Below are 57,671 nucleotides of genomic sequence, written 5' to 3' on the forward strand. Positions count from 1 at the left end.
GTCGATCAGGAAAGGCGCATTTCACCATCAAGTCGCGGCGACGGTGACCCGCGGTGCTATTGCCAGGCCAGAAGGCTATCCGTACTACATCGAGACAACGGACGGACGCGTACATTCCGGCGTGCTCGATGCGAGCGGCGAGCTACCACGCATCCATACCGGCGATGACTCAGGAGAGTTCACCGTCTATTGGGGGGACGAGGCCATTGCCAAGCAACACGGCGGGGTAAGGCATGCCTAATCCCGCCACGAAGGTCCGCACGATCGACACACCGAAATCAAAGAAGCCGGTACAACTCAAAGCGCTATCCTTTCAGGAGCTTTGGAACGCGTACCCGACGAAAGACCCCTACGACGACCCTACCGGCGAGTACGAGAACCAATGCGCCATTCGCATGAGCGTTACGTTTCACAACGTTGGTAGCGATATGAAGTCGTTTTCGCAGAATGTGTTAAAACCGATGCCTGGCAAGAAGACGCTGGGCCGTTTGATTCTGAACGGAAAAGCGACCGCGACCCGCGCTTACGAACTGGCCGAATGGTTGAAGCTTCGTCCATTTCTAGGTGTGGGAAAACCGGAAAACATCACCGGGCCGGAATGGCAAAACAAGGTAAAAGGACGAACCGGTATTATCTATTTTTTCGGGTATTGGCGACAGGAAGGTGACTCCGCCGGCGCATTGAGCGGCGGTCACATCGACTTGTGGAACAAAGATACGCTTACTCCGTCTTTCGCTTCATTCTGGCGATTTCGTGTTGGAGCTAGTACGATGCCGAATTTTCGTTCATGGCTATCAGGAGGAACTGAAAATTGGATTTCAGACCTATCCGAATCAAAAGAGATAATTTTTTGGGAGATTAAATGAAGCGTATGGCTTTCGCTGCTCTAGGCATTGTGTGGGGCTTGCTCGTTGCATGGGCGTGCCTCTATGCTTTTAGCATTCTCCCCAGGCCAGAAGTTCCGCTCTCTCACGTGACCGGATGCGGCGACATGGAACACTGCGCACCTCACTGGAAATTTGTAACGGGTCTACTCGTTACGACTTTGTGGCCATCGGTCATCTTTGCGACACTTAATATTTTTGCTTATCGGCGTTGGTCGCCACGCGAATGGCGCATCAAGTTCGCGGCTACGACGCTGTTCATCGTCTTGGTCCATCTATTTTTTTACGTTTCCCCCTACCTATGGCTTCTCGACCGATGGCTTGTCAAATAGACGAACAGCACCATGCCACTTAAATTATGAAAATGAAGCGTATAGTTTCTATGTGATACTCATATCAGGTCTCGTCGACTAACCGCCTACCCTCGTTACGGATATCAAGTGAAATAGGCTGCGGTAGTGCAATGCGGTTTTCGGTTCGGGTTGCGCGTGACGTAGGCACTCATCTACAAGTTCAGTCGTGTTCACTGGGAATAACACCCAACCATATCGAGAGCGCTTCCCGAGTCATGTGCCGAGATCTATTAACCGACCTCAGCACACGAAATTCGTGTCCCCAAACCGCGCATGCAGCCACCTTGCGGCCGCGGGACTATTCGCCCTTGCGCTCGCTTTCCATCAGCATCGCTTCACCGATCGCGAGATTCCCTTCCGCGACCAGCGCATCTCCGGCACCGCGAATATCCTCGACCGCCTTGTTCTGCCCGAGCTTGCGCTTGCCGACGAACCGCGTGATCTCGATCTGCAGCCCGACGATCGACTGCAGCATCGTGTCGAGGTAGTCCTGCGACGCGTCGCCCATCTTCCACGGCACCGGCTGCGACGCCTCGTGCGTGCGCGTCAGCCGCGCGACCACGCCGCGCACGAATTTCTCGTCGTCGCGCACCGTGATGCGGCCGTGCGCATGCACGACCACGTAATTCCACGTCGGCACCTGCCGGTGCGCCACGTGCTTGCTCGGATACCAGTTCGGCGAGACGTACGCGTCGCCGGCGCGGAAGATCACGAGCACCTCGTCGCCGTTCGCGACGTCCCGCCAGACCGGATTCGCGCGCGCGACGTGCGCATGCAGCTCGCCGAGCCCGCCGCCGTTAACGTCGGGCAGCAGCTCGAACGGAATGTGGTTCGCGTCGAGCCCGTTCTTCCCGTGCGTGATCAGGCTGCCGAACGGGTGCTGCACGATCAGCTCGCGCAGCGCGTCGGGGTTGGGCTCGTTGAAATCGGCGGGGACGTACATGTCGGCTCCACGGTCGTGCGGGGTTGGAAATGGAACAGGCGCGGGCCCGTCATCCGCCGATTGTGATCCCAAACTGGTTTATGCTGTAGAGCCGGTTTGGAACAATTTCAGCAGACCAGAATCATGGCAAGAACGGCCCGGATCGTCGAAATCCCGTCGCTCGGCGCGCTTGATCGTGCGGCCGGCGACCTGAGCCGCCAGCTCGCACAGGCGCTGCGCGAAGCCGTGCGCCGCGGCGACGTCCGTCCCGGCGACACGCTGCCGTCCACGCGGCTGCTGGCGGCGGCGCTGCAGGTCGCGCGCGGCACCGTCGTCGATGCATATGCGCAGCTCATCGCCGAAGGCTTCCTCGAATCGCGCGGCGGCGCGGGCACGCGGATCGCGAACGCGCTCGCCGAACCGCCGCCCGTCAACGCCCCTGAAACGCCTGCCCCGCGCGGCAGCCCGGTGCCCGCCGGGCTGCCCGAACCGGCCGCCACCTTCGCGCGGATCGCCCGCGAATTCCTTCCGTTGCCGGCCATGCCGTTCGCGATCTCGGTGCCGGTCGGCCTCACCGCGCCCGACGACATCTGGCGCCGGCTCGGCAACCGCCTGCGCGCGCGCGGCGCCGGCGCACCGTCCGGCTATGCCGATCCGCAAGGCGCGCTGCCGCTGCGCGAGGCGATCGCCGACTACGTGCGCCGGTCGCGCTCGGTGCGCTGCCATGCCGGCCAGGTCGTGATCACGAGCGGCACGCAGCAGGGGCTGCATCTCGCGAGCCAGGTGCTGCTCGGCGCGAACGATCAGGCGTGGGTCGAGAATCCGGCCTATCGCGGCATCACCGCGCTGCTCGAAAGCACCGGGCGGCGAGACGCGATGGTGCGTGTGCCGGTCGATGCCGACGGCATCGACGTCGACGCCGGCATCCGCCTCGCGCCGCATGCGCGTGCCGCGTTCGTCACGCCGTCGCACCAGTACCCGCTCGGCATGCCGCTCAGCATGGCGCGACGCAACGCGCTGCTCACGTGGGCGCGCACGCATCGCGCGTGGGTGGTCGAGGACGATTACGACAGCGAGCTGCGCTACGAGGGCTATCCGTTCCCGTCGCTGCAAGGTCTCGACCCCGACCGCGTGATCTATCTCGGCACCTTCAGCAAGATCCTGTTTCCGTCGCTGCGGCTCGGCTACATGATCGTGCCCGACGATCTCGTGCCCGCGTTCTGCGGCGCCCGCGTGCTGATGGATCGCCATGCGCCGACCGCCGACCAGCATGTGCTGGCCGCGTTCATCGCGGAAGGTCATCTCGACCGCCACATTCGCCGCGTGCGCGGCGTGTATGCGGAGCAGCGCGCATTGCTGATCGACACGCTCGGCGCGCGGCTGCCGCGCGAACGCGCGTGGGTGCAGCCGGGCGACCAGGGGATGCACGTCGTGCTGTGGCTTGCCGAAGGGATCGACGATCTCGACGTGGTCGCGCGCGCGGCGCAGGCCGGCGTCGCGGTGCGCGCGGTGTCGCCGATGTTCGCGCCGGGCACGGCGCGCCCGGGGCTCGTGCTCGGCTTCGGCGGGTTCGGGCGCGCGCAGATGGAGGCGGCCGCGCAGCGGCTCGCGGACGTGGTTTCGTCGGAAGAATCGCGGCCGCATACGCGGTAAAAGGTTGTCCGCGGGCAACAAACGTAATCGTCTGTAAATCCTGCAAGCAAACAGCCGTTTCGGCCACCGGCACACGTGCGCCGTTTGCTAGGATCGCGCCTCTTCCGTCCACGCTCCTGCCGCCGTGAATCGCTTCGTGCCGTATCTTCGAAACGCGTGGGCCCGCTGCCGCGCCCGCGTCGCGCCGCTCGCCGCCGCCTGCCGCACGCGCGCCCGCGCACTGTGTGCCGGCGCGCTGCGTCGCCTGCGTCATCCGACGCGGCGCGGCGTGGCGCTGACGCTCGCCGCGATTCCCGTACTGGGCCTGCTGGTCCTGCTCGCGTTCGTGCCGTTCACGCCGAGCATCGGCGACATCCGCAAGGCGCGCATCGACCGCCCCGCACGCGTGCTGTCGGCCGACGGCCAGCTGATCGCCGAGTTCCGGCCAGTCAACCGCGAATGGGTGCCGCTCAAGCAGATCTCGCCGCACATGGTCGACGCGCTGATCGCGACCGAGGATCACCGCTTCTACGCGCACCACGGCATCGACTGGCGCCGCACGATCGCGGCCGGGCTGCATACGTTCTCGGGCGACCGCCAGGGCGGCTCGACGATCACGCAGCAGCTCGCGCGCAACCTGTACCCGGACGAAGTCGGCCGTTCGCTGACGCTCACGCGCAAGGTGAAGGAGCTGATCACCGCGTTCAAGATCGAATCGGTGTACAGCAAGGACGAGATCCTCGAAACCTACCTGAATACCGTGCCGTTCCTGTACAACGCGTACGGCGTCGAGATGGCCGCGCGCACCTACTTCGGCAAATCGGCGGACCAGCTCGACACCGTCGAAAGCGCGACGCTCGTCGGGATGCTGAAGGGCAACAGCTACTACAACCCGGTGCTGAATCCGGAACGCGCGGTACAGCGACGCAACATCGTGCTCGGCCGGATGGCGCAGATGGGCATGCTGTCGCCGCAACAGCTCGCGCAATTGCAGCGCCGGCCGCTGCGCGTCGACTTCGAGCCGCAGACGGCGCAACCCGGCCTTGCCCCGCACTTCGCAGTGCAACTGCGCAAGTGGCTGATCGCGTGGGCCGACCGCAACAACTACGATCTGTACTCGGACGGCCTCGTCGTGCGCACGACGCTCGACGCGCGGCTGCAGGACATCGCGACGCAGGCGCTGACGCAGCAGACCGACCGGCTGCAGGCGATTGCCGACAGCACGTGGCTCGGCCCGTCCGGTTGCGGGCTGCGCAACGACCTGTTCCGCGGCTTCATCCGCCAGACGCCCGACTATCGCCAGGCCCGCGACGCGGGGCTCGCCGATGTGGCGGCGCTGAAGCAGCTCGGCGCGGATCGTGCGTTCATGCGCGCGCTGTGCGAGCGCAAGACGCAGGTGCAGGCCGGCTTCGTCGCGATCGATCCGCGCAACGGCGCGATCAGGGCGTGGGTCGGCAGTCCTGATTTCGGCAGCGAGCCGTTCGATCACGTCGCGCAGGCGCGGCGCCAGCCGGGCTCGACGTTCAAGCCGTTCGTCTATGGCGCCGCGTTCGCGGACGGCATGCGGCCCGCCGATACGTTCATCGACCGCCCCGTCGCGATTCCCATCGACGGCCGCGCCGTCTGGCGCCCCACCGATGCGGAGCCGCCGACGGGCGAACCGATGACGCTGCGCGACGCGCTCGCGCTGTCGCGCAACCGCATCACCGCGCAGGTGATGCAGCACGAGGGCGCCGCGAAGGTCGCGCAGCTCGCGCGCGCGATGGGCGTGCGCGACAGCCCGCTCGACGCGGTGCCATCGCTCGCGCTCGGCACGAGCCCCGTCACGCTGAAGGAGATGGTATCCGCGTACGGCACGATCGCGAACCGCGGCGTGTACGTCGCACCGCAGATGATCACGCGCATCGAGGATCGCGACGGCAAGGTGCTCGCCGCGTTCGCCAGCGCGCCGCCCGAACGCGCGCTGCCGGCGCCTGCCGCGCAGACGCTCGTCGACGTGATGCGCGATGTCGTCGATTACGGCACCGGCGCCGACATCCGCTCGCGCTACGGGATCCGCGTCGACGTCGCCGGCAAGACGGGCACGACGCAGGACAACGCGGACGGCTGGTTCATCCTGATGCATCCGCAACTGGTGGCCGGCGCATGGGTCGGCTTCGACGACGGCAGCGTGACGCTGCGCAGCGACTACTGGGGTGCGGGCGCGCACAGCGCGCTGCCGATCGTCGGCGGTTTCTACGATGCGGCGCTGCGTTCGCGCGCGATCGATCCGCGCGCGCAGTTCTCGCCCGACTTCCGGCCGCGCAGCGCGCCGGCGCCAGCGCCGCGGCGCCACCCGCATCCCGGCCTGTTCGACTGGTTGAGGTTCTTCCGCTAAGCGTGCCGCCCGCGTGCGCGGCGGCCGCGCGTGTTACCGAAGCGTCGTCGCCACTGCTCAACGCGGCGCGACGACGACCCGCCCCGTCACATCGACGAGACCGACCTTCCCGTCGCGTTGCGCCAGAAACGCGTCGCGCTCCGGCGACCAGTCGAGCGACGTCCATTCCGGCCACGCGCGCCACTGCCCATCGCGACCGAGCAGACCCCAGTGCTCGCCCTCGCATACGGCCACGGCCTCGCCCCGCACGAACTCCTGCGCGTCGTCGAAGCGCGGCGCGATGATCCACGCGCCGTTCGTGTCGACGAAGCCCCAGCGGCCGCCCACGCTCGCGGACGCCAGCCCGTCGACGAATTCGCCGAAATCGTCGAGCGACGGTTCGAGCACCCACGTGCCGTCCGCGCGCACGAGCCCGAAGCGCTCGCCGACGCGCACGCAGGCAATGTCGTCCGTGAAATCCCACACCGCGTCGAACGCCGGTTCGCGCACGATCCGCGCGCCGGCATCGTCGGCGAGCAGCAAGCCGACCCGCCCGTCGCGCGCAACCCAGAACAACCGGTCATCGCGTGCGCCGCTGGCCCACAGGTTCGCCCACTCGGGCGGCACGATTACGTCCCACGCGTCGTCGTGTTCACGCCGAACGCCCCACAGGCCGTTGCGCCCGCGAAAGCTGAACGTGTCGAAGCCGAGCCAGTTGCCGTGCCTCTCGCCGGCATCGAACATCGCGGCAAACGTCACGCCGCGCGGCGGGTCCTGGCGAGCGAAGTAGTGATGCGACATGCTGCCGAAACCGAAACCCCACGCCCAGTCGCGCCAGTCGGCCGGCGTGTCGATTTCGAGCGCATCCCGCACGCCGCGCACGTCGCGGAAGTCCATGCAGTTCGCGACACGCCACCACAGGCGCGTGCAGGTCTCGCGCTCCTGGTCGATGTAGGCGTCAGGATCGCTGTCGTCAAGCCACGACAGCTCGTCGAGATTCGCGGAAAACCGCGGCGCGCCGTGCGCATCGCCGAGCGCGTCGATCGACTCGCCGAGATGGCGCACGAGCGCATCGAACTGGCGCGCGAGCGCCGGATCGTCGCCGGGCAATGGATGCGCGATGACGAACGACGCGAGCCGGCCGATGCGCGCCTGCGCCACGTGCGCGTCGCTGGCGAGATTCGGCGTGCCCGCGTCGCCGAACACACGCTGATCGGCAATCGCGTCGCCCGCGCCGCCGTCGGCGAGCAGCACGCGCCACAGGAGCGGGAAGTGATTCTTGGTCTCCGCGAACTCGATCGTCCGCGCGTCGTCTCCGTCGCCGGCCTGGAGATAGAGCCATGCTCGATTGCCCATCGGAAGGATCGCCCTTGTCGTTGTCGTGCCGTGCTGTATCGCGTCAGCGCGCGGCTGACGCCTGCAGCAGCCGCAGGATCTCCGGATCCCCGCCGGCATTCGCCAGCACCTTCGCGGACGGCTTCACGCCGGCGCCGAGCAGACGTCGCACGCCCTCGACATGATGTTCGGTCACTTCGACGTCGAGCAGCGCGTCGTCATGCAGCACATCCGGGTTCGCGTCCTTCGCGAGCAGCGCGAATACCGATGCCGACACGGGCGGATTCAACGCGTCCCGCAACGCAACGTCGGCAACCCGGTACGGGTTGTTGTCATTGATTTGCCAGCGCAGCACCCCACGCGCCTGCAGCTTGCCGAGCACCGCGAGCGCATCCGGTTCCGGCAGTTTCACGACTTCGGCCACGAGGTCGCTCGCCTGCTCTTCACGGCCATCGCGCAGCGTGTCGGGCGGCGGCAGGTTCGGCACCAGTGCATCCAGCACGAGCGCCTGCCGGCGTGCACGATCGGGCGACACCTCCTTGCCCGCGTCCGGCCGGTTTTGCCGCAGCAACTGGCCGGCCACACGCCAGCGATCGTCGCCACCGTGCGCGTCGCGCGGCACCTGGTGCGCGCGCAGCAACACGGCAAGCCAGCGCCACATCGCATCGACTTCCTTGTCGTCGTTCGACGTCAGGCCGTCGCTCACGATCTCGTCGAGCGCCTGGCCGCACACGAACGCGCGCTGCCGCAGCGGATCGAGATCGGCGAAGTACTTATGCACGGGTTCCGGCAACGCGTCGAAGTCGGTCTGACTCATGTCGGGCGGAAGGTGGCCGGGGCACGGGCCCGCGTCGGCGATCTCCCGGCCGGGCACCGCCTTCACGGGCGCGGGCGGCGAATCGCCGCTGCGCGCAACCGGATACAGTTCGATGCCGTCGACCTGGAAACCTTGCATCGCCAGCATCACGACACCGGTCGTCGAATGCTTCGTCGCGAAGTTGCTGCCCGTGATCGACGTGACCTGATACGGTGCGCCGATCGGCAGCTTGATCAGTTCTCCGCCCGGCACCTCGAGCACGCAAGCGCCCGCCGGCGGCTTGTCCGGGCCGTCGGTATCGAGTTCGGCCTCGCGCGTCGGTTCCGTTTCGACGCTCCACTGGCCGGCCTCGCGCACCCGCAGCACGGTGTCGTTGCCCACTTTCTCGACCCGCAGCGTCGCGGGCTTGCCGGCCGCCGGCGCGTAATCGCCAAGCAGTGCATCGCATGCAGTGCCGGCCCGCGCGGACAACGACGCGAACAACAGCAGACAGAACAAAGGTGTACGCACGGCGGAGCCTCTCGATTCGAATTGTTTTCTGGATGTCCGGCGCGATAGCGCACGGCGGCGGCGACACGACCGATCGCCACCGGACGCCAATATAGCGAACGTGGGCGGCGCGTGCCAGCGGGCACGGCGCATAGGGCGTACAGGGAAACGGAAAGATAGTGAAATCGCGGCGTGCAGAACTAGTCCACCCGGACGAAGCCGGCCCGCCACGCGCCGCGCACCATCGTCGTCATCGCCCAACGATGACGGAACCCGCATGACCCACAGCGCAGTCGACATCGCGAACCTGCTGTACCGCTACGCGGAGCGGCTCGACGCCGGCGACCTGCCGGGCGTCGCCGCGCTGTTCCGGCACGCGCGCATCAGGACGCAGGAAGGCGCGCCGACGATCGGCGCGGATGAACTGCTCGCGCTGTTCGACGCGAGCGTGAAGCGCTACCCGTGCGGCACGCCGCGCACGAAGCATGTGGTCACCAATCCGATCATCGAGATCGATGAAGCTGCGCATCGCGCGACGGCACGTTCGTACTACACGGTGCTGCAAGCCGTCGACGGGCTCGCGCTGCAGCCGATCGCCGCGGGCCGCTATCACGACGCGTTCGACCGCGTCGACGGCGTGTGGCGCTTTACGTTCCGCGACTACACGCTGTTCGATTTCGCGGGCGACCTGCGCTATCACCTGAACGTTCCGGCGCTCGTCTGACGACGAAACCGCGTTCAGCCCGCGGCGAGCGTGCCGGCCAGCACATCGAACTCCGGCGCCCACGCGGCGCGCCACGCGGCCTTCGTCGCGTCGTCCACCCACGCGCCGTCGATCCCGTTCAGCATGAACTGCTTCAGCTCGGCGACCGTGAAGCCGAAGTGGCTGAACATCAACTCCCACGCCTCGCTCGGATTGACCTTGTGCAGCGTCGGATCGTCGGTGTTCGGATGAATCTTCAGTCCGAGGCCCGGCATCTTGCGCATCGGGTGCAGCTCGGCCCATTGCTCCGGCGGCAGCGTGCGCAGATAGTACGAATTCGTCGGCACGACGGTGAAGACGATCCCGCGTTCCGCATAGCGTGCACACAGCTCGGGGTTGTCGACGATCGTATAACCGTGATCGACGCGATCGACCTGCAGCAGGTCGACGGCCGTCTCGACGTTGCGCCACGGCATCCCGAACTCGCCCGCATGCGCGGTCGTGCGGAAGCCGGCCGCGCGCGCATCGCGGTAAGCCTTCCAGAACAGCTCCGGCGGCCGGTCGTTCTCGCGATAGTCGATCCCGAGCCCCGCGACTTCGTCCGCGCGATGCGCCTTCATCCATTCAACGATCGCGACTGCCTCGTCGGGATCCTGTTCGCGGTCGATGCTCGGGATCAGGCGCGCGCCGATCCCGAAGTCGCGCGCGGCGTCGCGGATCGCCGTCACGATCGCGGCCTGCGCATCCGCATACGCGATGCCCGATACGCGCACCGTGCCGGTCGGATTCCAGAAGAACTCCGCATGCCGGACGTTGTGCGCGGCCGCGTCCTCCAGATACTCGTATGCGATCCTCCGCAGGTCGTCGGGCTGCGTGAGCAGATACTTGTCGAGCGCGCGCAGCACGTGCAGCACGCCGACCGGCTTCTCGCCGCGTGCATAGAACGCGTCGATTTCCGCGCGCTCGATCGGCGCGCCGCTGCGCTCCGCGAGCGCGACGAACGTGTCGTGCCGCACCGCGCCGAGCAGGTGGCAATGCAGCTCGACCTTCGGCAGCGCGTGGAAGAAGGCCCGGTGGGCCGGCGTGATGTCGATGCCCGTGCGCGCGGCCGGGACGTTGCCTGGTGTTCCCTTCATGTCTGTCTCTTTGGGTAGTGCAGTTGCGTCGCGAAAGCCGTCTCTCAGTGCGGCTTCACGACGGTCCAGAAGTAATAGCCGAGCGGAATCGCGAGCACGACGAGCCCCCACGACACGTCGCGCCAGCGGCCGGCCAGCAGCTTGACGAGCACGTAGCACAGCAACCCGCCGGCAATGCCGGTGCCGAAGCTGTTCGACATCAGCGTGAGCAGCACCATCGACATCACGGGCAGCGCATCGGTGAAATCGTCGAAATGCGTATGGCGGATCGTCGCGAACATCGACAGCCCGATCAGGATCAGTGCCGGCGCGGTGGCCTCCTTCGGGATCGCGAGCGCGACCGGCACGAACAGCAGCATCGCGGCGAACAGCACGGCCGCGGCCAGCGACGACAGCCCGCTGCGGCCGCCGGCCTCGACGCCCGCCGCCGATTCGATCAGCGCGGTCAGCGCGGGAATGCCGAGCACGGGCCCGAGCGTCGCGGCCAGCGAATCGACGAGGAACGGCCGGTTGATGTTCGGCAGGTTCCCCTGCTCGTCGAGCAGGTTCGCCTTCGCGCCGACCGCCAGTGCCGTGCCGAGCGTCGAGAAGAATTCCGCCGCGAAGAACGCGAACAGGTACGGCGCGGCCGCCAGGCTCAACGCGCTGCGCAGGTCGAGCTTGAACGCGATCGGCGCGATGCTGTGCGGCAGCGACACGAACGACGCGGGCAGGTGCGTGACGCCGAGCGGCACGCCGGCCGCGGCCGCGACGAGAATCGCGATCAGGATCGCGCCGGGCACCTTGCGCGCCTGCAGCACGATCGCGACCGCCAGGCCGATCAGCGCGACGAGCGCGCCCGGCCGCGAGAAGTCGCCGAGCGCGAACGCGTTGGTCTTCGCGTTCGCGACGACCATCCCCGCATTCCGCAGCCCGAGCATCGTGACGAACAGCCCGATCGACGCACCAAGCCCGAGCTTGATCTGCACCGGAATCAGCCGCACCACGACGCCGCGCGCACCGAGAATCGTCAGCAGGAAGAACAGCACGCCCGACACGCACGCGATGCCGAGGCCCGTCTGCCAGCCGACGTGTTCCGTCGTCGCGAGCGTCACGCCGATGATCACCGAACCGCCGATGCCGGGGCCGACGAGGAACGGCAGGTTCGCATAGAGCCCCATCAGCGTCGTGAACAGCACGAACACGATGATCGTCGCGGTCGTCGCCGCGCCGCGCTCCATGCCGCCCGTCGCGAGCAGCGACGGGATCACGACGAGCAGGTACGCGGCCGCGAGAAACGACGTGACGCCCGCGATCGTCTCGGTGCGCACGCTCGTGCCGCGCGCGGCGAGCGCGAAGCGGCGTTCGAGCCAGTTGGCCGGCGGTTGCGCCGGCATCGTGTCAGTCGCTGACATGGTGGTTCTCCTGTGATTCCGAATATTGTCCTGTGTCGGTTCGCGCAGCGCGGTCTTATACTGCCGCGTACCGCTTCCCGACCGTTATTGCCCGATGTCGTCAGACCGCTCGTCGCTGCTGCCCGCGCTCACGCTGCGGCAGGTCCAGCACTTCGTCGTGCTCGCGCATGCACGCAGCTTCACGCAGGCCGCGCAGGCGCTGTCGCTCACGCAGCCCGCGCTCACCGCGTCGATCCGCCAGATCGAGTTCCTGCTCGGCGGGCGCCTGTTCGCGCGTTCCGCGCACCGGCTCACGCTGACGACCGCCGGCGAAGCCGTGCTGCCGCTCGCCGAACGGCTGCTCAACCAGGCGCGCGGCACCTTCGACGACATGACGCGGCTCATCGGCGAACGCATCCAGACCGTGCGGATCGCGTTCATCCCATCGGTCGCGGGCCGCCTCTTGCCCGCGCTCAACGCGCTGCGCGGCGCACACCCGACACTGCGCTTCACGCTTACCGACCTGCCGAACAGCGCGCTCGTCGAAGCCGTGCGCGACAGCGTCGCGGACCTCGGCATCGGCGTGCGCGAACCGGACAGCGACGACGGCACGCTGCGCTATCGGCAGCTCTTCGAGGACGAGATCGTGATCGTCGTGCGGCACGACGATCCGCTCGCCCGCGCGAAGAGCGTCACGTGGGCGAAGCTCGTCGATCGCGAACTGGCCGTGTTCGTGCGCGGCAGCGTCAGCGATTCGCTGCATCGCACCGGCGGCGCCGAGAAGCTGCGCCTGAACGTCACGTACCGGATGGAATACACCGAGCCGCTCTACGCGCTCGCACGCAACGGCCTCGCGACCGCCGTGTTGCCGAGCCTCTACACGATGCATCTGCACGATCCCGAACTCGTCGCGCTGCGCGTCGACAAACCGCGCGTCACGCGCGCAATCTCGCTGATTTCCCTCGCGGGCGACGATCGCGGCCCGCACGTGCGCGCGTGCCGCGAGTGGATCGCGAAGCACATCTGATTGTGTTCATCGTTCGCCGCGTGACTGTCCGTGCTCAGGGCAGCTTCGCGATGCGCTCGACGAGCGTCGCGTAGAAGCGGTCCGCGTCGACCTCGTTGATCCACGTCGCATTCGCCGCGCGGCCGCTGCGGCCGTTCCAGTCGACGATCGTCTCGCCGAGCGTCCACTGCCCGCTCGTCTCGACCACCACGTTCACCTTGCGTCCGCCGAACATCGTCGGATCGACGAGATAACCGACTGCGGTCGGGTCGTACATCGGCCCGTCGTCGACGCCGCGCCGCTTCTTGTTGTACGCGAGCTCGGCCGTCATGATGTCCGCGACGATCGCGCCGCAGCGGTTGCCGAGCGCGCGGAACGGCGCGACGCGCGCCGGCGTGATCGGCGCCTTCACCGCGACGTCGCGCGGCAGCACGACGATCGGCACGCCGCTGCCGAACACCACGTCGGCCGCCTGCGGATCGACGTAGATGTTGAACTCGGCGGCCGGCGTGATGTTGCCGCGCTCGAAGAACGCGCCGCCCATCAGCACGATCTCGCGCAGCGCGCCGCGAATCTGCGGCGCTTCGACCAGCGCCGTCGCGATGTTCGTCAGCGGGCCGAGCGCGCACAGCGTTACGCTGTTCGGTGCGGCACGGCTCAGCGTATCGACGAGGTACGACACCGCGTGACCGGTCGCGAGCGGCGCGCTCGGCTCGTGCAGTTCGACGCCTTCGAGCCCGGTCTTGCCGTGCACGTTCGCAGCCGTCACAAGTTCGCGCGCGAGCGGGCGCGGGCAGCCCGCATAGACCGGCAGCGTTTTCGTGCGGCCGGCCCAGTCGCGGATGATCCGCGCATTGCGTTCGGTCAGGTCGAGCGGCACGTTGCCCGCGACGGCGGTCAGCGCGCGAACGTCGAGCCGGTCCTGCGCGCCGAGCGCGAACAGGATCGCGATGGCGTCGTCCTGCCCCGGGTCGGTATCGATGATCACCGTGCGGCGCGCGGTGTCGCCGCCGGCCGCGAACGCGCCCGTTTCGGGCAGCAGTGCAGTGCCGGCCAGCGCGGCGGACAGTTTCAGGAAGGTGCGGCGGGATGCGATCGGGTGGGTCATGGTCGGGTTCAGAAAACGTGCCGGACGCCGAGCGTCGCCATCATCTGGCGCGTGCTGGTCGAGCGCGCGTACGCGAAGATCTGCGCATGGTCCGCGTCGCCGGCCGCCTGCTGCGCGATCACCGTCAGCGCGACGTCGGTGCGTTTCGACAGGAAGTAATCGGCCTGCAGGTTCACCTGGTGCCATTTCGGACGCTTGTCGATCACGTCGTACTTGCCGTTCGTGAACGCATACGCGGCGCCGAGAAAGAGTTGCGGCGTCATCGTGTAGACGACGTTTACGCCGAGGTTCTGCAGGTGCAGGTGCGAATTGTCGAGGTAATCGTAGCGTACGTCGGTAAACATCGCCGCGAACTGCGCGCGGCCGATCGTGTAGAAGCCGCCGGTGCCCGCGATCCGCTGCCGGCTCGCGTACGCCGCCGGCGACATCGCGCTCTTGCTGAAGATCAGCAGCGGCGACGCATAGTCGTTCGCGATCGCGCCGTCCTGGTTCGTGCCGCTGTACGGATGGTTGTACTGCGCATAGACCGCGCTCCAGCGCAGCGGGCCTTGCTCGTAGCCGAGCCCGAAGCTGTAGGCGCTGTTGTTCGCGAAGCCCGTCGCGTTGCTGAAGCCGTACAGCGCGGTGAACTTCAGGCCGTAATAGACGGGACTCACGTACTTCACCGAGTTCTGCACGCGGATGTCGTTGTAGCCGTTGTCGTTGTCGCCGATGTTCACGCCGTTGCTCGCGATGATCACGGGCCCGATGTAGTCGTGAATCGCGTCGTACTGGCGGCCGAACGTCAGCGAACCGTAGGTGCGGTCGGCCAGGCCGACGTAGGCCATGCGCCCGAATTCGCGGCCGTTCTGCGCGGCCGTGCCCGTCATCACGTTGAAGCCGTTCTCGAGCTGGAAGATCGCGGACAGCCCATGCCCGAGATCCTCCTTGCCCTTCAGCCCCCAGCGCGGGTTCTGGTTCGTGCCGGACAACGCCTGCCAGGCGTTCTTGCCGCCCTGGTTGGTCGCGAACCCGACGCCGGCCGAGATGAGCCCGTACAGCGTGATGCTGCTTTGCGCAAAGGCATGGGTCGTGAAGGCGCCGAGCATCGCGAGCGGGGCGAGCTTGTAGAGAGTTTTCATGCGGGTCGTGTGATCGGTGGTGGTCCAGGCGCGGCAGGGTTCCGCGAAACTGGACTCGACTATACGAACCCGGCTCGGATAATAAAAGTTTGCTTTTCTTATGTATCAATAAAACGGATTTATTCTCATCCTTGCGCCTCCCGCCCCCGGCGGACCGGCCGTCAGTCCGCCGTATCGCCGCCCTTCGGCAGCTTCGACCACGCCTTGCGTCCCGGCATCGGCGACCAGGCCGGGCGGGTCTTGCGTGCACTGTCGATCACGACCAGGTAGCGGCCCGCGATCGGCGTGATGTCGCGATCGCGACGCAGCACCCACAGCGACTTGCCGGCCTCGACGCGCGCCTGGTAGTCGTCGTCGAGCAGCCCGTGCCGGTCGAAGAACGTGTTCAGCGACGCGGGAATCCGCACGCATCCCTTCGAGTGCCGGATGCCGAGCAGCGATTCGAGGCGGTCGGGGTCGGTCGCATGCATCTGGAAGCGCATCGGCGACACGCCGCCCTTGCCCCAGCCGCGCTCACCGTCCTCCCAGCCGAAGTCGTAGATGCGCATGTCGCGGCGGCCGTAGCCACGAATGCCGTTCTCGTTCGTCGTGCCTTCCGCACGGAAATCCATGTTGTCGGGCGAGTGATGGAACACGCCGAGCGGCGTCAGGAAATGGTCGTACTTGCCCGGCAGCCCGGTGCCGACCGGCGATGCGCCGATCATCAGCCACGCATTGGCCGGCGTCGCGCGGAAGTAGATGAAAAGCGCCTGCACGTTCAACGAGCGGTCGACCATCGCGACGTATTCGCCGGCCAGGTCGCCGAGGTCCGCGTCGGCGAGCGCTTTCTGGAGCCGTGCGCCGTACGCGCGCTGCTCGCTCATGGGCACGTTCAGGCGCCGTGTGACTTCCTGCGTGAAGCGCTTGCGCATGTCGATCGCACGTGCCGTCGCGTTTTTCGCTTCCTCGGCTGACAGCGGTGGATGCCGGCGCGGTGGAGTTGGCGCGGGTGCCTCGGCCTCGCTGGCCGGTACGGCGGACGCGGCCGACGCAGGCTCTGCGGCGGATGCGGCGGAAGCCGCCGACGCAGGCGCTGCGGTGGACGCGGCAGAAGCCACCGACGCGCCCGATGCCGCGCTGGCAGGCTCCGCATGATGTGCATGCGATGCCGCGGGCGCGGGCTGCGCGGCGGATGCGCCCGACGATGCATGCGCGGGCGACGCCGGATGCACACGGGAAGCCGCATGCGCGGACGGCGCGACTGATGAGGATGACGTAGCAGCGGACGACGGTACGTCGGACGCGGCAAGCACAGGCCGCCCGGCAAGAACGGAAATCGGCAGCGCAACGGCGAGCCAAACATACATGGCGACTGCGCGGGTAAGACAACGCGGCTTCGCAAATCGCCGCGTCGGATTGGAAAGCAACATATGTTCGAAGCCATCGGCCGATCCGGCCGTCGCATGTTTCTGTTGCGAACGGCGCATCTTCCGCGCGAGCCATCGACACGTCCGGCGCATCGCGTGCGCCCGGCGCCGACGCCTCTTCGCGGCGGAGCCGTTCGCTGATGCAACGCGTGCGGTCCAATGGCGGCTAATGAGTCGTCAGGCCTTTCATTTTACGCGTCCGAGCAATAATCCGCAGCGGTGAAAGCCGCGGCTTTCCGGTGGATTTTCGCTTCGTCACGCTTTGTTTCAACTCGTTGCCGCTCGTTTTGTCGTTGCGTGGCAATCTTGTTTGTTGGGCATTGCTGACGTGTGTCGGGATGCGAGCCGTGGACTTGTATTTTTCATGACGAAGCGATGTCTTCACCACGTCGATTCGCATTCCAAATCATTTTCGATGCGGCTTTTTCGGTGCAATCGCATCGCACGCGTGCCGCACGAACCATGCGACACGCGTGTACAGCCATCGACTACCTGGAGATGGTTTCGAGCGCGATGCCCTTCGTGCGCGGCCCCATGAGCCCGATCGCGGCCATCACGATCGCCATCGCGCCCGCGATGAACGCGAACACGCCGAAGGTGCCGAAGCCCTTCAGCACGGCCGCGATCGCGAACGACGAGAAGATCGCCGAGAAGCGGCTCCACGAATAGACGAAGCCGACGGCCCGTGCGCGGATCGACGTCGGGAACAACTCGGCCTGATACGCGTGGAAGCTGTACGACATGATGTTGCTCGCGAGCGTGAGGCCGATGCCGAGCACGATCAGGAATGCGCCCACCGTCGTCTGGCTGAACAACAGCCCGCAGACGACGATCGCCGCCGCCATCGCGACGATCACCGACTTGCGCTCGAAACGGTCGGCAATCAAGAGGCCGATCAGCGGGCCGATCGGCGCCGCGAGCGCGATCACGCTCGAATACATCAGACTCGACGTGATCGTGATGCCCTGCTTGATCAGCAGCGTCGGCACCCAATTCGCGAAGCCGTAGAAGCCGACCGTCTGGAACACGTTGAAGATCGTCATCATGATCGTGCGACTGCGATACGGCGGCACCCACATATCGCGGAAGCTACCCCGCGGCGGCACGGGCTCGGCCGGTGCGGGCGGCGGCAGCGGCCGCCCGTATTCGGCTTCGACCTTCGCCTCGAGCGCACGCATGATGCGGTCGGCTTCGTCGACCCGGCCCTGCTGCGCGAGCCAGCGCGGGCTTTCCGGCAGTTCGCGGCGAATCCACCAGACGAAGAGCGCACCGTGCGCGCCGATCAGCACGACCCAGCGCCAGCCGTCGAGACCGAACGGCGCGTGCGGCACGAGCAGGTAAGCCAGGAACGCGACCACCGGCACCGCGACGAACCCGACCGCCTGCTCGCACGCGAATGCGCGGCCGCGGATCTGCTTCGGCACGAGTTCGGAGATGTACGTACCGATCGTCACCATCTCGACACCGAGGCCGAGACCGACGACGAAGCGCCAGAAGTTCAGCCCGGCCGCGGTGTCCTGGAACGCCATCATGACGTTGGCGGCCGTGTACCACAGCAGCGACCACGTGAAGATCGCGCGACGGCCGAAGCGGTCGGCGAGAAAGCCGCATGCAATCGTGCCGATAAAGAGCCCAGAGAACAGCGCGGCGATGAAGCTCGCGACGCCCGTGGTGCCGAACAGGCCGTGCGTCGTCGCCGACAGGATGCCGCTTTTCACGAGGCCGGGCGCGACGTAGCCGCTGTAGAGCAGGTCATAGAGTTCGAAGAAGAAGCCGAGGCTTAGCAGGATGACGAGCTTCCAGACGGTGCGGGTGGGTGGCAGACGGTCGAGGCGGGCCGAGATGGAGCCGGGATCGATCGCCGCAGGGCGGGAGGCGCCCGCTGCGGCGAGCGGGTCGGGCTGGGTGGATGCCATGGCGGCGAGTCTCCGGATTCTTGATTGTCTTGGCGCTACCAGCGGGGAGTTGGCGAGCGGCTTCGCGCATTTTAGCGAGGCGTGGGCCTGAGCACATCAGTCGGTTGATGCGCTGTGGTACGGCAGAATGCGCAGCAGTGGCTGCGATCGAGTTGGCTCCGCTACGGCTGGCAAACAGCGCAAAACGTCAAACAGGCTTCACCGCTGGCCAATCGACGCTCTCCGCATCCAGAAACTCGACTCCCTTGATGCCACGCCTGAGAGCCTCGTCGCGAAAGTCCTTGGAGCAGATCAGCCGGCAGGCGAGGCGGGCTCTCCTGCCAACTGATTAGGAACAAGCACACGGGATCACGTCGCAACTCCTTGGGGCGATGATTAGTGAATGAAAAGCAAAGGCTCGCTATCATCAGTCAAGAAGCCCAGAAAATTATCCGGAGATGCCGAAGCCCAGTTAACCTCATTCACACTTCTGAACTCCATACCAGCAACAACCCCTCTCTTCACCGCTTCCCCAACAAACCTCTCCGAACAAAAAATAGGATCTTGCCCAGCCGTTATATTTTTAATTTTGAAAAAATCCTTCGACAATCCACTTTTGAAGCAAATATTTTCAATAGAGAAAATTCCACCATACTCGTTAGGCACAAGCACGGAACCCCTCCCCACGACATCACCCTTATCTTCGTACAAGTTATCGCCGAAAATTATAATATGGTATTTCTTCTCGGAAACACCCAACCCTTTTGAATTAACAACGTTTAAAGACTGAGTCTCCCTAATGGGGACAGAAAAATCCTTTAACAACCCCAAAAATCCCTGACTCACCACATGGAATGTCGGTCCAGCACCGCTAGCTCTAACGTCATACGCAATCAATTTATCTCGCGAAATCAAGAACATTTCACCCGGAAAAATATTCTCCCGCTCATCGAATGGGTTGTACCAAGGCTTCAATCCATACTCGAGTCCATCGATATCTTTGACAAATTTATCGCAACAAATACCCTGCATGGATCCCACCGGACATCCGCGCTCCTTTTTCTCCAGCAAGACGTAATATTTCATCAAAACCCTCAAAATAGTCGAACAAAACTATTTCCCGGTGTTATCCATGGCATTCGGCCACGACTCTTCAGCCCATATCTCAAGTGCCTTATTCCTTACGAGTTCATGAGCATCTGGCCTGTCACCTGAGTGTGTTCCCCCGGTGAGTCCGCCATATGTTCCCGATTGCCCGGCAGTTGCCAGTCCAAGTGGATCGACTCACGCTACCGGGTTAGGCGTATATTGATAGACGTTGATGCCACCCGTCGGCTTGCTGATCAACGACTCCGCGTGGTGAGGGCTAGAGGTCACCTCTCCCCAAGCGTCAAGCCTTTGAGATTCACCAACAGATCGGTCAGCGAATTGGCCGATTTCTCCAAAAATTTTGGATTCATTACTCCCATTCCTACTTCAAATATCTCTCCAGCGGCATTGATCAGAATTGCTTGACCACCGCTATCATCCCCAATCATGAAATACCCTGGAAGGTACTTCTGAACTTCATACTCGGCATTTCGCTCGGGCAAAATTTCTATCTCGTGCAGAGCCAAGCAGCCAGTCGAATTGAGTCCATTAGTGATTAGAAGAAAGTCAACGTATTCTTTAGGAAAATACAGTCCGGCCTTCGCCTCCGAAATATGAATCTGGCTAGGGGTCGCTGGAATTCTCAGTTCGAAGTGTTGGCTAAGGTCCGCTTTATTTAGCATTAAAAGCTCCCAAACAGTCGAAGTACTTATAATTTTGCCGCATCGCTCGTCTCACGACGCCCTCTGGTACACCTGCTACTCTCATCTGCCGAGCGGCCTCATTTAACTCTGTCCGTACATCCGTATCGTAGCCGTATTGATTTCGAAATGCCCGCTGCATACCAGAGATTTGGGCGTGGACGGAGCCCGAATTGCTCGGCAGCAAAACCGCCGGCGCAGCTCGCGAACTATAGGTTCCGTTAGGGAAAACCTGCTGCTTTGCCCATTCCTGCTGAATCGGATGATGCGACTGCACTAGCCCGTCGGCAACCGTATTCGTGTTACCCGGCGCCCGATTCGCTTGGGGGCTAAGGTTGCCGTGTTGATCCGCATCATTCACGCGGTAGCCGCCCGGCCGGCGACATGCCAAGCCAAGCGGGTCAATCCAGCTTATCGGGTTGGGCGCGTACTGATACACATTGATCCCTCCCGCCAACCCGATCGGATCGTTGCTAACGAATCGCCCACTATTCGGATCGTAGTACCGATACCGGTTATACCTCAGCCCCGTCTCGGCATCCTCCTGCTGTCCCTGAAACCGAATCGGATTCCTGGGTGCGATTCCCGCCGCCTGCGACAACCGCGCAATCACCTCCCGCGCTTCGCCCCAGGCTCGATACGACGCCTCCCATACGACCTCCCCGACCTCGTCCGTCATCAGCAACGGCGTACCGATCTGGTCACAGTGGTAGTAGAACAAATGCGCGTCGGACTGCTTTTCCGGCACACGCTGAAGCGGATCCTTCTCGGGTACGTACGGTTCGCCTTCCCGCCACACTGGTGTCTGAACGCCGGCAACCGACTGATCCGTCACATATTGAGCTAGCGGAACGAAGGACTCCGGCTCGTACACGTACTGCGTCGTACCGCTATCGGTGCTTTCATAGGCAAGTCGATCGCCATCCCAGCCAAACACCGTCCGCACACCATCGACGTCCTTGCCAATCCGGCGCCCGAAAGGATCATAAAAATACCGCGCCTCATGCTGCCGTGCGGATTCCTCGACACGCGCCGCGCTCAACCGGTTGAATCCGTCCCACTCGTATTGCTGTCGACCCGTCGGCGAGCGCTTCCCGACCAGATTCCCGCGTGCGTCGTAATCAAAGTGCGTGCCCGCATATTCCTTCAACAGGTTCCCGAGCACTTTCGACACTTCCGGCGGCAACGTGCTGTTCACGCTGTCCGGCACCACGGGACTTGCCTTCACCAGCCCCGAAGTGCGTGCGTGCTTGGGACTGCCTTGATCAATGATGTTGCTCGCCGGGTCAAACGCGAAATGCTCCGCACCGAGGGGGCCAATCGCCGCAATGAGTCGACCGATAGGGTCATAACGGTAGCTGACCAGCCCTTTGCGGCTGTCTTCGATATCTACGAGTTGTCCCGCAGCATCGTATCGATATCGACGCTCGGCGAGCGCCGCCGGCGCATTCGATCGCCGAACGGCCTGTCGTGCAACCCGGCCGGCCGAGTCATATTGCGTCTGCTGCGCCACCTTGCTCGACAGCATCCGCCCCGTTTCACGGTGCAGATCGTCGCGTTCGAACTGAATGCGCTCCTCGCCATCGAGCACAAGCCCGTGCACGTGACCGGAACCGTAGGTCAACCAGTCCAGTACATGACCATCGGGTCGAACGGTCTTGATCCGCGTGCCGATTTCATCGTACTCGTGATGCCAAAGGTAGCTGCGCGACTCGCCGAACAATCGATACGCATGATGTTCGCGAACCAGGTTTCCAACCGGATCGAAGAACGTCTGCATCCGACTGTGATTGTTCCGGGCTTCAATGAGCCGACCGCTCGCATCGTATGCAAATCGCTCCTCGCTGACACCCGATTTCCGACGCGCGATCCGGCCCGCCTGATCGAATTCGAGTTCGGTGACCTGCCCGGCCTCGTCGATCGTCACGGGCTGCAGCGAACCTTCGGCATATCCGTATGTCGTTCGCTTACCGTCGAAACCGATCTCTTCCAGCAACCGTCCCGCTGGATCGTAGTGAAACTGATAGGTCGCCCGGTTCGCATCGGTCAATGCAGTCAGGCGACCGAGGCGGTCGTAGCGATATGCGAGCGTGTATCCGAGAGCATCGGCCCGGCTTGCGACACGCCCGGCCACGTCGTATGAATAGCGCGTAACGCGTTCCAGCGGATCGGTATGGGATAGCAGACGACCTTCCGCATCATGCGTGAGTCGAATGATGCCCGCTGCAGACGAGATCTCATTCATCGCCCCATTCTTGCCATACTGGTAAGCCGTGGCATTACCCGCAGCATCGACCGACTGTACGAGTCTCCCGTCGAGATCGTAGCGCCACTTCGTCGCCTTGCCCGAACAGTCGGTGTACTGAAGCAATTGCCCGGCTTCGTCGTAGACGAGCGACTTCGTGCCGCCCTTGGCGTCGACCATCTTGATCGGCATGCCGCTGGCGTTGTATGCGTACTTCGTCTCATGCCCGAGCGGGTCTTTCTGCACCACCAGATTACCTGCGTCGTCGTACGAACGCTCCCAGACGTACCCCTCGGGATCCTTGAGCCGAACGAGTTGATCGCGCTCGTCGTAACCTGCCTCGACAACCGCCCCACCGACGCGAAAATGCTTCGTCATGTTCCCGCGCGCGTCGTACTCCATCTCCTCGATGCCGCCGTCTCGATGAACATGCATCACCAGGTTGTTGTCCTGGTCGCGCCGCATCCACTCCTCGGTTCCATCCGGATATGCAACCCGGTACATGTAGCCGCGGATGTTGTAGTAGTAGCGCGTAACGTTGCCGAGCGCATCCGTCACATAGGTCAACCGGATATTCGGATGCCACATCAGGCGAATGTCATGACTGCCGTCATCGGCATATTCGCGCACGCACCGCGCATTGGTGTTGTCGTCGCGCTCCGCCCCTTCCCACTCGAGGTTCATGCCGCGGCCGGTGCGATCCGTGTAGCGGGTAATCAAATGGCGCTGATACGCATACTGGCGCGCATTACCGTAGCGATCGGTTGCCCGAACGAGATCACCGTTTTCGTCGTATTGGTATTGAGCGAGTGTAGTGCGCGTGTTCGCGTTGATGATCTGCTCGATCATCGCGATACGTCCACGGGCATCGTGACGAAACGCCAGCGTATGGCCGGCCGAACTGACCAGTCGGGTCAGGCGATTCGCGTCATCGTAATCGAGCGCGATCGTATTTCCCGCGCGGTCCTTCTGCAGCGCAAGCCGGAACGATTCGCCATGCTTCTCGTAGATGTGAAGCAGATCATGCCCGTACGCAACAGTCACCCACGTGTCGTCGAGCCGGCTCAGCGTCAGGCCTTCCACGCGGTCGTCGTGAACGGCACCTGCCGCGAGCGCCGGATAGTCGATATTGCGGCCGGTGGCATCGCTGAAGATCCACTGGCCGCCCCGAACATCGATACGCGTCATGTACGGCGACAGCCAGCGCGCGCCCAGTTCGCCGGCGTCGAATCCGGCCAGCCGGGACCGGTAGACCCGCATCCACACGACAGGCATGGCACCCGGCAATTCAAAATCGGTATGGGAAAACGTCTCGTCACCGAACGAATAGCTGATCGACCCACCCGATGCCCCAAGTCCGCACTCGTCGCAATGGTCGACACCAGCGCCCTTCGCTTTCGCCTCCTTCTTTGTCGCTGCGAGCGGCACCTGCGGCCGCCGGGCCTCGACTTCGGTCGTGCCTTGCGATTTGACCGATCCGGCCCGCATCGCTTCGCGCTTGTGCCGCAGCGCATTGATCAGCTTCAGCAGCAGCCACATCAGCTTGCCTTCGTCGCTGCCCTTCAGTTCGTTGATCTTGCCGACCACCACCGGAGCCAGCGTGCGCAACGACGCGGCCAACTGGCGAATCGGTGCGACGTACTGCTCGGGGACGAGCCCCGCCATCGTGCTGCCCGCGGAGTTGACATTGCTCTTGCCGAGCGCCACCCCCGACTCGGACAGATATCCCCAGGCCCCCGTCACTAGATCCGCGCTGAACCATCCGCTTTTCTTCATCTGCTGCCGGTATTCGGCAGCCTTCCGTTTGTTCTCTGCCGGATCGAACAGCTTGCCGGCCACCACTGCATCGATACCGTCGGCCAGACCAGTGAAGATCTCCTGCGCCTTCGCCGCACAGTTGTCGATCAGTTCGTTGACCACGCCCTGCAGCTTCGTCAGGAAATCCTCGATCTCGGTCGAGCACGAAGCCTGTATGTGCGTGACGACGATCGACACGATCGCGGCCCCGATGTCGCGCTTGTGAATCAGGAGTTCGTTGCGAATCAGCGCCAGCAGCGGCCGTGCCGTGAGGCGCATCGGCGCCAGGACGGGCGGAAACGGAATCACGCCGATCAGGTTGATCGCCAGTCCGAGATAGTCGAGCAGTTCGCCGCCGCGCTTGCGGATGATCGAGACGATGTCGGTGAGGGCATCGGCCAGCGCCATGAGGTTGTTGAGGATCGGAATCATGCTGGCCACCGTCGCCAGCCGATCGACGTTCACGTAGCCATTCGTCACGCTGATAAGCCACGCGTTGAAGCCTTCGCCGGACGCGACGACGTCGTCCGGATGGACATCGGTCAGCCACGGTGTGGCCTGTTCGTGCTCCGCGCCAGGAGGAAGTTTTTGATCAGCCATGCTCTCAGGATTCTTCTCGTTATACGTTTTTCGGCGCGCGGCGGCCGTTCCCCTCTTCTCGTGTCTCGGACGGCCGGCCAGCGACTCGCGGCATTGTACCGATGATTAGACGACGGGAAAATGAAAGGTCCCCATCCGCCCGCGCATGCAGCAAGGGCTCGGACCCCATTCCAAAAATGGCTCGCTCTCGCGCCGACTTTATGTAAATCCCGTAACCATCTGTCCCGCTGCCAGCCGCCGCAGACTGCAAAAAACGCGCCCCTTCCGACGCGACTCGGTCGACACGCCCCCGGTAAAACGGGGCGAACACGGATTTCCCGCAGTCCGCCACACGTGCCTGATTCCGAACCGCCCGAGATGCATATTCGGAAATCGTTCGCGCCACACCCCGGTAACATGCTACCGGGCTAACTACCGGCTTCCGGGCGCCTTTCGGCAACCGGCACTGTCGGCAAATCGTAATAATTCCATGTCCAACCAACGACTATCCACGTACGCCCGCCGGATCGTGATGATCGCGCTGCTGCAGTTCGCGGCGATCGCGACCGCGTCGGCGTTTCCGGCGGCCGCTTCCGCCCCGGGCGCGAGCGGCACCGACGCGTCCGTGCCGGCCATCTCGCTGAACGACGCCGTCGCGCAGCTCAAGCAGATGCAGGCCGAACAGGACCGCATCAAGCAGCAGACCTCGACCGCGTCCAACAGCAAGGAGCTGGATGCGCTCGGCGATGCGACACAGGAGCTGAGCACCGATGTCGCGAAGCTGCAGAGCGATCTCGCTCCGCAGCGCGCGCAGATCCAGGCGCAACTCGACGTGCTCGGCCCGGCGCCTGCCGAGGGCGCCGCGCCGGAAACGCCGGCCGTCGCGAAGCAGCGGGCGACGCTGAACGCGCGCAAGACGCAGATCGATGCGGCACTGAAGCAGGCCGCCGACCAGAAGACCAACCTCGCCAACCTGAACGAACAGTTCGCGAAGCTGCATCGCGGCCTGCTGAAGAACCAGCTCGCGTTCCGTTCGGGCGGCATTTTCAGCGCGCAGTTCTGGCTGCCGCTGTTCCAGCGTTCGCCGGACGACATCCAGCGGCTCGAGGATTTCAACGACGAACTGCGCGACATGCTGCGCTCGTCGTGGGTGCCCGGACAACGGGCGATCACCGCGCTGCTGCTGATCGCCGCGTTCGCGATGTGGCTCGGCGGCCGCCGACTCATCGAGCGCGGCCTCGGGTGGATCTGCCTGAACCGCCTGCCGCCCACCCGTTTGCGCCGCAGCGCGCTGGCGCTGTCGACCGCGCTGTCGACATTCCTGGCCACCGCCTTTGCGGTTCAGATCCTCTACCTCGCCGTCGCGCGCCACTACGAACTCACGCCGCCGCTGACCGATCTGTGGGACCAGTTCGCGAAGCTTGCCGCGACCTGCGCACTGATCGCCGGGCTCGGCCGCGCGCTGCTCTGCACGAAGCATCCGTCGTGGCGCCTGCCGGCGCTCGCCGATCCCGTCGCACTCGCGATGAAGCCGTTTCCCAGCATCCTGGCCGCGCTGCTGCTGATGTCCGGCACGCTCGAATCGATCAACCGGATCGTCGACACCAGCCTGTCGGTCACGCTGTTCGGCCGCGGCATCGTCTCGCTCGTCGTCGCGCTGACGGTCGGCGCGTCGCTGCTGCGCTCGAACCGCGCGCGCAGCGTGCTCGCGGCGGCCGGCGAGGCACCCGAGCAGCGTTCGACGCTTGCCGGGCTGATCCATGCCGGCGTCACGCTGGCGATCGTCGTGTCGCTGATCGCACTCCTGATCGGCTACATCACGGTCGCGCGCTTCATCACCTACGAGCTCGTGTGGTTCGAGATCGTGCTGTGCGCGACCTACATCCTGATCCAGTTGACGCGCGACGCGAGCGAAAGCCTGTTCTCCGCGACCCTGTCGACGGGCCAGCAGATCAAGCACCTGTTCGCGCTCGAAGACCGACACCTCGACCAGGCGCGCACGGTCCTGTCCGGATTCGGCACGAGCCTGCTGATGCTGATCGCGGCCATCGCGCTGCTGACGGGCGGCTTCGGCACGACGCCGGGCGACCTGCTCGACAGCGCGGTCGCGATGATCGGCAGCCAGCGGCTGCAAAGCCTGAACATCATGCCCGACCGGATCCTGAACGCCGTGATCGGGTTCGCGATCGGCTTCTACCTGCTGCGCTCGCTGCGCCGCTGGCTCGACGGCGAGTTCATGCCCGCGCTCGGCATGGATACGGGGATGCGCGTGTCGCTGATCACGCTGTTCACCAACGTCGGCTACGTGCTGCTCGTGCTGATGACGCTCGGGCTGCTCGGCGTCAGGTGGAACAACCTCGCGTGGATCGTCAGTGCGTTGTCGGTCGGTATCGGCTTCGGCCTGCAGGAGATCGTGAAGAATTTCGTGTCGGGGCTGATCCTGTTGACCGAGCGTCCGGTGAAGGTGGGCGACATGATCAGCATCGCGGGTGTCGAAGGCGACATCCGCCGCATCAACGTGCGCGCGACCGAGATCCAGCTCAGCGACCGCTCGACCGTGATCGTGCCGAATTCGCAACTGATCTCGCAGAACCTGCGCAACGTGACGATGGGCAACAGCACGCAGGGCGTCGCGACGCTGGTGCTGACGTTCCCGCTGAACACCGATCCCGAGCAGGTGCGCGACCTGCTGCTCGACGCGTATCGCGCGCATCAGGCGATTCTCGAGAAACCGGCGCCGTCGGTGACGTTCAGCCAGCTCACGCCGGACGGGATCACGCTGAGCGTGACAGGCTACGTGGCGAGCCCGCGGATTGCGAGTTCGACGAAGAGCGACCTGCTGTTCGAGATTCTGAAGCAGCTGCGCGCGGCGAAAATCACGCTGTCGAGCCCGCAGATGCTGGTGGTGCAGAATATGCCGGCGGTGGGAGACGCGTAACGCCGCGCCCGATCACAGCCGAGTATACAAACGAAGGGCCGGTTGCCGCGACGCGGTAACCGGCCCTTCTCGCTCTCACGTGGCGCCTGGATCAGGCGCCTCGCATCAGAAGTCGAACTTCACCCCCTGCGCCAGCGGCAGCTGCCGGCTGTAGTTGATCGTATTCGTCGCGCGACGCATATACGCCTTCCACGCATCCGAACCCGACTCGCGGCCGCCGCCCGTTTCCTTCTCGCCGCCGAACGCGCCGCCGATCTCCGCGCCGCTCGTGCCGATGTTCACGTTGACGATCCCGCAGTCGCTGCCCGCTGCCGACATGAATTGCTCGGCCTCGCGCATGTCGTTCGTGAAGATCGCCGACGACAGGCCTTGCGGCACCGCGTTGTGCACGTCGATCGCGTCTTCGAAGTTGTCGTAGACCATCACGTACAGGATCGGCGCGAACGTTTCGCGCTCGACCACCGCCGATTGCTTCGGCATCCGCACGATGGCCGGACGCACGTAGTACGCATCCGCGTGACCACCGACGTCGACCCGCTCGCCGCCCTTCACTTCACCGCCCTGCTCGCGCGCATCGGCCAGCGCCTTCTGCATCGCGTCGAACGACGCACGATCGACCAGCGGGCCGACGAGCGTGCCTTCCTCAAGCGGGCTACCGACCTTCACCGACGTGTAGGCCTTCTCGATGCGCGGCAGCAGCTGATCGACGATGCTGCGATGGACGATCAGGCGGCGCAGCGTCGTGCAGCGCTGACCGGCCGTGCCGACCGCCGCGAACGTGACGGCGCGCACGACGAGGTCGAGATCGGCGCTCGGCGCGACGATCATCCCGTTGTTGCCGCCGAGTTCGAGGATGCCGCGCGCAAGACGCTGGCTCAGCACCTTCGCGACTTCCGTGCCCATCCGCACGCTACCCGTCGCGCTGATGACCGGCACCTTCTTCGACGACGTCAGCACCTCGCCGACATCGCGCATGCCAAGCACCAGCTGGCTCAGCCCTTCCGGCGCGACGCCCGGATGCGTCTTGTCGAATTCGCGCAGCGCCTTGCCGAGCAGCACGTGGCAAGCAATCGCGGTGAGCGGCGTCTTTTCCGACGGCTTCCACACGACCGGATCGCCGCACACGAACGCGAGCGCCGCATTCCACGCCCACACCGCGACCGGGAAGTTGAACGCCGAAATCACGCCGCACACGCCGATCGGGTGCCACGTTTCCATCATCCGGTGGCCCGGGCGCTCGGACGCGATCGTGAGACCGTAAAGCTGGCGCGACAGACCGACCGCGAAATCGCAGATGTCGATCATTTCCTGCACTTCGCCGAGCCCTTCCGACGTAATCTTGCCGGCCTCGAGCGTGACGAGGTGGCCGAGCGCGGCCTTGTGCTCACGCAGCACGTTGCCGAAGACGCGCACGAGTTCGCCGCGCACCGGCGCCGGCACCGTGCGCCACTTGAGGAATGCGTCGTGCGCGGCGTCGATCTTGCGCTCGGCGTCGGCGGGCGTGTCGACGGCCAGCGTCGCGAGCGTCGCGCCGTCGAGCGGCGAACGCGCGGTCAGCGCATTGCCTTTCCACTGGGCGAGATCGATATCGAGCGCGGCAAGAATGTCGTTGAATTGCATCACTTCCTCTTCAGGGACAGATTGATCGGTGCGGCGGCAGCGCCGCCCGCGTGATTCGATTGGAGCGCGTTCGCGCGCCCTGTGCAAGCGGATGCGCAGCTCGGCAGGCCCGGTGCGCCGCACGGCGCATCGCGCTGCGCCGCCGCCGGAAGCCCGGCCGGGCGGCGCGCCCCCGCCTCGCAAGGCACGATCCATGAAACACATTGTCGATGGCCACAAGTCAGGCCGCTATTGATATTAACTCACGACTTCATTCCCAAAACGCAACACCTCCGCAGGACAAATCCAAGCGCTTTTACGCCGATTCAGGACACGTCCAAAGCCGGTAGCCGGGCCGCCCGGGGCGCCGCGCCGTCACGCAAGTTGATGACAAAGTTGCATCACCCTGTTCGGAAATATCGTTTGCCGCCCGTGCATCGGGCACACACAATCGGTGCGACGTCGAGGTGCAACGCACCCGGCGCGCCGACGGCCGCCATCAGGCAGCCGGACGACAGACGAAGGCGACACGCGTCGCGGCCCGGTTCACCCGGACCGTTCCCGCGAAGCACCACCGCTGCCCCGGCCGGCAGCGGGCAACGCATCGCGCTTCGTCACCGAAAAAACAATCCCGGAGACAGCGCCCAGCGCCCGCCATGCATTCAGATGCCCGCCCCGATTCGCCCCGTCCGTCCGGCTCGCCGCCCGCGAAGCCCTCTCTCCACCGTAGCCTGCAGGCACGCCATCTGCGGATGATCGCGATCGGCGGCTCGATCGGCACGGGCCTGTTCGTCGCGTCCGGCGCGTCGATCTCGCAGGCCGGCCCCGGCGGCGCGATGCTCGCGTACATGGTGATCGGCCTGATGGTCTATTTCCTGATGACGAGCCTGGGCGAGATGGCCGCGTTCATGCCCGTATCGGGCTCGTTCGCGACCTACGGCGCGAAGTTCGTCGACGAAGGCTTCGGTTTCGCGCTCGGCTGGAACTACTGGTACAGCTGGGCCGTGACGCTGGCGGTGGAACTGGTCGCCGGGCAGCTCGTGATGAACTACTGGTTCCCGCATGTGCCGGGCGTCTGGTGGAGCGCGCTGTTCCTCACGCTGATCTTCGCGCTCAACGCACTGTCGGTGCGCGGCTTCGGCGAAGCCGAATACTGGTTCGCGCTGATCAAGGTGCTGACGGTGCTCGCGTTCGTCGGCGTCGGCCTGCTGATGATCTTCGGGATCATGCAGGGCGGCCCGAGCGCGGGCTGGGGCAACTTCACGCTCGGCGACGCGCCGTTCGTCGGCGGCTGGGCGACGATGCTCGGCGTCGCGATGATCGCGGGCTTCTCGTTCCAGGGCACCGAAATGATCGGCGTCGCGGCCGGCGAGTCGGAGAACCCGCGCACGACGATCCCGCGCGCGGTGAGCCAGATCTTCTGGCGCATCCTGCTGTTCTACGTGTTCGCGATCTTCGTGATCGGCGTGCTGATTCCCTACACCGACCCGAGCCTGCTGAAGAGCGACGTGACCGACATCGGCGTGAGCCCGTTCACGCTCGTGTTCCGCCACGCGGGCCTCGCGTTCGCGGCCGGCGTGATGAACGCGGTGATCCTGACTGCGGTGCTGTCGGCCGGCAACTCGGGCATGTACGCGTCGACGCGGATGCTCTTCAACCTCGCGGTCGAAGGCCGTGCGCCGAAGGTGTTCGCGAAGCTGTCGCCGGGCGGCGTGCCGCGCAATGCGCTGTATGCGACGACGGCTGTCGGCGCGCTGTGTTTCCTCACGTCGCTGTATGGCAACAAGACCGTCTACCTGTGGCTGCTGAACACGTCGGGCATGGCCGGCTTCATCACGTGGCTCGGCATCGCGGTCAGCCACTACCGGTTCCGCAAGGGTTTCCTCAAGCAGGGCTACCGGCTCGACCAGTTGCCGTACCGGTCGAAGTGGTTCCCGTTCGGCCCGCTGTTCGCATTCGCGCTGTGCGCGATCGTCGCGCTCGGCCAGGACTACCAGGCGTTCCTCACCGACAAGATCGACTGGGTCGGCGTGGCCGCGACCTACATCGGCCTGCCGTTCTTCCTCGCGATCTGGCTCGGCTACGCGATCGTGCGCAAATGCCGCCTCGTGCGCTACGAGGACATGGAGATCGCGCCGTGGATCGAACGCAACGCGACGCCCGAAGCGGTACCGCACGCCGAATCCGGCTACGCGGGCTACGTCGCCAGCCCGGCCAACCCGACGCCGGGCGCCTGACGGCACGCACCGCGCCGGCCGCCACCCGAATGCGGCAGCCGGCGCCCTGACAACCCCCATTCGACGCGGCGCGCGCGTTCAGGCAAGATCGACGCGCACCGCCCATTTTTACGCCGTTACGAATCCTCGAATCGCATGCAGAACTTCTACGAAGCCACCGTTACCCGCCAGCCCTACCCGCAACTGACCGGCACGATCGACACGCAGGTCTGCATCGTCGGCGGCGGCCTCGCCGGCCTGTGCACCGCGCTCGGCCTCGTCGAGCGCGGCGTGCACGACGTCGTCGTGCTCGACAGCGAACGGGTCGGCTTCGGTGCATCGGGCCGCAACGGCGGTTTCGTGTTCGGCGGCTACAGCCTCGACAACGCCGACCTGCTGCGCACGCTCGGCCGCGACGAAGGGCGCCGCCTGTACCGGCTCACCGTCGACGCGGTCGAGCTGATCCGCGCACGGATCGCGCGCTACGGGATCGACTGCGACCTCGTCGACCAGGGCGTGATGCTGGCGAACTGGTTCGACGATCCGTCACGGCTCGACGGCGTGCGCGCGCTGATGAAAAACGAACTCGACGTCGACTGGGAATCCGTGTCGACGGACGCGCTGCGCCAACGGCTGAAGACGCAGCGCTATTACGGCGGCCTGTTCGAACCGAACGCGTTCCATTTCCATCCGCTCAAGTACGTGCTCGGCGTCGCGGCGGCCGCATCGCGCGGCGGTGCGCGCGTGTATGAACGCTCGGCCGCGCTCGGCATCGTGCGCGAAGGCGCCGGGTACGTCGTGCGCACGGCGCAGGGCACCGTGCGTGCGAAGGACGTCGTGTTCGCCGGCGGCGGTTACGCACGCGGCGTGTCGCCGCGCATCGAGCGCGCGGTGCTGCCGATCGCGACCTACGTGATCGCGACCGAACCACTCGGCGCGCGCCTGCCGGACGCGATCGACGCGCCGTACGCGATCTACGACACGCGTTTCGCGTTCGACTACTACCGCCCGCTGAAGGACACGCGCATCCTGTGGGGTGGCCGGATCTCCGTGCTCGACCGCGGCCCCGACGCGATCGCGCGCCTGCTGCGGCGCGACCTGCTGCGCGTGTATCCGCAACTCGAAGGCGTGAAGGTCGACTACGCGTGGGGCGGGCTGATGAGCTACGCGCGGCACAAGATGCCGCAGATCGGCCGCGACGCGGACGGCGTGTGGCACGCGATCGCATTCGGTGGCCACGGGATGGCACCGACCACGGTCGCCGGCGAAGCGCTCGCGGCCGCGCTGGCCGAAGGCCGGCCGGTGCCGGACGGCTTTGCCGCGTTCGGGCTCACGCGCACGTTCGGGCTGGCAGGACTCGCCGCCGCGCAGCTCACGTACACGGCTTACCAGGCCCGCGACGCGCTCGCGTCCTGCCGCCGCTGAGCAGCCGCGGCGGCCGAAACGGCCAGGCCGATTAGAGCGGAAGGTCGGCCGGACGCGGATTTCCCACATGCTAGAATGGCTGGTCCAAGCTGCCGCAAAGCCAGAACAAGATCACATGAAAGCAGGAAGCAAGGCCGCCACGTCCGAAAGCCGCGCGCTTGCGTCCGAAGCGCGCCGCAAATACGATCCCGAGCAAACCAAGCGCAACATCCTCGATGTCGCCACGCAGGAATTTTCCGCGATGGGCCTCGCCGGGGCGCGCGTCGACGCGATCGCCGAGCGCACGAACACGACGAAGCGGATGCTCTATTACTACTTCGAAAGCAAGGAAGGCCTGTACGAGGCCGTGCTGGAGAAGGTGTACGGCGACATCCGCGCGCTCGAGCAGGAACTGCACGTCGGCGACATGGAGCCGCGCGAAGGCATGCGCCGCCTCGTCGAATTCACGTTCGACTATCACGACAAGCATCGCGACTTCGTCCGCCTCGTGTCGATCGAGAACATCCACGGCGCGAAGTATCTCGAACAGCTCAAGTCGTTCAAGAACCGCAACGTCAGCATCATCAAGACGCTCGAGGAACTGGTCGAGCGCGGCGCGGCAAGCGGCGCGTTCCGCAACGACATCGACGCGTTCGACCTGCACCTGCTGATCAGCTCGTTCTGCTTCCACCGCGTGTCGAACCGCTACACGTTCGGCGCCGCGTTCGGCCGCGACCCGTCGGCGCCACGCCTGCGCGCGCGGCATCGCGACACGATCGCCGACGCCGTGCTGCGTTACGTCGCCGCATAAGCGACGGCTGCCCGGGCTTCCGGGCAGCGCCCACCGGGCACGAAACAGCCGTGCCCGTCACGCATCAGCGCTTCAATCCGTCGGCGCGGTCGACGCCAGCGCGATCCGCGCCTTCTCTTCCGGGCTTCCCGCCACGTAATACTTCTTCGCCCAGCTCGAATCGGGCGCAAGCGCAAGCCGCGCATGCGCACCCGTGCCTGTGCCCGTACCCGTGCCGTGCTGCTTCGCATCGATCGCCAGCGCCCGGGCGCGGTAGTGCTCGTAGAGCCGCAGGAATTCCGCGAGATAGATCGCGGCGATCCGCTGGTCGCGAATCTCGAGCAGGTTCTCGTCGTTGAACTGCTCGGAATTGCGGCTCATGTTCGCCGAGCCCGTATAGACGATCGGATTCGCCCCCTCCGCATCGATCACGATGAACTTGTGATGGATCACGACGGGCGGATAGGCCGGCGCCGGCTCGCCCGGAAACTGCCGCAATTCCGGCTCGAAGCCCTGCGGCACCGTCGCCGCCGAGAAGTACTCGGCGTCGATCACGTCGTGGTTGTCGCGGCTGCGATGGTACAGCTCGAGGTTCGCGAGCGTCGCCGCATCGAGCGTCTGGCCGGCCTGCTGCGCGGCGTCGGCCTTCGTCGCGCTGCCGACGTTGATCTTGTTCACCAGCCCGAACATCATCAGCCCGCGGTCGCCGGCCGCGAAGCACGCGTCGCGCAGCGCCGCGTCGGTCGGCATGAACAGGCAGAACGACACCGAATGCTTCGCGGCCGCGATCGCGGCGACGATCGTGTCGATCTCGGTGCGCTGCCCTGCCGGTTCGGGCGAAAACGCCAGCCGTACCTGCGCGCTGCCGATCGTCATCGGCGCGGACCAGCCCGGCGACAGCCGCGCCGTCTCCGCGATCGGCGGATTCGTGGCCAGCGCATGCGCGCGATCGTTGTACAGCGCGGCGAGCGCGGGCGAATCGAATGCATGCAGCACGTTCGCCTGTTCGGTGAGCCCTTCGGTCGTGAAGTTCGCCGACCCCGTCAGCACACGCGTGGGTGTCGCGCTTGCCGACGCATCGGTCACGATGAACTTGTCGTGCATGATGTGCGTCTTGTCGCGCGGCGCCAGCGTCGCGAGGCCCTGCAGCGCGTCGACGGCCGGCTGGTTCGGCGACGGCAGCGGCGGCTTGCCCTTGCGCGCCGTCGTGTGCGCGTCGTACACGATCGCGAGCGACGCGTCGCCGTGCTTGCGCCCGAACGCCTCGAACGCGGGCAGCGCCCATAGCGTGTCGGTCAGGTGATAAACGGCCGACGCCGCGCGCGACGCGGGGTCAAGCATCTCCGCGAACACCTGCTCCATGTCGTTCGCGAGCCAGGTGCGCAGCTTCAGCGCCTGCACGTCGCTCGGCGCCGCATTCGGCGCGAGGCCCAGCGCCGCGACCTGCTTCGCGAACGCCTGCGAGCTGACCACCGCGCGGTTGAACCAGGTGCCGATGCCGTCTTCGATGTGCGCGGGCAGCACGACGTCGCACACGCCGGCTTGCGCGTCGAGCACCTGCAGGTCCGCCGGCGTGCCGACGACCGGATACACGTCGTAGCGAAACGATGCATCGCGGTCCTGAGGATCGATGCGCGCGTCCCACCACATGAATTTCTGGATCGGCGCCTGGTCGGTCGGCGCGTCGCCCTGCGTGTCGGCGGCCGGGCCGTCGAACGTCAGGCGGTTCGGCAGCCAGCTGTTCGGCGCGCGCGTCTTGCCGTCGGCCGACCAGAATCCCGGCGTGCGCCGGATCGCGAAGCCGAGGAAATCGGACCGCGACGCCGCATCGGGCCAGTCGAAGGCCAGCAGGACGAGAGTGGGGGAAAGATAGCTGCGCACGCTGACGGACATTCGTTGCTCCCTGGCCCTGCGGCCGGTCGAGATGAATGGGTCAGTGTTGACGGCGGTTCTTCCCGCGGGATGACGGTTCGATGAACCTTGTATGTCGGACGCGCGTCAGTCGCACACCAGCAGCTCGATCCCGCGTGCGGTCAACGCGCGGCGCAGCGCCTTGTCGGGCGCGCGTTCGGTCACGAGATAACGCGCGGCGGCGGTGCCGTTGATCCGCACCGGCGTCACGCGGCCGAATTTCGAATGGTCGGCGACGATGATCGCCGTGCCGGCCGCCGCGATCATCCGGCTGCGCACCTCGGCCGCGAGCCGCGAGTAGTCGGTGCATTCGCCGTCGGGCGTGATGCCGCCAGCGCCGACGAACGCGAAATCGACGTGGTATTGCGCGAGCTGGTGGATCGTGTCGAGCCCGAAGGTTGCGTCCTCATCGTCCGACAGCTCGCCGCCGAGCAGCGTCACGCGGTTGCCATTGCGCCGCGCGAGCACGAACGCGGTGCGCCAGTCGTTCGTATAGATCGACAGCCGGTGCCGGTCGGCGAGCGCAAGCGCGACCGCATGCGGCGTGCTGCCCGAATCGATCAGCACCGATGCATCGTCGGGCACGAATTCGGCCGCGCGCCGCCCGATCGTGCGCTTCGCTTCGGCGTTCGCGGCTTCGCGCTCGGACAGGCTCGGCTCGCGGCGATCCGCGGCCAGCGCGCCGCCGTGCGTCATCACGAGCAGGCCGCGCGCGGCAAGCGCATTCAAATCGCGCCGCACCGTTTCGCGCGACACGTCGAGCGAACGCACGAGTTCCGCGACCGACAACGCGCCCGATCGTCCGAGCTCCGACAGGATGAATTGATGACGTTGTTCCGCCAGCATCGCGTGTGCGCCCGAGGCGACTGGTAATGGGTAAGCCGGCCATTGTATTACGGACGTTTGACCGACATTTGACGGCGGCGCGAAACGCGGCCGGCCGTGTTCCCCGAAAGCGAAATTCAGTATTGCCTGACGCGCGCGAATCGGCGCGGCGCCGGTTGCTACACTTCGAGCTTCGCCGAACGACAGACCAAGCCAAGGGGCTCTCGCAATGTATCGCAAAGGCAGTGTGATCGAAATCCAGTTTCCGCCCGAACGGCTCAACGACGCGGCCGGCGATCCATACTGGATCGACCTGACGCTCGACGAGGCCCGCCGGCTGTACGAGCAGCTCGCCGCGCGCTTCGCGACCGACGCGCGCGCCAACCAGCCGCTCGATACGTTCTCGATCGACTGATCTCCGCTTCATCACGCTCGCCCGTCCGCGGCGCACGCCACCGCATCCTCGCGATAGGCGGCATGAGATGAGTGCAGGATTCGACAAGACGCCGGCGTCGCCTCCCCCGATACTGGCCGACTTCACGGTTCTGTCCGGCCGCCTCGCGGCCCGCCTCGCATGCTTACCTCGCTCGTCGCCGCCGCTTTCGTCGCGCTCTGGTCCACCGGCTTCATCGTTGCGCGAGCAATCAAGCCCTACGCCGATCCCAACCTGTTCCTGCTCGCGCGTTTCGCGGGCACGGCCGCGCTGTTCGGCATGGTGGCGCTCGTCGCACGCGCGCCGTGGCCGGCCCGCCGCGAATGGCCGCGCCACCTGATCGCGGGCGCGCTGCTGCAGGGCGTCTATCTCGGCGCGAGTTACTGGGCCGTCGCGCAAGGGCTGAACGCGGGCGTCATGGCGCTGCTCGGCGCGCTGCAGCCGCTCGCCACCGCCGTGCTCGCCGTGCCGCTGTTCAACGAGCGCCTGGCCAAGCGCGGCTGGCTCGGGATGGCGCTCGGGCTGGCCGGCGTCGCGCTCGTGCTGGCACCGAAGGTCGCGGGCGGCGTCGCGCCGCCACCGGGTGCGGCGCCCGCGTGGCTCGTGGTCGCCGTGTCAGTACTCGCGGTCGGGTCGATCACCGCCGGTTCGCTGTACCAGAAGGGCAAGCTCGCGCAGAGCGACCTGCGCACCGCGGTCGCCGTGCAGAACTTCGGCGCGGCGCTCGTCGCGGCGATCTTCGTCGTGCTGCTGCACGAGACGCGCTGGATCGGCGCGCCGGCGCTGTGGGTGTCGCTCGTGTGGGGCGTCGTGTTCCTGTCCGGCGGCGCGGTCACGATGCTGATGTGGATGCTGCGGCGCGGCAACGCCGCGCGCGCGACGTCGCTGCTGTTCCTCGCGCCGCCGCTCGCCGCGCTGCAGGGCTACCTGTTGTTCGGCGAAACGCTCGCGGCGATCCAGCTCGCCGGCTTCGCGCTGGCGCTGGTGGGGGTCGTGCTCGCGCGGCGCTGACGCCAGCCATCGATCGGGCCGGCACCGTCATCGAGGCCGCGCACGCGGATGCCCTTCGCGCGGCATCCTGCACCCGCCCGGCGCACCGTGCACCACGGCGATGCAGCGCGTCTCGCCGAAGCAACGCAAGGCCGCCGGATCGCACGCCCGGCGCGGCGCCCCGCCACGATTGCGCTTATGATGGGCGCCTTGCATTTCGTTCCGGAACTCCCTTCATGACATCCGCCGATTACGCCAGCCGCCAACGCGCGATCATTGCCGAACTGAACGTCGCCCCGCAATTCGACGCCGAGGCCGAGATCGCCCGCCGCGTCGAATTCCTCGCGCAATACCTTCGTTCAACCGGCCTGCGGACCTACGTGCTCGGCATCAGCGGCGGCGTCGATTCGTCGACGGCCGGGCGGCTCGCGCAACTGTCGGTCGAACGCCTGCGCGCCGACGGCTACGATGCGCGCTTCATCGCGATGCGCTTGCCGAACGGCGTGCAGAACGACGAAGCCGATGCGCAGCGCGCGCTCGCGTTCGTGCGCGCGGACGAGACCCTGACGGTCGACGTGAAACCGGCCGCCGATGCGATGCTCGCGTCGCTGGTCGCGTCCGGCCATGCGTTCGAAACGCCGGCGCAACAGGATTTCGTGCACGGCAACATCAAGGCGCGCGAGCGCATGATCGCGCAGTACGCGGTGGCCGGCGCGCGGCGCGGCATCGTGATCGGCACCGATCACGCGGCCGAATCGCTGATGGGTTTCTTCACGAAGTTCGGCGACGGCGGCGCGGACGTGCTGCCGCTCGCGGGCCTGAACAAGCGCCGCGTGCGCGCGGTCGCGCGCGCGCTCGGCGGCGAGGAATCGATCGTGACGAAAGTGCCGACGGCCGACCTCGAGGAACTGCGCCCGCTGCGCCCCGACGAACACGCGTACGGCGTCAGCTACGACGAGATCGACGATTTCCTCGAAGGCAAGCCGGTCAGCGACCATGTGTACGAGACCGTGCTGCGCTTCCACGCAGGTTCGCGGCACAAGCGCGCACTGCCGTACACGCTGTTCGACTGGCCGACCGCGTAAGCGGCTACCGCGGCGGAACGACCGCCGCGTCACAATCATCCGGCGCTGCCGCCCGGCGACTGGCCGGCAGCATCGGAGCCCAATCGCCGCGCGCGGCCGTAACGGCGACGCGCGGCAACCCGGCGACGGGCAACGCTACGCGTGCCCGCCCGTCTTCGTCGCCTGCAGCGCACGAATCCGCATCCGCGCCCCCGTATCGCTGACCGTCGTGTCGTACATCGTCGCGAGATCGCGCTTGAGCGCGGTGCGCGAGCCACCGTCGAGATACACCATGTGCCCCGACGGATAGAAACGCGCGGACAGGTTCTGCCGCACCTTCTGATCCTCGAGCGGCATCTGCTGCAGGTCGATCACGGTCTGGTAGAACGGCGTGACGAAGTCGTAGAAGCCGTTCGCCGACAGCACCTTCAGGTCGACGTTCAGCGCCATCACCGCGGCGAGATCGCCGGCCGTGTAGAGAATCACGTTCCCCTGCGCATCGATGCCCTGCTGCGCGCCGGTCGGGTCGATGTGGCTGAAATCCCAGTTCTGGAACGCCTGGTCGTTCAGGTCCGTGAACGCGGAATTCGACGTGAACTTCAGCTGCTCGTTCAGGTAGCTGTTCCACATCGCCGTATACACACCCGTCACGGCCGTCATCGTCGGATCGTTGCCGCCCGAGTTCGGGTCGATCTTGCCCGCGATGCCCGACGAGATCCCGGTCACGCGGCCGTCGTACGAGCCGAGCGCGAGCCCCTGCGCATGCAGCAGCGTCGTCAGGAACAGTGAATTGCCGCGCGCGTCGTAACCGGCGATGTTGAGGCTCCACGACTGCAGCGTCGCCGTATCGATGCCCGTGTATTCCGACAGTTTCTGCACGGCGGCCGGATCCGCATGCGGGACCGCGCGCAACGCGTTCAGGTAGTCGGTGCGCGAGAACTGCGCGACTTCCTCGACGAACGCGCCGAGATCGGTCGGCGCCGGCGTGACGCCGAGCTTCTTGTGATACCACGCGTCGGCCGCCGCGGTCGGCAATGCGCCGACCGGGTTGCCGGCTTGCCGGTAATCGAGGATCGACGATTGCAGCGTGACGCCGTTCAGGTCGACACCGTCCTCGTGCAGCTTGTACGCGAGCACGCAACTGCGCGCGGTGCCGTACGATTCGCCGAACAGGTATTTCGGCGAATTCCAGCGGTTGTTCTTCGTCAGGTAGCGCTTGATGAACTGCTTCAGCGAATCCGCATCCTGGTCGACGCCCCAGAAATTGCGGTTCTTGTTCGGCGCGACGGCCGCCGAATAACCGGTGCCGACCGGGTTGATGAACACCAGATCGCTGTGGTCGATCATGCTGTCCGGGTTGTCTTCCATCTGGTACGGCGCGGGCGGCGTGAAACCCGGCATCGACGTCTTGATGCGCTTCGGCGCGAACGAGCCGAGCAGCACGAACACCGATGACGAACCGGGCCCGCCGTTATAGAAGAACGTCACGGGGCGCGTTTCTTCCTTCGCGCCGTCGGCCGTGAATGCGACGTAGAAGATCTTCGCGGCCGGCTGCGAACTGCTCGGGTCGACCGTCACGAGATGGCCGGCCGTCGCCGTGTACGCGATGCGCTTCCCGTCGATCAGGATCGTGTGATGCGTGATCGCGGCTGCTTCGGTCGTGTCGGTCACCGAGTCGTCGGGGCCGTTGCCGTACGCGACCGGATCGAAGAACGGCTGATCGCGGCCATGACTCAGCGCCACGGGATTGACGGTCGGCGGCACGCCATGCGAATTGTGGTCGCCGTGATGCAGCGGATAAACGCCGCCGGAAGATGCGGTATCGATGCCCATCGTGCTGCTCCTGGAGGTGAAAAAAGACGCGGGCAGGAAACCCGCGTCGAACGGAAAGATAAGAAGCGACGCGTCAGCTCGACGGCTTGCGCGCGAGAATCGCGGCGAGTTGTGCGCCGTTCGGGCTGCCGAGGCCCGTGCATGCATCCCAGCCCGACGCGGCCGCATACGTGCCGTTCGATCCCTGGGTGATGTCGCGCAGCGCGCCCGGATTCTTGTACAGCACCGGATTGACCCAGCCGGCCGATGCACCGGCCGCCGCATTGATCCGCGCGATCAGCGCGGCCCACAGCGGGGCGACCGCGCTCGTGCCGCCCATCACCGTCGGCGTACCGGCAACCGACACCTCGTAACCCGTCTGCGGCGATGCATCGCCGGCCACGTCCGGCACGCCGCGCTTCGCGAGCGGCGTGCTGCTGCCGTCGGCGCGTGTGACGGCAAGCCCCTGCTGCCACACCGGCAGGTCGAACAGCGTGCTGACACCGCCGCCGCCCGCGCCGCCGCCCGACGCCTCGTCGTTCCAGGTCACTTCGCTGCGAATGCCCTGCCCGGGCAGTGCATCGAGCTGCGTGCCGCCGCAGCCGAGCACGTACGGGCTCGATGCGGGGAAGTCGACGTGATCGGCACCGTCCTGCAGCCCGTCGCCCGAGCCGCTGTCGCCCGACGCCGCGCACACGGTGATGCCCTGCGCGGCGGCGGCCTGCAGCACGCGGTTGAACGCCTGCGCCGACTGCGTCTGCCAGACCGCTTCCGGGCCACCCCAACTGATCGAGATCACCGACGGCTTGTTGGTCGTGTCGCTGACGGCCGCGTTGACGGCCTGGATGAAGCCCGCATCGCTGTTCGACGCGAAGTAGACCGCGATCTTCGCGGCCGGCGCGATCGCACCGGCGATCTCGATGTCGAGCGCGACTTCGCCGTCCGGGCCGTTCGGGTCGCCGCTCGGCGCATTGCGTCCGGTGCCGACGTTCACGTCGACGAGCGTCGGCGGCGTCGTGATCCCGAGCCCGCGGAAATACTGCTGGATGTCGGCCGCGCGATAACCACCGCCCAGTTCGACGATCGCGATGCATTGCCCGGCGCCGTCGCCGGCCGGAAAGCCGTACAACGACGCGAGCTGGACCGGCGTGAACGTGACGCCCGCCGCACCGCCGCGCGCGGGCCTGAACGGCGGACGCAGCCGGAAGTGCGGCCGCGCCTGCGGGCGGCTGTCGAGGCCGAGCACGGCCGTGACGGCATCGCCGAGATCGTCGGGCAGCGCGATCGGGCCGGAGCGGCCGCGATACTGGCCGATCGAACGATGCTCGAAACGCTCGAGCTTCACGCCGAACGCGGCTTCGAACTGCTGGATCGTGCCGGACAGCACGACGACGCTTTCGACCGGATCGACGCGATCGACCGTCAGTTGATGACGACGCGCGAAGTCCTCGGCCTTGCGGATGTCGTCGGGATGGGCGGAGAAACGCTGCGCGAATGCGGCGCGCGACAGCGGTTTCGCCTGTGCGTCGCCGGTGGCGAGCTGGTGGACCAACGTATCGAGTTGCCCTTCTTCCTGCCGCCGCAACATGATCGTGACGTGGATGCGTTCTGCCGGATCGCACGGGCCGAGGCACTTGGACTCGGCGACGATTCGGGGTTCACGGTCGGCGTGAAGATGCCTTGCCATGTTCTGACCCTCCTTGGTACCGCGTTGCACGGAACAACCAGGAAATCGGACATGGCCGGCGGAAGTCGGTTCCGTTCGGTCAGTCGGTTCGCGATAGCGCGAAGTGAGAGGAATTTTAGATCAGTCAGACGATTTGCGCGCACGCCCTTCTGCACCGGGGCATGCGCGCGAAGGCCGGCATTGCACGCGGCCTGTGTCGATCGGCGCATCGGCGCCGCGCGGCCTGTCGACCGGCGCGGCACCGCTGCGGCGGCGACGCTCAATCCATCGACAGACGCAGCGCGAAACCGATCAGCGCCGCGGAAAACGTCCAGCGCTGCACGGTCTGCGCCAGCGGATGCGCGCGCATCCACGCCGCGATGCGCGACGCGCCGAACACGCAAGCGAGGTCGAAACACACGCCGGCCGCGACCAGCAGCGCGCCGAGCTCGAACATCTGCAACACGACGGGCCCGGCCTCGGGCCGCACGAACTGTGGCAGCAGCACCGAGCAGAACAGCAACGCCTTCGGGTTCAGCAGGTTCGTCAGCAGCCCCTTCACGAACGACTGCCGCAGCTCACCCGCCGACACCGTCGTGTCGCCTTCGCCGAGCGCGAACACGGGCGAGCGGAATACCTGGATCGCGACATACGCGAGATAAAGCGCGCCGCCGTAGCGAATCACCTCGTACAGCCACGGCGCGCTGCGGATCAGTGCCGCGACGCCGCAGGCGGACAGCGTCACGTGCGCGGTGCGCGCGAGCGACAGGCCACCCGCCGCCGCCAATCCCGGCCGCACGCCACGGCCGATGCTGGTCTGCAGCACGAGCGCCATGTCGGGCCCCGGCACCGCATAAATGGCCGCCAGCGCGGCGAGATAAATCAACAGCAAATGCGTGGAAATCATGGTCTGCCCCCGTCCTCCAATGACGATATGTTGCCGCTGAAGGAGGAGGGATTATTGGCCATCTTTGGCTCAGGATTGTCGATCCATAGGGGAATCCGCCACAATCATGAAACCAGAACAAGGATTCCGCCAATATGATCGAACTCGACAAAACCGATCGCGCGATTCTCGCTGCGGTGCAGCGCGACGGCCGCCTGCCGATCGCGCGTCTCGCCGAATCCGTCGGCCTGTCCGAGACGCCGTGCGCGCGGCGCCTGAAACGGCTCGAAAGCGACGGCTACATCGAGCGCTACCGTGCGCAGTTGTCGCGCCAGGCGCTCGGCTTCGGCGTCGTCGCGTTCGTGCTCGTGCGGTTCGCGACGCACGACCGCAAGGTCGCCGACCGGTTCGAACGGGAAGTGCTCGGCATCGAGCGGATCCTGGCGTGCCACAACGTCGCGGGCACGGCCGACTACCTGCTGCAGGTGGTCGCGCGCGACCTCGACGACTACGGCACGTTCGTGCGCGAATCGCTGCGGATGCTGCCCGGCGTGACGTCGATCGAATCGGCGCTGTCGTTGCGCGAAGTGAAGCATGACGCCGGGCTGCCGGTGCCGTGATGCCGGCGGGCGGACAGCCCTCGCAAGCCGAGCCCGACGCCCGATTCGTCACTTCGACGCCTATCGATGTGGGCAGCGTCGAGCCGCGCCGCCGCAACACTCGCTCACATTGTTGATGCCGGCGGCCTACGCGATGTCCGGCGGCTGGTGCGCGCGTTCGAGATCCTCGAGAAACGCTTCCACGAGCGGGTTACCGCGCCCGTTGCGCGCGACGACCATGTGGAACGTGACGTCGTAGCGCAGCTGCTCCGGATTGAGCGGCGCGAGCAGCCCCTGCGTGACGTACGGCGCCGCGAAGTGCTGCGGCAGGTAGCCGAGGTGGTGGCCGGACAGGATCAGCAGCGCGACGGCCTCCATGTTGTCGGCGGTCGCGGTCACGCGGTCGGGCGTCGTCGACAGCTGCGCCTCCGGCAGCGGATACGAGCGCCACGCCCATTCGAAGCCCGCGACGTCGGCCGGCGTCAGCGTGCCGGCGCCGTCGAACAGCGGATGGCCGCGGCCGCAGTACGCGACCTGGCGCTCGATGAACAACGGCGTGTAGTGCAGCGACGGCACGCGATGCCAGAAATAGCCCACCGCAATCTGGATCTCGTCGCTCAGCAGTTTCTCCTCGAGATCGCCCGGCGCGCGCACCGAGATCGAGAAACGCACGGCCTCGTCGCGCGTGCGGAACGCGGCGATCGCCTCGGCGATCCGCGCGTTCTGGCTCACCGGTGTATGGCCGATCAGGCCGATGTTCAGCGTGCCGACCAGTTGGCGATCCATGTGCCGCGCGGCCATCCCGAACTCGTCGAGCGCCGCGAGCAGCTTGCGGCTCATCGCGTGGAACCGCTCGCCCTTCGGCGTGAGCCGGAAACCGCTGCGGCCGCGCTCGCAGAGCCGGTAGCCGAGCCGCGTCTCGAGCGACGACAGTTGCGCGCTGATCGTCGACTGCCCGACGTTCAGCACCGCCTGCGCGGCCGACACGCCGCCCGCGTCCGTGACCGCGAGAAATACGCGGATCAACCGCAGATCGAGGGTCGACAGATTCCCCAGCACGCTCATCCCCTTCCATACATCGATGAAAATCGATGTTTACGTCGATATCTTCGCATTCTTCTTTCCCGGCGGAGCGCGTAAAACTGTGCGCCAAGCCGCGTCGAATGATACGGCAACCCCACATCGGAAGAGACAGCCCCATGAACGACCACACCCATTTCCAGCCGCTCGGCGGCAATGAAATGCCGCGCTGCGGCGGCATCGCGACGATGATGCGCCTGCCGCACGTGGCGAGCGCCGAAGGCCTCGACGCGTGTTTCGTCGGCGTGCCGTTCGATCTCGGCACGTCCAACCGCACCGGCGCACGCTTCGGCCCGCGCCAGATCCGCACCGAATCCGTGCTGCTGCGCCCGTACAACATGGCCACGCGCGCCGCGCCGTTCGATTCGCTGCAGATCGCCGACATCGGCGACGTCGCGATCAACCCCTACAACCTGCACGATTCCATCGCGCGCATCGAAGCCGCATACGACGCGATCCTCGAGCACGACTGCAAGCCGATCACGCTCGGCGGCGACCATACGATCGCGCTGCCGATCCTGCGCGCGATCCACCGCAAGCACGGCAAGGTTGCATTGATCCACGTCGATGCACACGCCGACGTGAACGACACGATGATGGGCGAAAAGATCGCGCACGGCACGCCGTTCCGCCGCGCAGTCGAGGAAGGCCTGCTGCACGGCGACAAGGTCACGCAGATCGGCCTGCGCGGCACCGGTTACGCCGCCGAGGATTTCGACTGGTGCCGCGATCAGGGCTTCCGCGTGGTCCAGGTCGAGGAGTGCTGGAACAAGTCGCTCGTGCCGCTGATGGAAGAAGTGCGCGCACGCGTCGGCAATACGCCCGTCTACATCAGCTTCGACATCGACGGCATCGATCCGGCCTACGCGCCGGGCACCGGCACGCCGGAAATCGCGGGCCTCACGGTGCCGCAGGCACTCGAGATCATCCGCGGCGCGAAGGGGCTGAACATCGTCGGCTGCGATCTCGTCGAAGTCGCGCCGCCGTACGACCCGTTCGGCACCACGGCGCTGCTCGGCGCGAACCTCGCGTACGAGCTGCTGTGCGTGCTGCCGGGTGTCAAGTACCGCGACTGATCCCGCGCCACCACCTATTCCAAATCAGAAGATTCCAGAGGAGCACACATAAAGATGGGGACTTCCGTCAAGCAACCGAAGCGGGCGGCGCTCGCTTCGTTCGTCGGCACCACGATCGAGTGGTACGACTTCTATAGCTACGCGACCGCCGCCGCCATCGTGTTCGGACCGCTGTTCTTTCCCGGCGAAAACCGCTTCGTCAGCCTGCTCGCGTCGTTCGGCTCGTTCGCGGTCGGCTTCTTCGCGCGGCCGCTCGGCGGCGTGATGTTCGGCTACCTCGGCGACCGCTTCGGCCGCAAGCGTTCGCTGCTCGCGACGCTGATGCTGATGGCCGTGTCGACGGTCGCGATCGGCCTGCTGCCGACCCACGCGCAAGCCGGTGTGATCGCACCGATCCTGCTCGTGCTGATGCGCGTGCTGCAAGGCATCGCGGTCGGCGGCGAATGGGGCGGCGCGGTGCTGCTTGCCGGCGAGCATGCGCCCGAAGGCAAGCGCACGTTCTTCGCATCGTTCGCGCAGCTCGGCAGCGCAAGCGGCCTGATCCTGTCGATGCTCGCGTTCGGCGCGATCAGCACGCTGTCGAAGGACGACATGATGAGTTGGGGCTGGCGCGTGCCGTTCCTCGCGAGTTCCGTGCTGCTGGTGGTCGGCTTCGTGATCCGCGCGAGCGTGTCGGAGTCGCCCGAGTTCGAGGAAGTCAGGAAGAGCGGCAACACCGCGCAGAACCCGCTGCGCGAAGCGCTCAAGTACTGGCCGCTGCTGCTGCTCGCGATCGGCGCGAACGTGTACGGCATCGCCGGCGTGTATTTCAGCAACATCTTCATGATCAGCTACGCGACGCAGTTCCTGTCGCTCGACCGGTCGATGGTGCTGCATTGCATGACGATCGTCGCGGTGCTGCAGTTCGTCGTGCAGCTCGCGGCCGCGTTCCTCGCGCAGCGCTTCGGCACCACGCGCGTGCTGCTGATCACCGGCGCATGGGCCGCGATCGTCCCGTTCGTGATGCTGCCGCTCGTGCACATGGGCACGCCGCTGTCGATCACGGTCGGCGTCGGCCTCGCGACGCTCGCGGAATCGGGCTACTACTCGGTGGTCGCGGGTTTCGTCAGCGGCATCTTCGTCGCGCGGATCCGTTATACGGCGATCTCGATCGCGTACCAGGTGTGCGGCGCGCTCGCCGGCGGCCTCACGCCGCTCGTCGCGACCATCATCGCGCAGAACACCGCGCCGCAATGGTGGCCGCTCGCGATCCAGTACACGAGTGCCGCAATCCTCTCGTCGCTGTGCGTGTGGCTGATCTCGCGGCGCGTCAGCATCGACGATGCCAGTGCGCCCGGCAAGACGCGCGAGTCGCTGCCGCGCGGCGTGCGTACCGCGTAACGTCCCGCAACGGGCAGGCGATTCGCCTGCCCGTTTTCATTGAACGGTCCGGCAGTCTGCCGCACCGCACCGCCTCTCCCGAAATTGATTGTCGGCCACGACCGTATCGCAGCCGGCACGCACGCAACGCTCGCGCGTCATTGCATCGGGTTGCGCAGCGTCTTCGCGGCGGCGACCATGTTCGTCAGCGCCGGAATCACTTCCGCCCACTGGCGCGTCTTCAGGCCGCAGTCCGGGTTCACCCACAGACGCTCCGCCGGAATCCGTTCAGCCGCCTTCCGCATCAGGCCGACGATATGATCCTGCGTCGGGATGTTCGGCGAGTGGATGTCGTACACGCCCGGCCCGATCTCGTTCGGATACTTGAAGGTGTCGAACGCGTCGAGCAGCTCCATGTCCGAGCGCGACGTCTCGATCGTGATCACGTCCGCATCCATGTCGGCGATCGACGCGATGATGTCGTTGAACTCCGAATAGCACATGTGCGTGTGAATCTGCGTATCGTCCTGCACGCCGTTCGCGGTGATGCGGAACGATTCGACCGCCCACTTCAGGTACTCGCCCCATTGCGCGCGGCGCAGCGGCAGCCCTTCGCGCAGTGCCGCCTCGTCGATCTGGATCACGCGCACGCCGGCCTTCTCGAGATCGAGCACTTCGTCGCGAATCGCGAGCGCGAGCTGGTAGCACGACACCGAACGCGGCTGGTCGTCACGCACGAACGACCAGTTCAGGATCGTCACGGGGCCGGTCAGCATGCCCTTCATCGGCTTGTTCGTCAGCGATTGCGCATACGTGATCCATTCGACCGTCATCGCCTTCGGGCGGCTGATGTCGCCGAACAGGATCGGCGGCTTCACGCAGCGCGAACCGTACGACTGCACCCAGCCGAACTGGCTGAATGCGTAGCCGTCGAGCTGCTCGCCGAAGTATTCGACCATGTCGTTACGCTCGGCTTCGCCGTGCACGAGCACGTCGAGTTCGAGCGATTCCTGCTCGCGCACGCTGCGTTCGATCTCCGCGCGCATCGCCGTGCGGTAACCCGCTTCGTCCAGCGCGCCGGCCTTGAACTGGCTGCGCGCCTGGCGGATTTCGACGGTCTGCGGGAACGAGCCGATCGTCGTCGTCGGGAAAGCCGGCAGGCTCAGTCGGGCCGACTGCTTCGGCGCGCGCTGCGCATAGGGGCTCACGCGGTTGCCGAGCTGCGCGTCGATACGCGCGATCGCGGCCTTCACTACCGGGTTGTTCACGCGCGGCGAGCGGCGGCGCGAGTCGATCGCGGCAGCATTCGCGGCAAGCGCATCGGCCACTTGGTCGCGGCCTTCGTTCAGCGCGGTGGCGAGCACCTTCAGTTCGTCGAGCTTCTGCAGCGCAAACGCGAGCCACGAACGGATCTCCGCGTCGAGCTTCTCCTCGCTCGCGAGATCGACCGGCACGTGCAGCAGCGAGCACGACGGCGCAAGCCACAGACGATCGCCGAGCTGCTTCGCGAGCGGTTCGAGCCAGTCGAGCGTCGCGTTCAGGTCCGTCTTCCAGATGTTGCGGCCGTTGATCGCGCCCACCGACAGCACGCGCTCGGCCGGCAGTTCGCGCACCAGCGCGTCGACTTCGTCGCGTGCATTGATCGCGTCGATATGCAGGCCGTCGACCGGCAGCGAGGCCGCGAGCGTCAGGTTGTCCTGAAGCTGGCCGAAGTAGGTGGCGAGCAGCAGCTTGATGCGGCGCGTTTCCAGCGTCGCATAAGCGGTGCGGAATGCCTGCCGCCACTCGGCGTCGAGTTCGGTGACGAGAATCGGTTCGTCGATCTGCACCCATTCGACGCCTTGCGCGGTCAGCGTGTCGAGCAGCGCGCCGTACACGGGCAGCAGCTTCGGCAGCAGCGCGAGGCGATCGGAATCGTCCTTCGCCTTGCCGAGCCACAGGTACGTGACGGGACCGAGGATCACCGGCTTCACGGCCACGCCCTGCGCCTGCGCTTCCGCCAGTTGCTGGAGCAGGCGCGACGGGTCGAGCGAGAAGTTCGTGTCCGCGTGGAATTCCGGCACGATGTAGTGATAGTTCGTGTCGAACCACTTCGTCATTTCACCGGCCGAGACACCGCCGCAGCACGCCGCATGCTCTTCGGCCGACTGCGCCGAACGACCGCGCGCGACGCGGAAATAGTTGTCGAGCACATCGCCGTGGAAGCCCTGCACGCGCTTCGGCAGGTTGCCGAGCGTGAAGCTCATGTCGAGCACCTGGTCGTAGAACGCAAAGTCGCCGAGCGGCGCCAGGTCCAGATCGCGCTGGTCGTTCCAGTGCCGCTGGCGCAACTGCGCACCGAGCGCCTTCAGCTCGTCGCGCGACGATTCGCCTTTCCAGTAGCGTTCGAGACCGAACTTGAGTTCGCGCTTTGCGCCGATGCGCGGAAAACCGAGGTTGTGTGTGGTGACCATGACGCTGCCGTCCAGATGTAGTGAATGTCCGGCAGCCATGATAGGGATTTCAACACATGAAATAAAATGGCATTATTTCATTCATCCATTAAAGTTGTTCATGTATCTGTTGGGTGAGCGATAACCATGCTGGAACGATTCCATCTCGTCGTGATTCGTGAAGTCGAGCGCCAGGGCTCGCTGACCGCGGCCGCCAACGCGCTGCACCTCACGCAATCGGCACTCAGCCATACCGTCCGGAAAATCGAGCAGCAGCTCGGCACGCCAATCTGGGACCGGGAAGGTCGCGGCCTGCGGCTCACGCAGGGCGGGCAATATCTGCTGAAGCTGGCGAACCGGCTGCTGCCGCAGTTCGAGCTCGCCGAAGAACGGATGAAGCAGTACGCGAAGGGCGAGCGCGGCACGCTGCGCATCGGGATGGAATGCCACCCGTGTTACCAGTGGCTGCTGAAGGTCGTGTCGCCGTATTTGTCGCGCTGGCCCGACGTCGACGTGGACGTGAAGCAGCGCTTCCAGTTCGGCGGCATCGGCGCGCTGTTCGGTTACGACATCGACGTGCTCGTCACGCCCGATCCGCTGAACAAGCCGGGTCTGCACTTCGTTCCCGTATTCGATTACGAGCAGGTGCTGGTGGTCGCTGACTCACACCGGTTCGCGAACGCCGATTACGTGACGCCCGCGCAATTGACGGACGAGATCCTGATCACCTACCCGGTCGAAACCGACCGGCTCGACATCTACAACCAGTTCCTGACGCCGGCCGGCATCGTGCCGAGACGGCACAAGTCGATCGAAACGACCGACATCATGCTGCAGATGGTGGCGAGCGGGCGCGGCGTGGCCGCGCTACCGAGATGGCTCGCCGACGAATACGCGGACCGCATGCCGGTCGTGCCGGTCAAGCTTGGCAAGAAGGGCATCGCGAAGCAGATCTTCCTCGGCATCCGCGAGGCGGACGCGGCGATCGACTATCTGGCCGCGTTCGTCGCGCTGGCGCGCGATTCGACGTGGAGCGCGCCGCGCATGCTGCGCTAGGCGCGCCCGGTTGCAGGACGCGTCAGGCGGCGCGCATGCCGATGCGTTCGCCGCGCTCGACCCACGCACCGAACAGCAGGCCGATCGTCGTCCACATGATCACCTGCATGCCGATCGCCGCGACGCGGAACTTCCACAGCACGGCGGCCGGGAAAGCGGCCGGCACCTCGTTGATCGACGGCAGCCCGAACTGCACGGCCGCGATGCTCGCGACGAACACGAGCCCGGCGACGATCGACGCATTCCATGGGCCGAGCTTCGCCAGCAGATGGCGGCGCACGCTGACCGAGAACACCATCGTCGCGATCGAGATCGCGATCATCAGGAAGAACAGGCCCGTGCGATAGCCGATTGTGTCGGGATCGCCGACCGACGGTGGATTGGCCGGGTACTTGAGGTTCGGCACGATCACGAGCGCGATGAACGCCGCCAGCGCGAGCCACGCGGCCAGCGGCCGTGCCGGGAGGCGGCCGCCGCGCCCGTACGCGAACGCGAAGACCAGCGAGAACAGCCCGCCGAATGCCGCACCGTAGGTCACGACACCGGTCAGCAGGCCAAGGCCGGCCTGCGTGTGACGACTGACCAGCTCGGGCTCCGGCGCGTCGCCTTTGGCGGCGTCGAGTTTTTCTTCAAAGGAAATCGCCTGATCGACTTGCGGTTCGCCGACGATTTTCGCGAAACCGAACGTGATGAGGCCCGCGGCGATGCCTGCGAGCATCCCGCGCATGAGCAGCTTTCCGACCATCGTGTTCTCCGCGTCAGTGGCAGGGAAAGCCGAGCAGATGGCGGCCGTCGTGGACGAATTCGTGAACGTACATACCCGGCACAAGCGACGTCGCGCCTTGTTCCGCGCCGACGAAATACAGTGCGAGCAGCAGGATCAGGCCGACGAACACGGCCCACGGCAACAGTTCACGGACGGGGATGGGTGCCGGCACGACGACCGGCTTCAGCACTGCTTCGCTCATGGATGCACCTCAGGGGAATCGCGCCCCGACAAATGTTGGATGGGTACGAAGGCAGGTCTGGCTTCCGGGATCGAGATTCCCCGGTTACAGTGGCGCGACCGCGCCGGAATTGCACCGGCTTCCGCGTTTCGTATCGGGCGGATTGTACGCGCGAAAGTCCGCGTGTTGAAGTGACGGCGTGCGAGCGACCGCACGTTCCGCCCGGCCCCTCCGACAACCGACATGACCCTGCATGCCTCGCTGCGCCTGATCGCACACGCATCAACCCGGGCGATGCGCACCGGTACGTTTCCGGACGACGATCCGCTCGACGCCCACGGACTCGCCGACGCCGCCGCACTGCGCGACCGGTGGGCGGGCCTCGCCGGCGCGATCGTGCTGTGCAGCCCCGCCCGCTGCGCGCGACAGACTGCCGATGCGCTCGGGCTGCGCGCCGACATCGATCACGCGCTGCGCGACATCGACTACGGCAACTGGCGCGGCCAGCGGCTGCACGATCTCGGCCGCGACTGGCCTGACGAATTGGGTGCATGGATCGGCGATCCGTCCGCATCGCCGCACGGCGGCGAATCGTTCGACGCAGCCATGCGGCGCGTCGGCACATGGTTGAACGCGCTGCAGCACGAGCGCGACATCGTCGCGATCACGCATGCGGCAATCATTCGCGCGGCCGTCGCGCACGTGCGGCAGATGGATCTCAAGGCCGCCACTCGTATCGACGTCGCGCCGCTGTCGCGCACGATGTTCGTCGCATCGCCGGACGGCTGGACGTTGAATCCATAAGCGCCGTTGCGTTCACTATGTGGACGGCAATGCGAGCCGATGTTGCCCATCGCAATCGTCTGCCTTCGTTTTTCTTACATTTCCGTAAGACACACAGTTCGTCATCCCGACTGTCATCAAACTGACTGCTGCCCGAAGCTACGATCGGTCGCGACTCCCCTACGAGATGCCGTCATGAATCAACCTGCTTCGTCCGCATCGAGCAATCCGGGCTCCGTCGAGCGCACCCGGCAAGTCGGCTATGCCGTCTTCCTGCTGGTGCTCGCGATCGGCGCCGTCTATATCGCCACGCACCTGATCGACGATCTGTCGCCGGTCCGCGAAGGGTCGCTGTTTCCGTACCTGATGCTCGGCGCCGCGCTGCTGATCGCGCTCGGCTTCGAATTCGTCAACGGGTTCCACGACACCGCGAACGCGGTCGCCACCGTGATCTACACGCACTCGCTGACGCCGAACGTCGCGGTGATCTGGTCCGGCATGTGGAACTTCCTCGGCGTGATGGTCTCGAGCGGCGCGGTCGCGTTCGGCATCCTGCAGTTGCTGCCGGTCGAGCTGATCCTGCAGGTCGGCAGCGGCTCGGGCTTTGCGATGGTGTTCGCGCTGCTGATCGCCGCGATCGTGTGGAACCTCGCGACGTGGTATTTCGGATTGCCGTCGTCGAGCTCGCATACGCTGATCGGGTCGATCATCGGCGTCGGGCTGATGAACCAATTGATGCACGGGCCGTCCGGCACGAGCGGCGTCGACTGGGGCCAGGCGCTCGGCGTCGGCAAGTCGCTGCTGTTCTCGCCGATCGTGGGCTTCCTGTGCGCGTCGCTGCTGCTGCTCGTGCTGAAGGCCGTCGTGCGGATTCCGGAGCTGTACAAGGAGCCGCCGAAGGATCAACCGCCGCCGTTCTGGATTCGCTGCCTGCTGATCCTGACCTGCACGGGCGTGTCGTTCGCACACGGTTCGAACGACGGGCAGAAAGGGATGGGCCTCATCATGCTGATCCTGATCGGCACGGTGCCGACCGCGTACGCGCTGAACAAGGCCGTTACGCCGGCCGAATCGCAGACCTTCGTTGCGGTCGCGAACCAGGCAGCCGCGACGTTCGGGAAATACACGAACGGCGTCGCGCCGTCCGCGAACCCGCGCGCCGACGTCGAACACTACGTGCAGCGCCGTGAGCTGACGCCTTCCGTACTGCCGGCCGTGCAGCAGTTGTCAACGTCGCTCGCGACCGCTGTCGGCGCGTCGGGCTCGATGGCAGCCGTGCCGCAACGCGACGTCGACAACGTGCGAAACACGATGTATCTGGTGTCCGAAGCAATTCGCCTGATCGAGAAATCGGGGCAACCCGCGTTCGCCGCCGACGACAAGCTCGCGATCGACAACTATCGCAAGCAGCTGGACCATGCGACCAAGTTCATCCCGACCTGGGTGAAGGTCGCCGTCGCGATCGCACTGGGTCTCGGCACGATGGTCGGCTGGAAGCGGATCGTCGTGACCGTCGGCGAGAAAATCGGCAAGCAGCATCTGACTTACGGACAGGGCGCGTCGGCCGAAGTCGTCGCGATGCTGACGATCGGCGCCGCCGACATGTACGGGCTGCCGGTGTCGACGACACACGTGCTGTCGTCGGGCGTCGCGGGCACGATGGCGGCGAACGGATCCGGGTTGCAATGGAGCACGGTGCGCAGCCTTGTGCTCGCATGGGTGCTGACGCTACCGGCGTCGATCGCGCTCGCGGGCGGGCTCTACTGGCTGTTCCGGTCGGTGGCCTGATCGGGAACGCAGTGGGTGGCCGGTGAGCACCGGCCGCCTGTAGTGGAAGGTTCGACTCCCGCTTCTCCGCTTCTCCGCTCCGACACGTCGCCGCATGCGGCGTGTCCGCGCCACATCGCACACCTCTCCCCTCTTCCTTTTCCGAATTTGAGCGCAAGATCTGGAGCTCGTCGGCTCACGGACATCGGTAGACTGGGTTCATCAACTTCCATCGTGGATTCAACCGTGCGCGGAACGCTTCCGAAGCATTCCGCACGGCGCCACATTGCCGACGAACCGAGGTAGCCCGTGAACATTGCCGATCTGCAACCTGCCGTCGAATCGACGGACATTGCGCAACGTGTCGACGCAATCGACTGGACGACCGTCGATGCCGAACTCGATCGCCATGGATGCGCGCGTGTGCCGGGCCTGATCTCGGCGAGCGAGTGCGATGCGCTCGCAGCACTCTATCCGCGGGATGCGCTCTATCGTTCGCGCGTCGTGATGGCGCGGCACGGATTCGGGCGCGGCGAATACAAATATTTCGCGTACCCGCTGCCTGCGGTCGTCGCCGAGTTGCGCACGACGTTCTACCCGCATCTCGCGCCTATCGCGAATCGCTGGAACAAGGCACTTGGGATCGACGTCCGTTATCCGAACGACCAGGCGACATTCCTCGATCGCTGCCACGCGGCGGGGCAGACACGGCCGACGCCGCTGATCCTTCAATACGGTCCCGACGACTACAACTGCCTCCATCAGGACCTGTATGGCGAGCACGTCTTTCCGCTCCAGGTCGCGATCCTGCTGTCGGCGCCGGGCCGCGATTTCACCGGAGGAGAGTTCGTGTTGACGGAACAGCGGCCACGCATGCAGTCGCGTGCGGAAGTGGTGCCGCTGACGCAAGGCGACGCGGTGATCTTCGCGGTACACGGCCGGCCCGTGCAGGGAACGCGCGGCTTCTACCGCGTCAACCTGCGCCACGGCGTAAGCCGGATCCGCAGCGGCCACCGCCACACGGTCGGCATCATCTTCCACGACGCACAGTAACGGCAATCGGAACGAGCGCAACGCTATCGCGCCATTCGTCTCGCGGACGAATTCGCACAGGAAACACCGCGCGTCTGCCTCACCGATCGCGCGTTATCGTTCGGGGGGCGTTGCGACCGGACATCGTCACGCGATCTGCTCACTCGTTCACAGCGGCCGATGGCGGATTTTGCTGCCCGTCAGGCCATCTTGGCCATGACGGACCAACGTCTCAAGTGAGCGACCGGAAACGAAAGCATTCACCTGTCGCGACACAAAGGCGATTGGCAGCCCGGCCTATCCTCGTGCCACATTCGCCCGCAGCCGGTCGCCCGCATCGAAGGCCAGCCGCGCGTAGCCCGGCAACGTCAACAGTGCGAGCACACCCGCGGCGACGAACGCCCAGCGGAAATCGTCGAGCACGTAGTGCATGCCAGCCGCATCGCCACGCACCAAAGCCGCGAGCCGCAGCGACAACGCGCCGAACGCGATCCCCATCCCGATCGTCATCTGCTGCGCGGCGCTCCACAACGTGCTGGCCGCGCTCGTCTGATGAGCCGGGATATCCGCATAGGCCAGCGTCGCGAGCGTCGTGAACTGCATCGACCGCGTCAGCCCGTAGACGAATACGACGAACAGCGTGATCGCCAGCGGCGTCGATGCGGTCAGCCAGCCGCACGCGATCGTGAAGATGCCGACGATCGTCACGTCGACGAGCGCAACGCGCCGGAAACCGAAGCGATCGAGGATCCACGACGTTCCCGCCTTCATGCCGAGATTGCCGAGCGCGCTCGCGAGCAGCAGCAGGCCGGACTGGAACGGCGACAGCCCGAAACCGATCTGGAACAGCAGCGGCAGCAGATACGGCACGGCGTTGATCGCCATCCGCGTGATCGAGCCGGTGATCACCGTCACCGAGAACGTCGGTACCTTCAGCGTCGTGAAATCGAGCAATGGATGCGCGCAGCGTCGCGCATGCAACCACGCGGCAATGCCGAACAGCACGCTCGCCCCCACCAGGACGGCCGCGCGCGTGAAGTGCACGTCCTGCTGGCCGGCCGCCTCGGTTCCGATCAACAGACAGGTCAACGCTCCACCGGCCAGCACGAAGCCGACCCAGTCGAGCGGCCTTTGTTCGTCGGCCCGCGTGTTCCGGACGATCAGCCAGGTACAGGCCAGCGCAGCGATGCCGAACGGGACGTTCAACAGGAAGATCCATCGCCATGACGCATAGGTCGTGATGAAGCCACCGATCGGCGGCCCGACGACCGGCGCGACGATGCCCGGCCACGTGATCGTCGCGATCGCGCGCATCAGCTTCGCCTTCTCGGTGCTGCGCACGACGATCATCCGTCCGACCGGCACCATCATCGCCCCGCCGATACCCTGCAGCAGCCGCGCAGCCGTGAACGTCCCGACGCCATCGGACAGCCCGCACAGCACCGACGCACCGGTAAAAACGACGACTGCACTGGCGAACACGGTGCGCGATCCATAGCGGTCCGCGATCCAGCCGCTGATCGGGATGAACACGGCGAGCGCAAGCATATAGGCCGTCATCCCAAGGCTGAGCGCGTTCGGCCCGACGCTGAACGAGCGGGCCATTTGCGGCAGCGCGGTCGCAATCACGGTCGTGTCGAGGTACTCCATGAAGAACGTTGCGGCGACGAGATACGGCAAGAAGTCGGTCGTCCGACCACCTTGGGCAAGGCTGTCAGTCATGAACAGTGCAGGAGACGGAATGCTGAAGACACCGACCGCCAGCGCATGCAGACAAGCGCCCAGGATCGGGACGAATGGCGATATTACCCCGAAGGGCTTGCTCCCCGCTCTGCCGGGCATGTCGTGCGAATGCACTTTATGCGCATAGATTTCTGCGACGAATTCGCGCTGCGTTCGCTGAGTGACGCCCACGATCAGGTCGACACAAGGTGCCGAAGGATGGGGAAATGAGGCAGGAGGTCGTTCGCGAGAACGCGCCATTTATCGGTCATTGCCGATGAACGTCGCTCATCACCGGTCATCGCTACATCGTCGTTGGATGCACCGACGTCAGCTC

General features: G+C 65.7%; 44 protein-coding genes and 1 riboswitch (1 of these 45 only partly in view). Of the genes, 20 read left to right on the forward strand and 24 right to left on the reverse strand.

Going from position 1 to position 57,671, the window contains the following annotated elements; all coding sequences use genetic code 11:
- Together VL15_RS40175 and VL15_RS40180 are read left to right on the forward strand one after the other, a co-directional pair.
- Positions 1-241, forward strand: the final stretch of a protein-coding gene (locus VL15_RS40175) for a PAAR domain-containing protein (RefSeq protein WP_080970852.1). The gene continues 341 nt to the left of window position 1, outside the view; 241 of the gene's 582 nt are visible here — the last part of the coding sequence; its start codon lies off the left edge, out of view; the stop codon is at positions 239-241.
- Positions 234-866, forward strand: coding sequence for a type VI secretion system amidase effector protein Tae4 (locus tag VL15_RS40180; RefSeq protein ID WP_080970853.1), 633 nt, complete (start codon positions 234-236; stop codon positions 864-866). The genes VL15_RS40175 and VL15_RS40180 overlap by 8 nt, the downstream gene beginning before the upstream one ends.
- 669 nt (positions 867-1,535) lie before the next feature.
- On the opposite strand, the gene VL15_RS15995 is transcribed toward VL15_RS40180, so the two are convergent.
- Positions 1,536-2,180 (reverse strand): FMN-binding negative transcriptional regulator, encoded by a 645-nt coding sequence (locus tag VL15_RS15995; protein WP_048246660.1) that lies wholly within the window; start codon positions 2,178-2,180, stop codon positions 1,536-1,538.
- A gap of 123 nt (positions 2,181-2,303) precedes the next feature.
- On the opposite strand from VL15_RS15995, the gene VL15_RS16000 reads away from it, so the two are divergent.
- Positions 2,304-3,812 (forward strand): PLP-dependent aminotransferase family protein, encoded by a 1,509-nt coding sequence (locus VL15_RS16000; protein WP_048246662.1) that lies wholly within the window; start codon positions 2,304-2,306, stop codon positions 3,810-3,812.
- Positions 3,813-3,936: 124 nt separating this feature from the next.
- On the forward strand, positions 3,937-6,168 hold the full coding sequence (locus tag VL15_RS16005) for a penicillin-binding protein 1A (RefSeq protein ID WP_048246665.1): 2,232 nt from the start codon (positions 3,937-3,939) through the stop codon (positions 6,166-6,168).
- A 57-nt stretch (positions 6,169-6,225) separates the two neighbouring features.
- Here the strand turns inward: VL15_RS16005 and VL15_RS16010 are convergent, their stop codons facing one another.
- Together VL15_RS16010 and VL15_RS43190 are read right to left on the reverse strand one after the other, a co-directional pair.
- Positions 6,226-7,503: a WG repeat-containing protein gene (locus VL15_RS16010; protein ID WP_230684472.1), complete on the reverse strand. Its 1,278-nt coding sequence runs from the start codon at positions 7,501-7,503 to the stop codon at positions 6,226-6,228.
- Positions 7,504-7,546: 43 nt separating this feature from the next.
- Positions 7,547-8,809 (reverse strand): hypothetical protein, encoded by a 1,263-nt coding sequence (locus tag VL15_RS43190; protein WP_230684473.1) that lies wholly within the window; start codon positions 8,807-8,809, stop codon positions 7,547-7,549.
- A gap of 256 nt (positions 8,810-9,065) precedes the next feature.
- Between VL15_RS43190 and VL15_RS16020 the strand changes: the two genes are divergently transcribed.
- Entirely contained in the window at positions 9,066-9,512 is a 447-nt protein-coding gene (locus tag VL15_RS16020) for a nuclear transport factor 2 family protein (protein ID WP_048246666.1), read from the forward strand.
- 14 nt (positions 9,513-9,526) lie between these two features.
- Here VL15_RS16020 and add read toward each other — a convergent pair whose 3' ends face one another.
- Both add and VL15_RS16030 read right to left on the reverse strand, forming a co-directional pair.
- Positions 9,527-10,627 (reverse strand): adenosine deaminase, encoded by a 1,101-nt coding sequence (gene add, locus VL15_RS16025; protein WP_048246668.1) that lies wholly within the window; start codon positions 10,625-10,627, stop codon positions 9,527-9,529.
- A gap of 44 nt (positions 10,628-10,671) precedes the next feature.
- Positions 10,672-12,021 carry an NCS2 family permease gene (locus VL15_RS16030; protein WP_048246670.1) on the reverse strand — a complete coding sequence of 450 codons (1,350 nt, stop codon included), beginning with the start codon at positions 12,019-12,021 and terminating at the stop codon, positions 10,672-10,674.
- 94 nt (positions 12,022-12,115) lie between these two features.
- Here VL15_RS16030 and VL15_RS16035 point away from each other — a divergent pair, with 94 nt between their 5' ends.
- Positions 12,116-13,027, forward strand: coding sequence for a LysR family transcriptional regulator (locus VL15_RS16035; protein WP_048246672.1), 912 nt, complete (start codon positions 12,116-12,118; stop codon positions 13,025-13,027).
- 34 nt (positions 13,028-13,061) lie between these two features.
- Here VL15_RS16035 and VL15_RS16040 read toward each other — a convergent pair whose 3' ends face one another.
- From VL15_RS16040 to VL15_RS16060, 8 genes are all read right to left on the reverse strand, one after another.
- On the reverse strand, positions 13,062-14,114 hold the full coding sequence (locus tag VL15_RS16040) for a nucleoside hydrolase (protein ID WP_048246674.1): 1,053 nt from the start codon (positions 14,112-14,114) through the stop codon (positions 13,062-13,064).
- Between the two features lie 8 nt (positions 14,115-14,122).
- Positions 14,123-15,235, reverse strand: coding sequence for a porin (locus VL15_RS16045; protein WP_048246675.1), 1,113 nt, complete (start codon positions 15,233-15,235; stop codon positions 14,123-14,125).
- Positions 15,236-15,396: 161 nt separating this feature from the next.
- Complete coding sequence (locus VL15_RS16050; protein ID WP_048246677.1) at positions 15,397-16,734, reverse strand: hypothetical protein; 1,338 nt, start codon at positions 16,732-16,734, stop codon at positions 15,397-15,399.
- 73 nt (positions 16,735-16,807) lie between these two features.
- Complete coding sequence (locus VL15_RS42025; RefSeq protein ID WP_155420237.1) at positions 16,808-17,041, reverse strand: hypothetical protein; 234 nt, start codon at positions 17,039-17,041, stop codon at positions 16,808-16,810.
- Between the two features lie 88 nt (positions 17,042-17,129).
- Positions 17,130-18,557, reverse strand: coding sequence for an MFS transporter (locus VL15_RS16055; RefSeq protein ID WP_048246679.1), 1,428 nt, complete (start codon positions 18,555-18,557; stop codon positions 17,130-17,132).
- Positions 18,558-18,932: 375 nt separating this feature from the next.
- Entirely contained in the window at positions 18,933-19,622 is a 690-nt protein-coding gene (locus tag VL15_RS42030; protein WP_155420238.1) for an Imm43 family immunity protein, read from the reverse strand.
- 287 nt (positions 19,623-19,909) lie between these two features.
- Positions 19,910-20,308, reverse strand: a complete 399-nt coding sequence (locus VL15_RS40190; protein ID WP_080970855.1) for an SMI1/KNR4 family protein — start codon at positions 20,306-20,308, stop codon at positions 19,910-19,912.
- On the reverse strand, positions 20,298-24,968 hold the full coding sequence (locus tag VL15_RS16060) for an RHS repeat-associated core domain-containing protein (protein WP_080970856.1): 4,671 nt from the start codon (positions 24,966-24,968) through the stop codon (positions 20,298-20,300). Before VL15_RS16060 ends, VL15_RS40190 begins: the two co-directional genes overlap by 11 nt.
- A gap of 469 nt (positions 24,969-25,437) precedes the next feature.
- Here VL15_RS16060 and VL15_RS16065 point away from each other — a divergent pair, with 469 nt between their 5' ends.
- Positions 25,438-27,885: a DUF3772 domain-containing protein gene (locus tag VL15_RS16065; RefSeq protein ID WP_048246681.1), complete on the forward strand. Its 2,448-nt coding sequence runs from the start codon at positions 25,438-25,440 to the stop codon at positions 27,883-27,885.
- A 105-nt stretch (positions 27,886-27,990) separates the two neighbouring features.
- Here the strand turns inward: VL15_RS16065 and VL15_RS16070 are convergent, their stop codons facing one another.
- Positions 27,991-29,505, reverse strand: coding sequence for an aldehyde dehydrogenase family protein (locus tag VL15_RS16070; protein WP_048246683.1), 1,515 nt, complete (start codon positions 29,503-29,505; stop codon positions 27,991-27,993).
- 635 nt (positions 29,506-30,140) lie between these two features.
- On the opposite strand from VL15_RS16070, the gene VL15_RS16075 reads away from it, so the two are divergent.
- From VL15_RS16075 to VL15_RS16085, 3 genes are all read left to right on the forward strand, one after another.
- Entirely contained in the window at positions 30,141-31,721 is a 1,581-nt protein-coding gene (locus VL15_RS16075; protein WP_048246685.1) for an amino acid permease, read from the forward strand.
- 135 nt (positions 31,722-31,856) lie between these two features.
- Complete coding sequence (locus VL15_RS16080) at positions 31,857-33,125, forward strand: NAD(P)/FAD-dependent oxidoreductase (RefSeq protein WP_048246686.1); 1,269 nt, start codon at positions 31,857-31,859, stop codon at positions 33,123-33,125.
- A 115-nt stretch (positions 33,126-33,240) separates the two neighbouring features.
- Complete coding sequence (locus tag VL15_RS16085; protein ID WP_048246688.1) at positions 33,241-33,915, forward strand: TetR family transcriptional regulator; 675 nt, start codon at positions 33,241-33,243, stop codon at positions 33,913-33,915.
- 72 nt (positions 33,916-33,987) lie between these two features.
- Here VL15_RS16085 and VL15_RS16090 read toward each other — a convergent pair whose 3' ends face one another.
- Complete coding sequence (locus tag VL15_RS16090) at positions 33,988-35,787, reverse strand: phospholipase D-like domain-containing protein (protein WP_048246690.1); 1,800 nt, start codon at positions 35,785-35,787, stop codon at positions 33,988-33,990.
- A 105-nt stretch (positions 35,788-35,892) separates the two neighbouring features.
- On the reverse strand, positions 35,893-36,651 hold the full coding sequence (locus VL15_RS16095; protein ID WP_048246692.1) for a DeoR/GlpR family DNA-binding transcription regulator: 759 nt from the start codon (positions 36,649-36,651) through the stop codon (positions 35,893-35,895).
- A 208-nt stretch (positions 36,652-36,859) separates the two neighbouring features.
- On the opposite strand from VL15_RS16095, the gene VL15_RS16100 reads away from it, so the two are divergent.
- The 3 genes from VL15_RS16100 to nadE all read left to right on the forward strand — a co-directional run bounded on the left by VL15_RS16100 (position 36,860) and on the right by nadE (position 39,138).
- Positions 36,860-37,045, forward strand: coding sequence for a hypothetical protein (locus VL15_RS16100; RefSeq protein ID WP_006480515.1), 186 nt, complete (start codon positions 36,860-36,862; stop codon positions 37,043-37,045).
- Positions 37,046-37,204: 159 nt separating this feature from the next.
- Positions 37,205-38,074: a DMT family transporter gene (locus VL15_RS16105; RefSeq protein ID WP_048246694.1), complete on the forward strand. Its 870-nt coding sequence runs from the start codon at positions 37,205-37,207 to the stop codon at positions 38,072-38,074.
- 215 nt (positions 38,075-38,289) lie between these two features.
- Positions 38,290-39,138: an ammonia-dependent NAD(+) synthetase gene (gene nadE, locus VL15_RS16110; RefSeq protein ID WP_048246696.1), complete on the forward strand. Its 849-nt coding sequence runs from the start codon at positions 38,290-38,292 to the stop codon at positions 39,136-39,138.
- Positions 39,139-39,273: 135 nt separating this feature from the next.
- On the opposite strand, the gene VL15_RS16115 is transcribed toward nadE, so the two are convergent.
- The 3 genes from VL15_RS16115 to VL15_RS16125 all read right to left on the reverse strand — a co-directional run bounded on the left by VL15_RS16115 (position 39,274) and on the right by VL15_RS16125 (position 43,502).
- Positions 39,274-40,950 carry a S10 family peptidase gene (locus tag VL15_RS16115; RefSeq protein ID WP_048246697.1) on the reverse strand — a complete coding sequence of 559 codons (1,677 nt, stop codon included), beginning with the start codon at positions 40,948-40,950 and terminating at the stop codon, positions 39,274-39,276.
- 73 nt (positions 40,951-41,023) lie between these two features.
- On the reverse strand, positions 41,024-42,616 hold the full coding sequence (locus VL15_RS16120) for a S53 family peptidase (protein WP_048246699.1): 1,593 nt from the start codon (positions 42,614-42,616) through the stop codon (positions 41,024-41,026).
- Positions 42,617-42,875: 259 nt separating this feature from the next.
- Positions 42,876-43,502: a LysE family translocator gene (locus tag VL15_RS16125; protein ID WP_048246702.1), complete on the reverse strand. Its 627-nt coding sequence runs from the start codon at positions 43,500-43,502 to the stop codon at positions 42,876-42,878.
- Positions 43,503-43,636: 134 nt separating this feature from the next.
- Here VL15_RS16125 and VL15_RS16130 point away from each other — a divergent pair, with 134 nt between their 5' ends.
- Positions 43,637-44,101: an Lrp/AsnC family transcriptional regulator gene (locus VL15_RS16130; RefSeq protein WP_048246704.1), complete on the forward strand. Its 465-nt coding sequence runs from the start codon at positions 43,637-43,639 to the stop codon at positions 44,099-44,101.
- A 126-nt stretch (positions 44,102-44,227) separates the two neighbouring features.
- Here the strand turns inward: VL15_RS16130 and VL15_RS16135 are convergent, their stop codons facing one another.
- Positions 44,228-45,139 (reverse strand): LysR family transcriptional regulator, encoded by a 912-nt coding sequence (locus tag VL15_RS16135; RefSeq protein ID WP_048246745.1) that lies wholly within the window; start codon positions 45,137-45,139, stop codon positions 44,228-44,230.
- Positions 45,140-45,279: 140 nt separating this feature from the next.
- Here VL15_RS16135 and speB point away from each other — a divergent pair, with 140 nt between their 5' ends.
- Positions 45,280-46,236: an agmatinase gene (gene speB, locus VL15_RS16140; protein ID WP_048246706.1), complete on the forward strand. Its 957-nt coding sequence runs from the start codon at positions 45,280-45,282 to the stop codon at positions 46,234-46,236.
- A gap of 54 nt (positions 46,237-46,290) precedes the next feature.
- Complete coding sequence (locus VL15_RS16145) at positions 46,291-47,616, forward strand: MFS transporter (protein ID WP_048246708.1); 1,326 nt, start codon at positions 46,291-46,293, stop codon at positions 47,614-47,616.
- Between the two features lie 137 nt (positions 47,617-47,753).
- Here the strand turns inward: VL15_RS16145 and metE are convergent, their stop codons facing one another.
- Positions 47,754-50,048 carry a 5-methyltetrahydropteroyltriglutamate--homocysteine S-methyltransferase gene (gene metE, locus VL15_RS16150; RefSeq protein ID WP_048246710.1) on the reverse strand — a complete coding sequence of 765 codons (2,295 nt, stop codon included), beginning with the start codon at positions 50,046-50,048 and terminating at the stop codon, positions 47,754-47,756.
- Between the two features lie 126 nt (positions 50,049-50,174).
- Here metE and VL15_RS16155 point away from each other — a divergent pair, with 126 nt between their 5' ends.
- Positions 50,175-51,083 (forward strand): LysR family transcriptional regulator, encoded by a 909-nt coding sequence (locus VL15_RS16155; protein ID WP_048246712.1) that lies wholly within the window; start codon positions 50,175-50,177, stop codon positions 51,081-51,083.
- A 22-nt stretch (positions 51,084-51,105) separates the two neighbouring features.
- Here VL15_RS16155 and VL15_RS16160 read toward each other — a convergent pair whose 3' ends face one another.
- Positions 51,106-51,828 carry a CbtA family protein gene (locus VL15_RS16160; protein WP_048246714.1) on the reverse strand — a complete coding sequence of 241 codons (723 nt, stop codon included), beginning with the start codon at positions 51,826-51,828 and terminating at the stop codon, positions 51,106-51,108.
- Positions 51,829-51,841: 13 nt separating this feature from the next.
- Entirely contained in the window at positions 51,842-52,051 is a 210-nt protein-coding gene (locus VL15_RS16165; protein ID WP_047902386.1) for a CbtB domain-containing protein, read from the reverse strand.
- A 32-nt stretch (positions 52,052-52,083) separates the two neighbouring features.
- A riboswitch (cobalamin riboswitch) is annotated at positions 52,084-52,220 on the reverse strand.
- 53 nt (positions 52,221-52,273) lie between these two features.
- On the opposite strand from VL15_RS16165, the gene VL15_RS16170 reads away from it, so the two are divergent.
- From VL15_RS16170 to VL15_RS16180, 3 genes are all read left to right on the forward strand, one after another.
- On the forward strand, positions 52,274-52,834 hold the full coding sequence (locus VL15_RS16170) for a histidine phosphatase family protein (protein ID WP_048246716.1): 561 nt from the start codon (positions 52,274-52,276) through the stop codon (positions 52,832-52,834).
- A gap of 174 nt (positions 52,835-53,008) precedes the next feature.
- Complete coding sequence (locus VL15_RS16175) at positions 53,009-54,601, forward strand: inorganic phosphate transporter (RefSeq protein ID WP_048246718.1); 1,593 nt, start codon at positions 53,009-53,011, stop codon at positions 54,599-54,601.
- A gap of 288 nt (positions 54,602-54,889) precedes the next feature.
- Complete coding sequence (locus VL15_RS16180; RefSeq protein ID WP_048246720.1) at positions 54,890-55,633, forward strand: 2OG-Fe(II) oxygenase; 744 nt, start codon at positions 54,890-54,892, stop codon at positions 55,631-55,633.
- 276 nt (positions 55,634-55,909) lie between these two features.
- On the opposite strand, the gene VL15_RS16185 is transcribed toward VL15_RS16180, so the two are convergent.
- The gene (locus tag VL15_RS16185; protein WP_048246721.1) at positions 55,910-57,334 is read right to left on the reverse strand and encodes a DHA2 family efflux MFS transporter permease subunit; all 1,425 of its coding nucleotides are present in this window, start codon (positions 57,332-57,334) and stop codon (positions 55,910-55,912) included.
- Between the last annotated feature and the right edge of the window lie 337 nt (positions 57,335-57,671).

Source organism: Burkholderia cepacia, from assembly GCF_001039005.1.
Taxonomy (GTDB): Bacteria; Pseudomonadota; Gammaproteobacteria; order Burkholderiales; family Burkholderiaceae; genus Burkholderia; species Burkholderia theae.

Excerpts from the sequence above, each read along its gene's own strand:
- VL15_RS16055 (WP_048246679.1), bottom strand. The coding sequence starts at position 18,557 with ATGGCATCCACCCAGCCCGACCCGCTCGCCGCAGCGGGCGCCTCCCGC.
- VL15_RS16095 (WP_048246692.1), bottom strand. The coding sequence starts at position 36,651 with ATGCTGGCGGAACAACGTCATCAATTCATCCTGTCGGAGCTCGGACGA.
- VL15_RS16030 (WP_048246670.1), bottom strand. The coding sequence starts at position 12,021 with ATGTCAGCGACTGACACGATGCCGGCGCAACCGCCGGCCAACTGGCTC.
- VL15_RS16075 (WP_048246685.1), top strand. The coding sequence starts at position 30,141 with ATGCATTCAGATGCCCGCCCCGATTCGCCCCGTCCGTCCGGCTCGCCG.
- VL15_RS16040 (WP_048246674.1), bottom strand. The coding sequence starts at position 14,114 with ATGACCCACCCGATCGCATCCCGCCGCACCTTCCTGAAACTGTCCGCC.
- VL15_RS16035 (WP_048246672.1), top strand. The coding sequence starts at position 12,116 with ATGTCGTCAGACCGCTCGTCGCTGCTGCCCGCGCTCACGCTGCGGCAG.
- VL15_RS16080 (WP_048246686.1), top strand. The coding sequence starts at position 31,857 with ATGCAGAACTTCTACGAAGCCACCGTTACCCGCCAGCCCTACCCGCAA.
- VL15_RS16090 (WP_048246690.1), bottom strand. The coding sequence starts at position 35,787 with ATGTCCGTCAGCGTGCGCAGCTATCTTTCCCCCACTCTCGTCCTGCTG.
- VL15_RS16065 (WP_048246681.1), top strand. The coding sequence starts at position 25,438 with ATGTCCAACCAACGACTATCCACGTACGCCCGCCGGATCGTGATGATC.
- speB (WP_048246706.1), top strand. The coding sequence starts at position 45,280 with ATGAACGACCACACCCATTTCCAGCCGCTCGGCGGCAATGAAATGCCG.
- VL15_RS42030 (WP_155420238.1), bottom strand. The coding sequence starts at position 19,622 with ATGAAATATTACGTCTTGCTGGAGAAAAAGGAGCGCGGATGTCCGGTG.
- VL15_RS16120 (WP_048246699.1), bottom strand. The coding sequence starts at position 42,616 with ATGGCAAGGCATCTTCACGCCGACCGTGAACCCCGAATCGTCGCCGAG.
- VL15_RS16165 (WP_047902386.1), bottom strand. The coding sequence starts at position 52,051 with ATGAGCGAAGCAGTGCTGAAGCCGGTCGTCGTGCCGGCACCCATCCCC.
- VL15_RS15995 (WP_048246660.1), bottom strand. The coding sequence starts at position 2,180 with ATGTACGTCCCCGCCGATTTCAACGAGCCCAACCCCGACGCGCTGCGC.
- metE (WP_048246710.1), bottom strand. The coding sequence starts at position 50,048 with ATGGTCACCACACACAACCTCGGTTTTCCGCGCATCGGCGCAAAGCGC.
- VL15_RS16130 (WP_048246704.1), top strand. The coding sequence starts at position 43,637 with ATGATCGAACTCGACAAAACCGATCGCGCGATTCTCGCTGCGGTGCAG.
- VL15_RS16125 (WP_048246702.1), bottom strand. The coding sequence starts at position 43,502 with ATGATTTCCACGCATTTGCTGTTGATTTATCTCGCCGCGCTGGCGGCC.
- VL15_RS16020 (WP_048246666.1), top strand. The coding sequence starts at position 9,066 with ATGACCCACAGCGCAGTCGACATCGCGAACCTGCTGTACCGCTACGCG.
- VL15_RS16145 (WP_048246708.1), top strand. The coding sequence starts at position 46,291 with ATGGGGACTTCCGTCAAGCAACCGAAGCGGGCGGCGCTCGCTTCGTTC.
- VL15_RS16060 (WP_080970856.1), bottom strand. The coding sequence starts at position 24,968 with ATGGCTGATCAAAAACTTCCTCCTGGCGCGGAGCACGAACAGGCCACA.
- VL15_RS16170 (WP_048246716.1), top strand. The coding sequence starts at position 52,274 with ATGACCCTGCATGCCTCGCTGCGCCTGATCGCACACGCATCAACCCGG.
- VL15_RS16050 (WP_048246677.1), bottom strand. The coding sequence starts at position 16,734 with ATGCGCCGGACGTGTCGATGGCTCGCGCGGAAGATGCGCCGTTCGCAA.
- VL15_RS16185 (WP_048246721.1), bottom strand. The coding sequence starts at position 57,334 with ATGACTGACAGCCTTGCCCAAGGTGGTCGGACGACCGACTTCTTGCCG.
- VL15_RS42025 (WP_155420237.1), bottom strand. The coding sequence starts at position 17,041 with ATGCGAATCGACGTGGTGAAGACATCGCTTCGTCATGAAAAATACAAG.
- VL15_RS40180 (WP_080970853.1), top strand. The coding sequence starts at position 234 with ATGCCTAATCCCGCCACGAAGGTCCGCACGATCGACACACCGAAATCA.
- VL15_RS40190 (WP_080970855.1), bottom strand. The coding sequence starts at position 20,308 with ATGCTAAATAAAGCGGACCTTAGCCAACACTTCGAACTGAGAATTCCA.
- VL15_RS16085 (WP_048246688.1), top strand. The coding sequence starts at position 33,241 with ATGAAAGCAGGAAGCAAGGCCGCCACGTCCGAAAGCCGCGCGCTTGCG.
- VL15_RS16160 (WP_048246714.1), bottom strand. The coding sequence starts at position 51,828 with ATGGTCGGAAAGCTGCTCATGCGCGGGATGCTCGCAGGCATCGCCGCG.
- add (WP_048246668.1), bottom strand. The coding sequence starts at position 10,627 with ATGAAGGGAACACCAGGCAACGTCCCGGCCGCGCGCACGGGCATCGAC.
- VL15_RS16000 (WP_048246662.1), top strand. The coding sequence starts at position 2,304 with ATGGCAAGAACGGCCCGGATCGTCGAAATCCCGTCGCTCGGCGCGCTT.
- VL15_RS16105 (WP_048246694.1), top strand. The coding sequence starts at position 37,205 with ATGCTTACCTCGCTCGTCGCCGCCGCTTTCGTCGCGCTCTGGTCCACC.
- VL15_RS16070 (WP_048246683.1), bottom strand. The coding sequence starts at position 29,505 with ATGCAATTCAACGACATTCTTGCCGCGCTCGATATCGATCTCGCCCAG.
- VL15_RS16155 (WP_048246712.1), top strand. The coding sequence starts at position 50,175 with ATGCTGGAACGATTCCATCTCGTCGTGATTCGTGAAGTCGAGCGCCAG.
- VL15_RS16045 (WP_048246675.1), bottom strand. The coding sequence starts at position 15,235 with ATGAAAACTCTCTACAAGCTCGCCCCGCTCGCGATGCTCGGCGCCTTC.
- nadE (WP_048246696.1), top strand. The coding sequence starts at position 38,290 with ATGACATCCGCCGATTACGCCAGCCGCCAACGCGCGATCATTGCCGAA.
- VL15_RS16100 (WP_006480515.1), top strand. The coding sequence starts at position 36,860 with ATGTATCGCAAAGGCAGTGTGATCGAAATCCAGTTTCCGCCCGAACGG.
- VL15_RS16175 (WP_048246718.1), top strand. The coding sequence starts at position 53,009 with ATGAATCAACCTGCTTCGTCCGCATCGAGCAATCCGGGCTCCGTCGAG.
- VL15_RS16010 (WP_230684472.1), bottom strand. The coding sequence starts at position 7,503 with ATGGGCAATCGAGCATGGCTCTATCTCCAGGCCGGCGACGGAGACGAC.
- VL15_RS16115 (WP_048246697.1), bottom strand. The coding sequence starts at position 40,950 with ATGGGCATCGATACCGCATCTTCCGGCGGCGTTTATCCGCTGCATCAC.